Genomic DNA, 57,026 nt, shown 5'->3' with positions numbered 1-57,026 from the left:
TGAGCTTGGCGACCGCGGCTTTGAGTTTTTCCGCGAATGCGTCGTACACCGCATCCTGGATGTACAGACGGTTGGCACAGACGCAGGTCTGGCCATTGTTGCGGTACTTGGAAATGATCGCGCCTTCGACGGCCTTATCCAGGTCCGCGTCGTCGAACACGATGAACGGCGCGTTGCCGCCCAGTTCCAGGGAGACTTTCTTGATGTCCTTGGCACATTCGGCCATCAACTGGCGACCGATTTCAGTCGAACCGGTGAAGGACAGCTTGCGCACGATCGGGTTGCTGGTCAGCTCGCCGCCGATGTCGCCAGCGCTGCCGGTGACCACGCTCAGCACGCCTTGCGGAATGCCGGCACGGTGCGCCAGTTCCACCAGGGCCAGGGCCGAGAACGGGGTTTGCGAGGCCGGCTTGATGACCATGGTGCACCCGGCGGCCAGGGCTGGACCCGCCTTGCGGGTGATCATCGCGGCCGGGAAGTTCCACGGAGTAATGGCGGCGGTCACGCCGATCGGCTGCTTGATCACGATCAGGCGCTTGTCCGGCTGGTGGCCGGGAATCACGTCACCGTAGATGCGCTTGGCTTCTTCGGCGAACCACTCGATGAACGACGCGGCATAGACGATCTCGCCCTTGGCTTCGGCCAGTGGCTTGCCCTGCTCCAGGGTCATCAGGCGACCGAGGTCGTCCTGGTTCTCGATCAGCAATTCATACCAGCGGCGCAGCTTGTTGGCGCGCTCCTTGGCGGTCAGCGCACGCCAGGCCGGCAGCGCCTTGTCGGCGGCTTCGATCGCACGACGGGTTTCGGCAGCGCCCATTTTCGGCACAGTACCCAACACTTCGCCCGTTGCCGGGTTGGTGACCTTGATCGTCTGACCATTGTCCGCATCGACCCAAGCGCCATCGATGAAGGCTTGCTGGCGGAACAATTGGGTGTCTTTAAGCTGCATGTCGGCTTTCCTTAACAGCACCGCGCGCACGCGGAGCGAATTAGAGTTGTAGAAAGGCGCCTTATGGGCTGCCGTCAGGGAAATCATTCACTGGGCTGAAGCACAGAAATAACGCACAACAAGCATAGACGTGCGGTTCAGCACCCAGACAAGAGCGTTTGAAATCTCAAACGAATCCTAGGGCCGATGGGGGTGAAGGACAATAGGCTGTTCGAAAAAAAGAACGAAAAAGACGAAATTGGCCGTTTTTTCTGATCAGCGTAGCCGACGCCCGCCCAAAGGCCGGAAAACAACGGCAAATCAGCAGCATGGACGCCCGCCACGCATGTGAGTATCATGGCGCCGCGTTGCACCAGTAGCTCAGCTGGATAGAGTACTGCCCTCCGAAGGCAGGGGTCGTGGGTTCGAATCCCGCCTGGTGCACCATACAGATGTTCAAAAGCCCCAATTCGCGAGACTTGGGGCTTTTTTGTGGGTGATCGTCTTCACGCTCGTAGGCAACCCAATACGAGCGGAGCACGACGCGAGGCGAGCAAAAGCCACGCCGGGTGTTGGCTACGGGCGGATACATAGCGTTCTGAACGCTGTTGCGCGCTTTCTTCCATGACGGCTACATTTAAAGATTGTCTGAACACAAAAAGCCCCGAGTCGTAAGACCTGAGGCTTTTTTATGGGTGATCGTTTTCACGCTCCGCGGGTATGAAATCAAATAAATCCCGGTGTCTACGTTCCAATCAATTCTAGGGATCGAGATTGACCTCAAGTTGCTCGGGAGCCGGCTCAATATCTCCCAGCGATCGCACCACAAGCCCGCACTTCTGAGCCTTGGAATAAAGCCCCGCATCATGAGTCCAGATTTCATCAGCATTGGTTGCCAGGGCAGTAGCAATGATCTGACGATCAAAACGTAACTTGGCTTTCGTTGCAGCAGGATCAAGTACCTTCAATTCGTTGTCATCAACCATACGGGCGCATTCGACCGCAGCGATCTGATCAAACGACACGATCTCAAAACATGAGAACCCGTTTATGACATCAAGGTGGCTCTGATGAAAACCCCGATCAATGCCAACCAGATACTCAGCCAACGCAGGCGTTGGAATCAGCACCGTCCCGCCCCTGGCGTCGACTAGCTCTATCAGAGCTTCCGCTCTCGCCATCGCTCTATCAACATTGTGGCCAGTGGCAGGATCAACCAAGACGATACCGTCTTTTGCATTTCCCAAGGCTTGGACAAGAACGTTGGTATCGAGAACTATGCGCACCTCAACCCCTTAGGTTTTGAATCGTTCCATGAGGGTCATCCATCTCACTCCAGGTGTTACCACCAAGTTCTTTAAGTTGGGTAACCGCACTACGCAAGGAGGCTTTTTCAAGCTTTTCATAGGACTGGATGAACATTTTTCGCAGCCGCCAGCCACCATGCGGCCGACTTTCCCATTCCCCCTTCCCATGAACCCGAACGTGCTTAAACAACAATTTGCCCAGTTGCTCGGCTAATGCTGTATCGGCCTCACACAGAAGGGTTTCGCCACCCGCGCCCTCGAGCCGAACAGGAACCGTCTCGTCTTTCCCGCCAACGATATACAGACGGCCTTGGACGCTACCTTGCTTGATGACAACCATAGGAGGAGGGGCAGCCTTAGCTTTGGGAAACTGAAGAATGTTCGCATCTGCGGCTTGCAAGACACCATCGACTCGATCCTGCTCCATCAATGCCGATAGCTGCGCGTACGCTTTTCTTGCGCGCTTAGGGCCAACTCCCTGAGCTGCTTCACGGACCCGGTTTAATACATGGGGGTACTTCTCATCTTCCACCCAAGTATTAAGGCAGACGCAGCCTTCGGTAACAGAGTCAAAATGAACATTATCTTGCGAGCCAAAAAGCTCAGCGAGCTCGCATAGATAATCCGTCAAGCGAGCCATCGAGAGCTTGCTTGGATCGGTTCCGTCGAGTTCGAGCATCAGCTTTTTCATGCTGGCGAGTATAGTTCCGCTCATGTGATCCTGCTACGCCTGCATTTGTAACCCTATGCTCGAGTATCAACGGCTTATGGCGACACTGTGCCAGCACCCTCGACATTCCGACTCACTACCTCCAACAAATCCGAGCCCTCTCGCAAAAGCAGATACGCAGCATTGGTGAAACGATACAAATCACCATCGTCGATACCCTTGATCGTGACCGAGGTGATGCTCTCCAGAAGATCTGTCCCAGCCCTGATGCGATTAAGCGCACTCTCGACCAGCATCCCAGTAGGCATCTGGCTGTCGATGAGCAGAACGGGGCAATCAGGATTGTTGGTTTGCAACGGTACGTAATGCGACATGTCGAGACTCCTTGTCAGACGAACCGATAGGTGGATAAGTCGATACAGCAGCCAAACCGGCATCGCGTCTATCTGAGACAGATAGGCGATCCTGCCGTGTTCGAACCTTACTTTTCCGGCTTTTGAACCAAGATAACTGAAAATCAGATATCTGAAAAGTAGATATAGCCTGAAAATCGAATTACCACAGACGCCGCCATGACCAAAGCTATCTATCGACGCGAACACGATGTCTTTCTTCAGGTACTCAAGCGCACGCGTATCGCTTCCGGGCTGACGCAGGCGCAATGTTCAGCGGCGCTGGGCAGGCCACAGTCGTTCATGAGCGATGTGGAACGAGGGGTAAGAAGGTTAGATACGGTTCAGTTGCGAGACCTGTGTTTAGTACTGGGCACGAACCTGACGAGCTTCTCTGCTGATTACGAAGCAGCTCTCAACGACGAGTAGTTCTCTCAGCCTCTGCGAAAACAGTTTTTTCGAAAGCCCAGGTCGTTACGACTCAGGGCTTTCTATAAAGATTGATTTCCACTCAACGCTTGCGCAACGCCTCCAGCCGCGCCGGCAAGTCTTCCTTGGGAAAGCGCTTGTGCAGCGCAAGCAGCTTCTTATCCGCCGCCTTGGTCTCTCCCGCCTGACGCAACCGCAGGATTTCCAGCAATCCCTGCTCCAGCGAAGGGGCTGCGGCGGGTACGGACTTGCTCTTTTTCGCCATGGGTTCATCTGCCTGGACCTGCACAGGCTTCTCCGGGGCCTGGCTCAGTTCGCCCATTGGCGCCGCCATGCGCGCCAATGGTGCCGGGGCAGCGGGGGCTGCTGGCGCGGGGGCAACGGCAAGCTCCTGCCGGGCAGCGGAATAATCCAGTGAAGCCGGCGCAGCCAGGTCGTCCCTTGGTACCGGCGAGCGCAGTACCAGGCCAATCATCAGCGCCACACCGGCCACGGTGGCGAACGCCACCTGCCAGCGCGGCCGTTGGCAGGCCTGCAGCCAACGTTGCCACAGGCTCGGCCTGGGCGCCGGCGCTTCGCGGCGGGCGGTGGCCAGGATGAAGGCGTCCAGGGACGCGGGGGGCTCGCCGCTGGCGTGTTGGCGGAAATGCTCGACCAGCGCTTCGTCAGCGGGATCCGGGGTCTGTCGGGAGTCAATCATGCGGGTACCTCCTCGGCCAGCAGCCGGTGCAATTTCTGCTGGGCGTAACGCAAACGGCTCTTTACTGTTTCCAGCGGGACGCCGGTCAGGGCGGCGATCTGCGGCAGTTCCAGGTCGCCGTGCAGGCGTAGCAAGAAGACTTCGCGCTGGTCTTCTGGCAAGGCTTGCAATGCGGCTTCCAGGCGTCCCTGATCGCGGCTCAGGCTCAACTGTTGTTCCGGGCTGTTGGCGTCGTCGGTCTGGACGTGAAGCTGCTCGTCATAGCTGTCATGCAATGGATTGTGAACACCGTGCCGGCGCCAGTGATCGATCAAACGGTTGCGGGCAATCTGGAACAGCCAGGTACGAAAACTCGCCCGTCCTTGTGGCTGGGTGCTGCTGCGGATCAGGCTGAGCCAGGTGTCCTGGAACACTTCTTCGGCCAGCTCGGCCTTGTTGCTCAAGGCTATGAGGAAACGATAGAGCCCCTGCCGATGCCGCGCATATAGGATTTCAAAACTGGCGCCATCACCGTCGCGGTAGCGGGCCAGCAACGATTCGTCGCTGACTGAGTCAATCGGGGCGGGCATTTGGGTGGCGGACTCCTTCCAATTGAAATGTGATTCTGTACACAGCACAGGTCCACTGTGGGAACCGGGCTTGCCCTAAATGCCAGTCAGTTAAGGATCAAACGGCGCAACACCTGTGGGAGCAAAGCTTGCTCGCGATAGCGATGGACCCGTCAACATTGTTGCTGACTGACTTACCGCAATCGCGGGCAAGCCTTGCTCCCACAAGCCCGGCTCCCACCATTAATCTTCAGGAGCCGTGCTTGACCTCAGGCTTGAGGCTCTGCGCCAGCTCAACCATCTGCACGAACTCGGCACGCAGCCCGAACGGGTCATCGCCCCGCGCAGAACGGGCCAACTGAGCGGTGTCCTTCAAGCTCATCGCCCCAGTGTAGCGCCCCTCACCCTTGAGCTGCTGTGCAAAGGCTGCCACCGCGGCCGAGAAACGCAGGTCATCGCTGGCCTTGCCTTCGCCCTGGGCGCTGGCGATCGGATGTTCGATCAGCCGGCTGCTGCCGCCTTCAGCGGGTTTGTAGCGTACCCGCAACATTGCCAGCTCACCGGCCTTGCCTTCCTGCTTGGGCTGCGGGCTGGCATAGCGCAGCGGCTCCAGCCAGCCCTGCTCACCTTTTGGCACGATTTCGTACAACGCCGTCACCGTGTGCCCGGCACCGATTTCGCCAGCATCGACCTTGTCGTTGTTGAAGTCCTCACGTTTCAGCGCGCGGTTCTCATAACCCAGCAGGCGATACTCGCTGACCTGGGCGGGGTTGAACTCCACCTGCAACTTCACATCCCGCGCCACCACCGCCAGGGTCGAGCTGAGCTGGTCCACCAGCACCTTGCGCGCTTCGAGCAGGTTGTCGATGTAGGCGTAGTTGCCGTCGCCGGCATCGGCCAGTTGCTCCATCAGGTGTTCGTTGTAGTTATCCACACCGAAACCCAGGGTCGTCAGGGATACGCCACTTTTACGCTGATCCACCGCCATCTGCTTGAGGCTGTCGAAATCACTGACGCCGACGTTGAAGTCGCCATCGGTGGCCAGCAGGATGCGATTGATGCCGTTGTCGATAAAGCTCTCGCGGGCCATCTGGTAAGCCAGCTCGATACCCGAGGCGCCCGCAGTGGAGCCTCCGGCATTCAACTGATCGATAGCGTTGCGGATCTTGGCCTTGTCGCGACCCGAGGTGGGTTTGAGCACCACCCGCGACTCACCGGCATAGACCACCAGGGACACCCGGTCCTGATCCCGCAATTGGTCCACCAGCAGTTTCAACGTGCTCTTGACCAGCGGCAGGCCTTCGCGACGGTCCATCGAGCCGGACACATCCACCAGGAAGACCAGGTTGGCCGGCGCCAGGTCCGCCACGGCGCGGTCGGAAGCCTTGATGCCGATGCGCAGCAAACGGGTATGAGGGTTCCAGGGCGATGGCGCTACTTCGGTGGTCACGCCAAAAGGCGAACCATCGGTGGGCAGCGCGTAGGTGTAGGGAAAGTAGTTGACCATTTCCTCCAGTCGCACAGCCCCTTCGGGCGGCAGACTGCCCTGGTTGAGGAACCGTCGCACATTGGCGTAGCTACCGGTATCGACATCCACGCTGAAGGTCGACACCGGTGTTTCGGCAACGCTGTGGATGGGATTGTCCGGCAGTTTTTCATATTGCTCCCGCGGCTCGCTGCGGTAATCAGCGATGGCGGCATCGTTTGCCACCAGTAGCGAACCAACCGGCGCCGGCGCGGCCATGCGCTTGACCTGAGACGGCGCGGGGGCGATCTCGCGTTGCAGTTCGGGCTTGGCGGCCGCTGCGGCGGGTTCGGCGGTTCTGGCGGGCTCTCGGGACGAAGACAACCCACAACCCGCCAGCGCCACCAATAAGGTCACGGCGAAGCCCTGGGCTGCAGGACGAAGAAATGGATAGGGGCGGGACATGGTCTGAACCTCGTGAGTGGATGATCCGTTCACAAGCTCAGACGAGGGAGATTTGCGGTTCGGGTTAATGATTGGAAAATTTTTTTACAGGATCAGAAGAACAAGGCCTGGCCATCCGGAAATAGACCAGGCGGTTGACTATAAGTTGATCAATCCGAACCGTACTTGGGCGAACGTGGTCCGTACAGGATCCCGGTGCGCTGCCCGGCCGACAGCAACCGTGCGCTGGCAATACCGGCAATTGGATGACCCGCGTCAGTGGAGCTGTTGATCACTTGCTTGACCGCCGCCGTGATCAGCATGCCGACCAGCCCACCGGCGTTGCTATTCCCGCCCTCCTCGCTGGACGCACGAGCGGAGCCAGTCCACAGGGTGGTGCCGCTGCGCAGGTCCACCAGTTTGGCCGAAGCGGTGACGGCCGTTTCACTGGAGATCAGCATGTAACGGGTGCCATATTCACTGATGGTGATGTACAGCGCCGCGTCCGCGCCGAAAATGTCATGCAGCTTGGCCGGGGCTACGCCCTGGATATCGTTCGGTGTTGTCAGGCCGTTCTGGCGAAAGGTTTCATCCACCAGGGCAATCGGCAACACGTAGTAACCCGCTTCGGCCAACGGGTAGGTCACTTGGGAAACCAGGCTATAGGAGGCCTGCACCTCAGGGGATTCGTTGATCGGCGGCAACACCAGGATCGACTTGGGGCGAGCCTGTTTGAAGGCCGAATAGTCGATGGTCTTGGGGGCTGCACAACCGGCCAGCAACGCCACGGCCAGCAGAGTGCCCAGCCATTTCAAAAGGCTCATTTGACGTCTCCGGTCTTGGCGTTCTTGAGCAGCATGTCCATGTAAGTCGCGGACTCAGGGAACAGCGCCTTTTCGGTGCGCAACTCCTGCACCATCTGGTCATCCTTGCCCATGCTCAGGTACAGCATGCCCAGGTGGGCATGGTAGCCCGGCGGGACCTTTCGGCCACTGGCGTTGATCTTCTGCAGATCCCGCTCCAACGCTTCGACCTGCGCTTCCTTGGGCTCACCCTTGAAGTACTCGTAAACCTGCGGCTGGTAGCTTTCCCATTGATACAGAGTTGTAGGGGCCGTCTGACACCCAGCGACCGTTGCGACTGCTGTTAGCGTCAACGCCAACTTCACTGCCTTGCTCATCCTTGTACTGCTCCATGAAATGCTGCTGATCAGTTGCGTGGGTTCCAGGCGCCGGCGTTGATGCCGTCCACCAGGCGGTTGATTGCCTCGCGCATGGCCAGGTCCAGGACCTTGCCATTGAGAGTGGAGTCATAGCTGGCGGTGCCGCCGAAGCCGATCACTTCACGGTTGGACAGAGCGTATTCACCCGCGCCCTGGGTGGAATACACCACTTCGGAAGTGCTGATATTGACGATATTCAGGTTGACCTTGGCGTAAGCCACCTGGGTCTTGCCACGACCGAGGATGCCGAACAGCTGGCGGTCGCCGGTCTCTTTGCGACCAAACTCGGTCACGTCACCGGTCACTACGTAATCAGCACCCTTGAGCTTCTGCGCGGTGCCTTTGATCGCGGCCTCCTGGGAGATCTCACTCATGTTGTCGCGGTCCAGCACGCTGAAGCGATTGGTCTGTTGCAAATGGGTGATCAGGATGGTCTTGGCCTGACCGCCAAGACGATCGACACCATCGGAAAAAATCCCGCGCATGTAGCTGGAGCGGTTATCGAACTTGCCTACGGCAATCGGCACGCGCACACCGGAATAGACGACACCGGCACTGGCAACTTTCTCGATCGGCAACGCACGGGAGCTTTCCGAGGCACAACCGGCCACAGTCAGCAACGCTGCGGCGGCGAGGCCTGACAGCAAAATTTTGAACAATGTCTTCACGGGGTACTCCTGGGGTAAGAATCAGCGTTGCGTGGGGTCAAAAAATTCAACGAGACGGAATGGCCTGCAAGTCATCGACAATAAAGCGGCCCAACGCGCTGGTGTAATAACCCTCGACATCGGAGTTACCCTGGTTGGTCAGCGCGCCCAGCATGCTTTTCATCCCTATCGGGCCTCTGAGCATCAGTCCCTCACGGGCCTGGGCAAAGTGCAACACCTCGGCATCGGCCTTCTTCACCTTGACCTGATAACTGAAATCGACGCTGGCAAGGTACGTACCGTCGGCGACGATCTTGTTCATGAAGCCGCCCTGGGTGTCCTGGATGCGGCGCGCGTAAACGGTGTTCACGTCCAGCAGATAGTCCGCTGTTTCCCGGCTGGAGGCATAGCGATTGGCATCGAGCAGACGCAGGACCAGATCGCAGTTCAATTGTTCGCGAACGGTTTCGTCAGGCAGGAAGCGTTCATTCTTGCCGACAACTTCAACGTTGAAGGTGTCGATCCAGTAGGTGGCGGTCTTGGGGATCGCGACCGGCGTGGGAGAAATGTAGTAATCGGGCTTGGAGGCACAACCCGCCAGGAGGCAGAGGACCACAAATGTGGCGAGAAAGCGCATATCGAAATTCGTCCCTGAAGAGTTGATGGTAAAGCGCGGTGGATTTTACGGAGTCTGGAGGGCTTCTCAAGCTGTTTAGGCGACAGTGCTGTCTGACGCTCTCCCCCGGAAGCAAAAAGCCCCGGCCGTTATGAACCGGAGCTTTGGTTGGCACATGAGTCGCAACGGGGAAATCCAATCATTCGACCCAGATTTCCACCACTGTTTTCCCTTGCCCGCGTCCTTCGGCCACTTGCACAAACGCGTCATTGACCTCGCCCAGGCCAAACCGCTGCGGATCCACCTTGATCCGCAGTTTTCCGGCCTCAACCAGCCCTGCCGCCTCCCGCAGGATCTGGCCATGGCGCTCTCGCCCCTTGCCGGTCAGCAAGGGCATCAAGGTAAATACGCCAGAATAACTCGCGCCACGAAACGACAATGGCGCCAGGCTGTGTTGTCCCCAGCCCAGGCAGCTGAGGACGTGGCCAGTGTAGGTCTTCACGGCGTTGAACGACGCGTCCAGGGTCGGGCCGCCGACCGTGTCATAAACGATGTCGAAGCCCTCGCCATCGGTGTGCAGGCGTACGTAGCTGTCGGTGTCCTCGGATCGGTAGTCAATGGCCGTCGCGCCCAGTCCGCGGATGAAATCCAAGCTGCCGACCGAGCCGGTGGCATAGACCTCGGCGCCCCGGGCCCGGGCGATCTGCACCGCCATTTGACCGACACCGCCCGCGCCGCCATGGATCAGCACTTGCTGGCCAGCCCGGACATTGGCGCGATCCACCAATCCCTCCCAAGCCGTGATGAAGACCAGCGGCAGTGCCGCCGCCTCCCGCATGCTCAGTGAAGCGGGCTTGGGGGCGATCAGGCGAGCATCGACGGCAATGTATTCGGCCAGGGCACCTTGGGCGCCGCCGATACCACCCGCCATGCCGAATACCTCCTCGCCGGGGGCGAAGTCATTCACACCTTCCCCCAATGCTACGACCGTCCCGGCCAGGTCAATCCCTAGTACGGCGGGCAGTGGCTGACGAGCATGGGCACCGCCACCTGCCGCGATCTTGGTATCCAGCGGATTGATTCCTACAGCGTGGACCTTGATCAAGACCTGTCCCTTGCCCGGAACAGGTCGGGAAATGTGACGGACGACCAGCGGGGCCTGGGTAGTTTCGGCGACGGCAGCGGACATGGTGTTGTTCATGACGGTAAACCTCCAATGAGTGGGTAGGTTCATATTGCGAGTGCCGACGTATTCCGATAAGTAAGCAACAATGGATAGGATTTATTCCTCACACAGGCCAAATCCCTATGGATCTGTTCGATGCAATGTAGGTGTTCGTACGGGTGGTGGAGCGCGGCTCGTTCTCGGCCGTCGCCAGGGAACTGAACCTGGGTCAACCGGCGGTGAGCAAGCAGATCCGTGGGTTGGAGAAACACCTGGGCGGAGCGCTGTTTGCCCGCAGCACCCGCTATCTGGCGTTGACCGACCAAGGCCAGCGTTTCTATGCCCAGAGCAAGGAAATCCTCGCCAGCCTGGATACTGCCCGGCTCAGTTTCGCCAGCGGCCAGGAACAGGTCGCCGGCCCCCTGCGGGTGGCGGCGCCGGTGAGTTTCGGGCGGTTGTGCATTGCCCCCCTGGTGGGTGATTTCCTGGCGCGTCATCCACAGGTCCGGATCGACCTGAGGCTGAGCGATCACCATGAGGATGTGCTGAAGGAAAACATCGACGTGGCCATTCGTATCGGCGCAGTCAAGAACGAAGGACTGGTAGCCCTGAAGCTCGGCGAGAGCCCACGCCGGGTGTATGCCTCCCCCGCCTACTTGCAACGGCACGGCACACCGCTCGAACCGTCTGACCTGTCCCGCCATAACTGCCTGGGGTTTACCCTGCTGGAGCATTATGACGCCTGGCAATTCGACCACCATGGCGAGCAACATCACGTGACGATCAAGGGCAACGTCACCAGCAACAGCAGCGAAGCGATCCGGGAAATGGTGCTGTGCGGGTTAGGCCTTTCGCTTTCACCCCAGTGGTTGTTCGCCGCCGACGTTCGCCAGGGAACCGTGACCAACGTGCTAACCCATTATCAGCCGACGGCATTGCCCATCCACGCGGTATTCAGCCAGGACCGACGCCGCTCGGCACGTACCCGGGCTTTTGTGGATTTCTTGCGTGAACGCCTTTGAAGGCCGGTTCACCGGACCTGCAGAGGCGCCTGAGCAGGACTAGGCGTCACAGGCCAATGAAGGCTGCGCCGACTTCACTGGGCGTCGCGAAAAAAACATCGCCGCCACGACGCCCACCGCCCCCATCACCACGCTATACCCCACGCACACCCACGGGCTCCACGGCACCAGCGCGATCAGCACCAGCGGCGTGACACTCGCCCACAGTGCATAGGCGATGTTGTAGGTGAACGAGATCCCGGAGACGCGAATCTTCGGCGGGAACAGGTTGACCATCACCGAAGGCACCGCGCCGACCACGCCGCAACCCAGGCCGGCCACGGCATAGGCCAGGCCCAGCCAGGCACCGCCGTTGATCAGGCTGGCGTAGAGCACGGAGATGCCCAGGGGCAGCAGCAGGCTGTAGAGCATGACGCTGCGCCAGGCGCCGATGCGGTCGACGATGAGGCCGGCCAGGACACAGCCGATGTTCAGGAAGACGATGCCCAGGCTGCTCAAGGCGAAGGTCTGGCCGGGCGTCATGCCGAAGCTTTTCTGCATCACGGTCGGGGTAATGACCACGAACACCACCACGGCGGAGGTCAGCACGCAGGTCAGGATGACGGCGGGCAGCAAGGCCTGTCGATGGTCCCGCAGCACCGTGCGCAATGGCAGTTCCGCCGCGCCTTCACGGTTGGCTTGCAAGGCCATGAAGATCGGCGTTTCGCTCAGCCAGCGACGCAGCCAGACACCGATGACACCGAAGACCCCGCCCAGCAGGAACGGCATGCGCCAGGCGTAATCGAGGATCTCCGTTGGTGTGTAGATACGGGCCAGCGCCGTGGCGGTCAACGCGCCGAGCAAGTAGCCGAAGGTCAGGCCGGCCTGGAGGAAGCCCAGGGCGTAGCCGCGATGGTGAAGCGGTGCATGTTCGGCCACGAACACCCAGGCGCTCGGCACCTCACCGCCCACCGCCGCGCCCTGCAGGATGCGCAGCGCCAACAGCAGCAGCGGTGCGAAATAGCCGATTTGCGCGTAGGTCGGCATCACGCCGATGAGCAGACATGGCAAGGCCATCATCAGGATGCTCAGACTGAATACCCGCTTGCGTCCCAGACGATCCGCGAAGTGCGCCATGAGGATGCCGCCCAGTGGCCGCGCCAGGTAGCCGGTGGCGAAGATCCCGAAGCTTTGCAGCAAGCGCAGCCAGTCGGGCATTTCCGGTGGGAAGAACAACTGGCTGAGAGTCAGGGCGAAGAAGACGAAGATGATGAAATCGTAGATCTCCAGCGCCCCGCCCAAGGCGGCAAGCCCCAGGGTCTTGTAGTCGGACCGGCTGAACCGGTCGCCTGGCGGATGGGTGATGGTGGTCATGGGCAGATTTGACTATCAGGTTGCTGGAATGGCGGGGTGCCGTCGCGCTGGACCCCGACCATAAGGTTCACATGGCCTGGATCAGCGATGGTAACGCCGCACAACGCTGCTGTTGCGCAACACGTGACCGTTGATCTTTTCCATCAGTTGGGCACGGGTCAGCCCCGCGGGCAACGCATCCGGTGGCAGGTCCAGGGCGAAGAGCTGGATCAGGTAGTGATGAGCGCTGTCGCCTATGGGCGGGCAAGGACCGATATATCCGTGGGTATTCTTGCTGTTGATACCGCTCATGCCTTCCAGCGTGGTCTTGCTGCCTGCCCCCGTGGGTATTTGCCGCGTGGTGGCCTTGATGCCGTAATGCACCCAGTGGTCGACGCCCTGGCCCCTTTGGCCATCCGGGTCCAGCATGACGATGGCGTAGCTAAGGGTACCCGGCGGGCCAGCGTTCCAGCTCAAGGCAGGAGAAATGTTCTTGCCGCCGCAACTGTTGGCGTCACTGGCAGCCGCAGCAGTGAAAAGACGGTTATCCGACACGCCGGGGATACTGAGGGTGAAGCGCTCCTCGGCCTGGACAGCCCCTTGTGCGCACAGCACCAGGGCGAAGGCTGCCAGCCAAGGAGTGAGGGAAGTCAATCGGGTCATACCGGGCACCTTATGCGGGTCAGGCCATGGACGGCCTGCGCACTATAGCCTCAGCGCCGCCCGGGTTGCAGTGACAATTATGCTGAACCTCGCCCCAACCGGCCGACTCCAATGAGAAACGCCTGCCGGAGACCGACCATGCCCTTGCATCAAGTCGCCCGCTTCGCGGATGTACGCGAAGACCGCGGCCTCGAAGTCAAGATCAACGAAACGACCCTCCTGTTGCTGCGCGTGGGCGACCAGGTTCGCGCCTTCCAGGGCAAATGCCCGCACGCCGGCGCACCGCTGGCCAAGGGTGCGGTGTGTCACGGCAGGCTGATCTGTCCCTGGCACAAGGCGGCCTTTCGGGCCGAAGACGGCGCGCTGTGCGAACCGCCGGCCCTCGACAGCCTGGAGCGTTATCACGTCGAGGTGCGCGACGGCGACATCTGGGTCGATGACCAACCGTTGCCCGCCGAGAAAATCCCCCCAGCCGACGACCCGCGCACCTTCGTCATCATCGGTGCCGGGGCCGCCGGCACGGCATGCGCCGCGGCATTGCGCGATAAAGGCTTCGGCGGCCGGATTCAACTGATTGATCGCGAAACCGACGCCGGGTATGACCGCACGGTGCTGAGCAAATACGTGCTGGCCGGGGACATGAGCGTCGAGGAGACACCTGCGCTTCGGGATGAAACTTACTTCACCCAGCAACGCATCGAACGGATTCATGGCGAGGTCGTGAGCCTGGATACCACCTCTCGCCAGATTCGCCTGGCCGATGGGCAGTCGCTGGGCTACGACGCTACGCTGATCGCCACGGGTGGAACGCCCAGGACGCCGGACCTGCCCGGCATCGACCTGCCCCAGGTATTCGTGCTGCGCTCGATGGAACACGCAAGGCACATCCTCGACAGCGCCCGGCCGGGGCAACGGGCGGTGATTATCGGTGACAGTTTCATTGCCATGGAGGTCGCCTCGTCGCTGCGCAAACGGCAGCTGAGCGTCACTGTCCTGGCCCGTCATCCCGTGCCGTTCGCGGCGCAGTTGGGCGACAGTGTCGGCCAAGCTATTCTGGCCCGGCATCGAGCCAACGGCGTGGTGTATCACACCGGTGGCGAAGCGGCGCGAATCGAAGGCGCCGGCAAGGTTGAGGCCGTAGTGCTGGATAACGGCCAGCGCTTTGCGGCGGACCTGGTGATTGTCGGCATCGGCGTGCGCCCGGCCACCGAACCGTTCGCCGATTTGCCACAGGAAGGGGACCAGTCATTGACCGTCGACGCCGGCATGCGCGTGACCGATGGCGTATGGGCCGTCGGCGATATCGCAACATTTCCTCTCAGCGGCGAACCCCGGCGAATCGAACACTGGCGCCTGGCCCAGCAACAGGCCCGAATCGCGGCAGCGAATATGCTCGGTGGTGAAGAGCATTACCTGGACGTGCCGTTTTTCTGGACCTATCACTTCAGTAAACGCTACGACTACCTCGGCCATGCCGAACAATGGGATGAGGTGCAGTTCAAGGGCACTCCCGAGCAGCCGCCCTTCATCGGCCTGTTGGGCAAGGATGGCCTCGTTGCCGCGGCGGTGGCCTGCGACGAAGGCCGGGCCATGGCGGCGCTGGCCCAACGCATGAAACAACCGCTGCCGGTGGATGAGGCGTGGCGGTTGATCAGGGATTTCTCAAGCGCCTGATCCATCGCCTTCGCGAGCAGGCTCGCTCCCACAGGAATTGATGTTGAACACCAAGCTTGTCGACAACGCAGCTTAATGTGGGAGCGAGCCTGCTCGCGATGGCGTCGGCGGTGTCTACATCGAATTATCGGCCGGAAGCTGGATAACCCGTGCCTGCTCCAACGGCGCCAGGGGTGGTGGTTGCAATTCCTTGCTCAACACATGGAAGTGCGGCACCACGTGGCTGATGTCCCCGTCCTGGTTATTGTGGATGATCTTGGAACCTGGCCGACGCAGGGTGTCCAGGCGTTCGTCGGTCAATTTGAAACTGTCGCTCAAACCCCGATCATCGACCACCGGCGCCGGCAGTCGACGCTGGGCGAAACTTTGGCTTTTGCGCTGCTGATAACGCGCCCAGCCAATCAGAATGACTGCATTGACCAGCGCCACCCAGCCATAGATCTGTAACGTCCCGAGGGTGTCCAGCCACGTGCCGCCCAAGCGCGGTCCGGCGTGACTGTCGAACAGCGGCCAGAGTCCGTTGACCAGCAGGTACAGCAGCCCGACCCACGCCAACACGGTGAAGAACACATCGATGAGCACCAGAAAGGGCCTTTGCCGGGTCCTGATAATTTTCATCGGATCACTTCCTCTTCTTCATCAGCAAACGGTTTGATTCCCCGATCCGGGCTGACCCAGCGCGCACGCTTCTGATGCTGCCCGAACAAGACTTTCGGAAAACTCACCAGGGTGGTGAACAGACTGATCAACCAGAACACCAACGGGTACCAGACCACCCAGAACATGATGTGCCACAGGCCCTTTTCATAACGGCGATCGATGAGGATGCTCACCGCGAATTGAATCAGGCACACCACCGCCAGCAACAGGCCGGTGAAAGCCGGCGGCATGAGATGCTCGACCGCAATGGCCGCCGGCATCTCGACGAATTTACCCGCGCCCCAGAACACCACCGACAGCAGGAACGTGAATGCCCACCCCGTGGACAGGCAATATTCGAACAGCAGCGGCCACAGGTAGCGATGGCGGTATTGCCAGATGCCACGGATATTCTTGAACAGCACCTCGGCACCGCCCTGGGCCCAGCGCAACCGTTGCCGCCACAGGCCGCGCAGGGTTTCGGGCATGAGGATCCAGCACAGCGCACGGGGCTCGTAGAAAATGCTCCAGTGGTCCAGTTGCAGCTTCCAGCTGATGTCGATGTCTTCGGTGATCATGTCCGGGCTCCAGTAGCCGACCCGGTGCAGGGCCGTGCGACGGAAGGCGACGATCACGCCGGAGACGGTGAAGATCCGCCCGAAAACCCGCTGGGTGCGCTTGATCAGGCCGATGATCGAGGAGAACTCGCCGACCTGTACCCGACCCACCAATGTCGAGCGGGTGCGGATACGCGGGTTGCCGGTCACCGCGCCAAGACGGGCGTTCTCCAGCATCGGCGCGACCAGATAGGCGCAGGTATTGGGCGCCAGCAGTGCATCGCCGTCGATGCACACCAGGTATTCGCTGCGAGCCGCGATGGCGCCCATGCGCAGGGCCACGGCCTTGCCCTGGTTCTCCGCCAGGTGCAGCACCCGCAGACGTGGATCTTCCAGCGCCAACAGATCGAGGACCTGGCCGGTGTTGTCCTTGGAACCATCGTTGATGGCGATGACTTCGATGTTCGGGTAATGCTGGCCCAGCGCCGCGTGAATGGTGTCGGCGACGTTGTCGCCCTCGTTGAAGCAAGGCACCAGGATGCTGATCAGCGGCTCGCCGGCCAGCGGCGGTGGCAAGGTGTCGTCCTTCCACGGCCAATGGCGCTCCCAGTGCAGCCAGAAATACAGGCCACCGGCAATCCACAGGCCGGACATGAACAGCGGGTAGAAGAACACGAAGTCCATCAGGAATTGCCCGGTGACCAGGAAGATCAGGCCCAGGGGCACCCCAAGGACGATCGCCAGCACCAGCAGGGCGAGCAGTCTGTCGAGCATGTCAAGGATTCCACTTGTTGGAGAGCGCCGGCCGCACGGTTTTCACCGCCGGCAGGTCTTCGATGAAGTTGTCCGGGTAGTAGCCGAAACTGGTCACGCCCTGGCGCTTGAGGCGTCCCATCCAGTCGGCCAGTTGTTCACCCTCGATATCGCTGACCGGTTTGCTGTCCCAGTCACGGGCCTGCAACTCGAACACCGTGCGCTTGAGGGCACCGGGGCGGCTCTTGACGGTCTGGACCAGGCGCTCCAGCCACGGGCCGGACTGCTCACGGGTCTGTTTCTCCATCAACGGCATGGCCATCGGTGCCGTCCAGTCATAAGCGCCGAGGAAGTCATCGAGGTTCTGGGCGAACCAGGCTTCGCTTTCGGGATTGAGCATCGGCTCGGCAAAGATATTGCGCGCTGTCAGCACCTGGGGGCCACGAATCGCCCGGACCTTGGCGGTGAGCTCACGGGTGAAGTCGATCAGGTAGCGGCTCTTGAAGCGGGTCCAGCGTTGCATCGCAGCCGGGTCTTCGCGCAGAGCGGCGATAGATGTCGGCAGGCCGTTGGCGGCATAGACTTTCAGGGCGGCGGGACCGGCATCCTCGAAGTCGGAGAACACCGCATCGTCGTGGTACAGAACCCCGTCCACCGAGCTCATCCGCGCCAGGTCTTCGTAGATCTCGCCGATGGCTTTGCGCACATTCGGATCGAACGGCGACAAACGCACGTACTGGTCCGGGGCGACACCGGTCTTGCCGGTTTCCGGATCCCAACGCTGCACACGCGGCAGCTTCGCATCCAGGGCAAAACTGAGCACCGGCATCCAGGCATAGACCTTGGCATTGGCCCGCGTGCGCAACTGCCACGCAACCCGGTCGAACAGATCGGCCCGTACTGGCAGATGACGGTTGGGAAAATACAGCGAGTGCACCAGGCCATCGCCTTTCGGATCGGCGAACGCCTGGAGGAATACCGTGTTGGCGCCCAGGTCGTAGATGCGCTGGATCAACTTGCCGACGTTGGCTTCCTGCTGCACGGGGTCCGGGTCGTAGACGTAGTCCAGGTCGACATGGACCACGCGCATCGGGTCCATCGTCTGTACGGACACGATGCTTTCGGCGAAATGTGCGCCATCCGGATCGGAGGCCACCAAAAACCGCGGCCCGCTCATCAGGTTATCGAGGCTGTCGAGGCCGTCTTCAAGGGTCAGGGCCATTTGATAACCCTCATTGCCGATCACTTGCAGCGCGGTGCCGTCGGCCTCCCCGTAAGGCCAGACCCAGATTCGCGGACGGTAGCCGGTGACCTTGCGGATTTTCTCCGAGATCGACGCCACGTCCTGGCGCAGGCGTGCCTGGAAATCGGCCTCGGTTTCATAGCGGCCGGTAGCGGGATCGTAGCGCCGGGAAGTGGCCGCGGGTTGCTGGTTGCCTTGCGGGTTGGCGATTATGCCTTTGTGATTGGCGTCGGTGTGGGCCGCGATCTCCACCAGGCCCGATTTCGACACTTCGCGAATCTGCTCCCAGGTCAGGAACTCGGAACGCTTGCGCGGCACCCCGGCGAAATCCACCGGTTGGTTCAATGGCGTATCTATCCAACTGCCCACCGGCGCCAGGATCGCCGGCCAGTTATAGGCGCGCAGGATCGGCATGACCCGGGTGTAGAAACTCGCATAGCCGTCGTCGAAACTCAGCAGCACCGCACGCGGCGGTAGCTCGGGGCCGCCGTTACGGGCGTTGATGATCTGGTCCACGGTGACCGGCTGGTAGTTGTTTTCCCGCAGCCACGCCAGTTGTTCGATCAGTCGCTCGGTGCGCACGGCCACCAGCGCCTGGTCCGGATCGAGGTCCTCGACGTCGTGATAGGCGATACCGAGCACATGGTTCTTTGGCCACGGCTCGTCGTTGGCCGCCAGGGGCCGTTGCGAGGGCGGCGTGAACGCCGGGGCCTGCTGGGCACACGCGCTGATCAGCAAGACCCCCAGCAGAAGGATGAATCGCGAAATGACAGGCATCTTCAAACTCTTCTAGAAGCGGTAGGTGAGGTCGACAAGCAGGCGCAGATCGCTTTCACGATCGCCGTCGTAAGGGCGGTTGAGCCAGCTCAGCGTGGCGCCTGCCTCGAGCACGTCGTTCCAGAGGAAACGCTGGCCGTAACCGAGCAGGCCCATGGCGCCGGTACCGTAGTCGCGCTGGCTGTAGCTGCCGGCACCGACCTGGAATTGCTGGCTCCACGCGGTTTCATAACGGCGATACAACACATGGTTGGCGGTGACGGTCGGCATGACGCCGAGGTCCGACTTGGGGTTGAAATAGGGCACCTCGTTGGAGCCACTGTTGCGGCTGGCCGCAACCTCCAGCCCCATTTCCACCTGCAGACGCGGTGTGCTGTAGAGGCCTTCACGGCCGGTCAGCAAGGTCTCGAGACGGTTGTTGCCATCGCTGAAATGGGACGGGCTGACCGTCAATTGCCACTCGCGGCTTTCATGGGCACGCCAGCGGATGAACCCGCTGCCGCCATTGGCGCGAATACCGCTGTTGAGGGCACGCAGCGGCGTGTTCGCCGAGAGGTAATCCAGGCTGCCGCCATACTGCCAGTGATCATTGATATCCCGGGCCAATGCCACCCGCGCGCCCTGTTTGTCACCGGAACCATAGCTATGGTTGGAGACTTCCGCTTCCAGGGTCATGTCGCGGCTGCGGCGCTCCACACCCAGGCGCTGCCAGCGATGATGGCCGGTGCCTTCCTCGAAGTCGCCGGTGGCGTAACCGACGCCGCCGAACAACCGCCAGTCCTCGTCGATGGGTGGGCTATAGAGCAATGTTTCGATACCGAAGTCCCGACTGCCGGTGACCGCACCGGCATCGCCGTTGCCGCCGCCATAGCTTTTGCCGGTGTAGGCCTCGATGCGCAGCTCAGCCATGTCGTGCACGTCGCGCTGGCGTTGCAAGCGTTTGACGTGGGCGTTTTCCGGGTAACGAGCAACGACGTCGTCGGTCAGCGCATCCAACTGCCGCCATTCCTGCAGATCCATGGCGGCGCGGGCCTGGGCGACTTCCAGGTCCCGGTTGCGCGGGGTGGTCGCCTCGACTTCCTTGAGCAGGTTTTCCGAACGTCGCGGCCAGTCCCGAGCCTGATACAGATCGGCCTGGGCCAACCGCAGACCGATATTGCCAGGCCCTTGGCTGACCAGGGCTTTCAGACGCGCTTCCGCGGTAGGCAGATCGGCGCCATGGGTTCCGGACTGAGCGGCGAGCATCTGAGCATCCATCCACTCGTCGTTGGGGTTGCCGATTGGCAAGCCCTTGAGCTCGACCCGTGGACGCTGGGACTTGGCCAGGTCTTCGGCCCAGGCACGGGCCTCTTCGGATCTTTCGCTTTCCAGCAGCGCGTAATAGAGCGCGGTACTGTCTTCGAAGCGATCAGCGGTATCGGCGTCCGGTGCGCTCAGCACCCGTCGGTACAGGTCGACGGCGATCTCCGGCTCACGCTGCTCCAGATAAGAAGACGCCACCCAACGCAGGGCATAGGTGGGAATACTCACACCTTCGGCGATCAACTTCTGGTACTCGGCAATCACTTCCGCCCGACGCGCCCGGGCGTTGAGCGCGCCCATGCGGTCGATCCGCCAGCGGAGTACGTCATCATGGGCCTCGGCCACCGGGGTCCAGGTGGCGAGCAACTTATCGTAATCAGCCAGGGCACGGTCAGCGATGACGAAGCGTTCCTTTTCGCTGCGACTGGCCATGTCCGCCAGGCGAACCCGCTCGGCCGCCACGTCACCTTCCAGTCGCCGCTGCACGCCACGATCAATCAGGCCAGGCTGAAGACGGGCCAGGCGCAATGCTGGCTCCGGCAAGCGGGCACGCTGCAGGGCGTTGATGTATTCCCCGGCGATTTCAGGCCTGCTGCCAGCGCGAGAGAACGCTTGGTCGTATTCGAACAGCGCTTCGTGAGGGTTGTCGGCACGGGTCAACGCATAACCCAAGGCCATGCGACGCGTCGGGTCTTCCGGCTTCGCGGCGACCATGGCCCGTGCGCGCTTGACGGCTTCATCAGGCTTGCCGGCATCGGCCTGGGTCAAGGCCAGGCCGAGTTGCAGGTCGGGGTTCTGGGGGTCGATCAGCAGCGCCTGGCGGTACAGCTCGGCAGCCGGATCCCAGCGCTTGAGGTTGCGGTAGGCGCGAGCCGTTGCGCTCAGTGCCTGGACCGGCAGGTTGCGATGGCGCCCCTGGGTTTCGTAGACCTTCACCACCTCGGTATCAAGGCCGGCCCAACTGGCGATCTGCAGATAATCACTGATCTGGGCGGTACTGGCCTGTTCGGCCGGTAGCTGACGCAACAGGGTCAACGCAGGCGTGTAATGACCGGCACGGGCGTCGAGCACCATCTGGTCATAAGCGGTATCGGCGAATGCGAAGGCCGGCCAGTACAACTGGCTGCACAACACAACGCCAAACAGCGGGCGCAAACCGCATTGAATAAGAGGACCCACAGTACGCGGCATTCGTCAGCATCCTTACATGGCCAGCCGGGTCGCAGTGCCCCCTTGCCCATCAAACAGGAAGCCGGATCAAAGGAATCCAGCCAAGCTCTAATGGGCCTAGTCTTGCATTGCGGGGCGGGGCATTTTTGAGAACGCCACAATTCTTCAGAATCGATACAGATTCAGCCCTGATCCAAAGGCGAAAAAAAACCGGCCCGTGCGCAAGGCACGGACCGGTTCTGGATGTTGCTGAAGCGGTTACTGAACGGCGACGCCGCCACCCATCTGGTTCATCACAAACGCGGTGAATTCTTCGACCGTCATTTTCTTACCGTTGAAATCAACCTGATTGTTGGCGTAGCGCAGCTTGGTCACCACGTCGTTGCCTTCCAGGGTCGCCAGCTGCGTCCCCACTGCCATGGCGCTGAACATATCGCTGGTGGCCAGGGCCTGATCCGCGATCAGCTTGGCGTCGGTCTGGCCTTCCATCTGGGCTTGCACGGTCGCCAGGTCCACCAGCATCGGCTTGGACACTTTCACGTTGAATTCCAGCAGGGCAAGCAACTGACGACCCAGTTCATCAGGCGGCAGGTCCATCGATTGCGGCTTGGCCAGATCGACGACCAGGCTCGCACGGCTTTCACCGCTGGCGGTACTGAACGACAGATTCTCCAACGCTATCTGCGGGCCAGCGGCCAGGAGTTTTTCCAGATCGGCCTTGACCTGAGCCTCTTCGGCCTCGGTCAGGTTCAGCTCCGGAGCAGGCTCGCCAGCTTCGGCGGCTTCGGCGGCGGCTTTTTCATAGGGCTGCAGCTTGGCCTGGTAAACCTGCATCAGCGACATGGTGGCGGGGATGTCGAGGTTCTTCGCGCTGATTACCATTTGCGCGGCGCCAATGGTCTTATCGTTGAACGACAACTCACCGATCTTGTAATCGGCACGCCCCGAAGCGCTGGTGCCGCTTTCGGTGCTGCTGTTCTTCATCTCGATATTCTTCAGGCCCACCACCGACTTCTGCTCGCCGAAGCTGGCCTTGATGTTGCTCAGAATCAGGGCGTTATCGCCCATGTAATAGCCGTAGCTGCTCTTGCTCAGATTGCTGGCAAGGGTCAGGCCATTCAGCTCGACCACTACCGGGCTCTGATCTTCCGCGACGCTGGTCAGCTTGAGGCTGTCCATATAGCCGTCGGCCTTGATCTTCTGTGCCTGGGCATTGGCGGCCAGGTCGAGTTTCAAACCGGAGAATACGACCTGGGACTGCTCATCCAGCTTGGCGTCCAGGGGCAGCAACTCCAGCGTGCCGTTGACCGATTGGTCATAGCCCAGGTTGAACACGCCTTTGAGCGGCGATTTGTCCTTGGCGGCGGCGAACCATTTTTCGGTCAGCGGGGTCCGCTCGATTTCGGTGTGACTGGTGGCCATGACCGGCAGCCACTTGAGGGTCATCAGACGGGAAAAAGGTAGCGGACCATGTTCGATGTGGTCCACGACCAGCAACTCGACCGCTTCGCCACCAAACATGTCGCCTTCACCCTTGAGGCGATAATGGGCGGTGCTACTGAAGATCCCACGATCCAGCGAAACCAGTTCGATGGAGGACGAGCTGTTGGAGCCGGCCAAGGCAGTTACCATCTGCTTGTTACTTTCGGCAATGGCAGTTTGCAGCACGCCCTCAAGCTTGGTTCCGGTGTACCAGGCGCCGCCCGCACTGACAGCTCCGATCGCTACAACGATTCCCAAGAGTACGCTTGCTGATTTATTCATAAGTGACCCGATCGATATCCATGGTTGAAAAAAGCCGTCGTCTTCCCTGACCCGCGAAGGGTGTGGCTTGACGCCGTAGAGTGGGGGGGGAGATTACCATCAGGCACCCCTGGGGGCCCAATGTTTAAAGGGGGGAAAGCAAATTCTTGAGAGGTGGTCTACGAATATTGGACTTCGATTTCGTCCAGTTGATGGTCGAAAGTCCTGAGCCGCGCCGTCCAGGTGTACACCAACACCTCGAAATCGCGGTTGATGACCGCCGCGCCCGATGACTCTGCACGAGGGTCGCAGAAGTCCAGCTGATAGCGTTCACGGGCCATGGCATTGGCCACATCGCATAGCTCACGGGCATTGTTGAGCCAATGCCAGCCGTCCTGGGCGACTTGTTTGTCCAAAGCGGCGCATTGGATCTTCAAGGCTTCGAGGCTTTTTTCCAACGGAGTGCCCGTGAGTTCGCCCATGACTTCCTGGAAGGTGCGGCCAGGCTGCCAGTAGCTACCCCAGAAATAACGATCGAACACTGTTTCGACCCGTCTCAATGCAACCTTGGTATCCCAGATCAGCACCAGGGTCTTGCCTTGTCCAAGATGCTTTTTCTTGATGCGTTGCCCTTGCAATGACGCCCAGGCCACGACGGCGATGGAGATCACGCCGATCAGCGCAGACGCACTGTCCAGGAATATCAGCGCTTTTTCGATCTGGTGAGTCAGCATGACGCCATAGAAATAAGTCGCCGAAAGCAGCACCAAGGCCGCGATGGCGCACCAGAAACCGGGAGCATAAGGGTTTTTCATTATTGGAATCCCCATGACCAGTGACGCATTGGCGTCGCGGACTCCATTTTTGCCAGTCCCCGACACTCACAGCATAGCAACGGCCCCGGCGTTTGCCGGGGTGTCGACAGTAATCAGCGGGACGATCCGATTACCGGCCCAAAACGACAGAACCCCTGTCTGCGTCAGCAGACAGGGGTTCTGGGAATTCAATCTTGACGATGACCTACTCTCACATGGGGAAACCCCACACTACCATCGGCGATGCATCGTTTCACTGCTGAGTTCGGGATGGGATCAGGTGGTTCCAACGCTCTATGGTCGTCAAGAAATTCTGTGACCAGCCCGTTCAACAGCAACGTGCCGGTGAAAATCGATAACTTCTACTAAAACAAAACCCCTACCTGCATCAGCAGATAGGGGTTTCGGAATTTAATCTTGACGATGACCTACTCTCACATGGGGAAACCCCACACTACCATCGGCGATGCATCGTTTCACTGCTGAGTTCGGGATGGGATCAGGTGGTTCCAACGCTCTATGGTCGTCAAGAAATTCGGGTACTGATTCGTGACCGGCTGGCCTCGCTTCAGCAAATTGGGTATGTGACAGCTTTCGGTGCTTTGTGAGCGTCGAACTTTCGGTTCATTTCGTCTTCACACACCGCAATCTGGTGCCCTTGCGCTTTTCAGCTCGGAGCAAGCAAATTGCTTGGGTGTTATATGGTCAAGCCTCACGGGCAATTAGTACAGGTTAGCTCAACGCCTCACAGCGCTTACACACCCTGCCTATCAACGTCGTAGTCTTCGACGGCCCTTCAGGGAGCTCAAGGCTCCAGTGAGATCTCATCTTGAGGCAAGTTTCCCGCTTAGATGCTTTCAGCGGTTATCTTTTCCGAACATAGCTACCCGGCAATGCCACTGGCGTGACAACCGGAACACCAGAGGTTCGTCCACTCCGGTCCTCTCGTACTAGGAGCAGCCCCTCTCAAATCTCAAACGTCCACGGCAGATAGGGACCGAACTGTCTCACGACGTTCTAAACCCAGCTCGCGTACCACTTTAAATGGCGAACAGCCATACCCTTGGGACCGGCTTCAGCCCCAGGATGTGATGAGCCGACATCGAGGTGCCAAACACCGCCGTCGATATGAACTCTTGGGCGGTATCAGCCTGTTATCCCCGGAGTACCTTTTATCCGTTGAGCGATGGCCCTTCCATACAGAACCACCGGATCACTAAGACCTACTTTCGTACCTGCTCGACGTGTCTGTCTCGCAGTCAAGCGCGCTTTTGCCTTTATACTCTACGACCGATTTCCGACCGGTCTGAGCGCACCTTCGTACTCCTCCGTTACTCTTTAGGAGGAGACCGCCCCAGTCAAACTACCCACCATACACTGTCCTCGATCCGGATAACGGACCTGAGTTAGAACCTCAAAGTTGCCAGGGTGGTATTTCAAGGATGGCTCCACGCAGACTGGCGTCCACGCTTCAAAGCCTCCCACCTATCCTACACAAGCAAATTCAAAGTCCAGTGCAAAGCTATAGTAAAGGTTCACGGGGTCTTTCCGTCTAGCCGCGGATACACTGCATCTTCACAGCGATTTCAATTTCACTGAGTCTCGGGTGGAGACAGCGCCGCCATCGTTACGCCATTCGTGCAGGTCGGAACTTACCCGACAAGGAATTTCGCTACCTTAGGACCGTTATAGTTACGGCCGCCGTTTACCGGGGCTTCGATCAAGAGCTTCGCGTTAGCTAACCCCATCAATTAACCTTCCGGCACCGGGCAGGCGTCACACCCTATACGTCCACTTTCGTGTTTGCAGAGTGCTGTGTTTTTAATAAACAGTCGCAGCGGCCTGGTATCTTCGACCGGCGTGGGCTTACGCAGCAAGTGCTTCACCCTCACCGGCGCACCTTCTCCCGAAGTTACGGTGCCATTTTGCCTAGTTCCTTCACCCGAGTTCTCTCAAGCGCCTTGGTATTCTCTACCCAACCACCTGTGTCGGTTTGGGGTACGGTTCCTGGTTACCTGAAGCTTAGAAGCTTTTCTTGGAAGCATGGCATCAACCACTTCGTCACCCAAAGGGTAACTCGTCATCAGCTCTCGGCCTTAGAATCCCGGATTTACCTAAGATTCCAGCCTACCACCTTAAACTTGGACAACCAACGCCAAGCTGGCCTAGCCTTCTCCGTCCCTCCATCGCAATAACCAGAAGTACAGGAATATTAACCTGTTTTCCATCGACTACGCTTTTCAGCCTCGCCTTAGGGACCGACTAACCCTGCGTCGATTAACGTTGCGCAGGAAACCTTGGTCTTTCGGCGTGGGTGTTTTTCACACCCATTGTCGTTACTCATGTCAGCATTCGCACTTCTGATACCTCCAGCAAGCTTCTCAACTCACCTTCACAGGCTTACAGAACGCTCCTCTACCGCATCACTTACGTGATACCCGTAGCTTCGGTGTATGGTTTGAGCCCCGTTACATCTTCCGCGCAGGCCGACTCGACTAGTGAGCTATTACGCTTTCTTTAAAGGGTGGCTGCTTCTAAGCCAACCTCCTAGCTGTCTAAGCCTTCCCACATCGTTTCCCACTTAACCATAACTTTGGGACCTTAGCTGACGGTCTGGGTTGTTTCCCTTTTCACGACGGACGTTAGCACCCGCCGTGTGTCTCCCATGCTCGGCACTTGTAGGTATTCGGAGTTTGCATCGGTTTGGTAAGTCGGGATGACCCCCTAGCCGAAACAGTGCTCTACCCCCTACAGTGATACATGAGGCGCTACCTAAATAGCTTTCGAGGAGAACCAGCTATCTCCGAGCTTGATTAGCCTTTCACTCCGATCCACAGGTCATCCGCTAACTTTTCAACGGTAGTCGGTTCGGTCCTCCAGTCAGTGTTACCTAACCTTCAACCTGCCCATGGATAGATCGCCCGGTTTCGGGTCTATTCCCAGCGACTAGACGCCCTATTAAGACTCGCTTTCGCTACGCCTCCCCTATTCGGTTAAGCTCGCCACTGAAAATAAGTCGCTGACCCATTATACAAAAGGTACGCAGTCACCCAACAAAGTGGGCTCCCACTGCTTGTACGCATACGGTTTCAGGATCTATTTCACTCCCCTCTCCGGGGTTCTTTTCGCCTTTCCCTCACGGTACTAGTTCACTATCGGTCAGTCAGTAGTATTTAGCCTTGGAGGATGGTCCCCCCATATTCAGACAAAGTTTCTCGTGCTCCGTCCTACTCGATTTCACTTCTAAGATCCTTTCGCGTACAGGGCTATCACCCACTATGGCCGCACTTTCCAGAGCGTTCCGCTAAAATCAAAGAAGCTTAAGGGCTAGTCCCCGTTCGCTCGCCACTACTAAGGGAATCTCGGTTGATTTCTTTTCCTCAGGGTACTTAGATGTTTCAGTTCCCCTGGTTCGCCTCTTGCACCTATGTATTCAGTGCAAGATAACCATCTTATGATGGCTGGGTTCCCCCATTCAGACATCTCCGGATCACAGTCTGTTTGCCGACTCCCCGAAGCTTTTCGCAGGCTACCACGTCTTTCATCGCCTCTGACTGCCAAGGCATCCACCGTATGCGCTTCTTCACTTGACCATATAACCCCAAGCAATCTGGTTATACTGTGAAGACGACATTCGCCGAAAATTCGATTGTGCTCAAAGAGCCACTCACAAATTTTACCTTAGCCTGATCCGTTACCAGTGAAAGTAACGTTCAGTCTATCTTTCTATCACATACCCAAATTTTTAAAGAACGATCTAATCAAAAGACTAGAAATCAACATTCAGCATCGTCTTGATGGAATGCTCATTTCTAAGCTTTAACGAGGGTCACCAATCGGTAATGGTGGAGCCAAGCGGGATCGAACCGCTGACCTCCTGCGTGCAAGGCAGGCGCTCTCCCAGCTGAGCTATGGCCCCGTATCGCTACAGGGTGCACCAGTAATTGGTGGGTCTGGGCAGATTCGAACTGCCGACCTCACCCTTATCAGGGGTGCGCTCTAACCAACTGAGCTACAGACCCAATCGTCTTCTTCAATGAATCAAGCAATTCGTGTGGGAGCTCATGAAGCAACTGCCGTCGTCGATTAAGGAGGTGATCCAGCCGCAGGTTCCCCTACGGCTACCTTGTTACGACTTCACCCCAGTCATGAATCACACCGTGGTAACCGTCCTCCCGAAGGTTAGACTAGCTACTTCTGGTGCAACCCACTCCCATGGTGTGACGGGCGGTGTGTACAAGGCCCGGGAACGTATTCACCGCGACATTCTGATTCGCGATTACTAGCGATTCCGACTTCACGCAGTCGAGTTGCAGACTGCGATCCGGACTACGATCGGTTTTGTGGGATTAGCTCCACCTCGCGGCTTGGCAACCCTCTGTACCGACCATTGTAGCACGTGTGTAGCCCAGGCCGTAAGGGCCATGATGACTTGACGTCATCCCCACCTTCCTCCGGTTTGTCACCGGCAGTCTCCTTAGAGTGCCCACCATAACGTGCTGGTAACTAAGGACAAGGGTTGCGCTCGTTACGGGACTTAACCCAACATCTCACGACACGAGCTGACGACAGCCATGCAGCACCTGTCTCAATGCTCCCGAAGGCACCAATCCATCTCTGGAAAGTTCATTGGATGTCAAGGCCTGGTAAGGTTCTTCGCGTTGCTTCGAATTAAACCACATGCTCCACCGCTTGTGCGGGCCCCCGTCAATTCATTTGAGTTTTAACCTTGCGGCCGTACTCCCCAGGCGGTCAACTTAATGCGTTAGCTGCGCCACTAAAAGCTCAAGGCTCCCAACGGCTAGTTGACATCGTTTACGGCGTGGACTACCAGGGTATCTAATCCTGTTTGCTCCCCACGCTTTCGCACCTCAGTGTCAGTATCAGTCCAGGTGGTCGCCTTCGCCACTGGTGTTCCTTCCTATATCTACGCATTTCACCGCTACACAGGAAATTCCACCACCCTCTACCATACTCTAGCTCGACAGTTTTGAATGCAGTTCCCAGGTTGAGCCCGGGGCTTTCACATCCAACTTAACGAACCACCTACGCGCGCTTTACGCCCAGTAATTCCGATTAACGCTTGCACCCTCTGTATTACCGCGGCTGCTGGCACAGAGTTAGCCGGTGCTTATTCTGTCGGTAACGTCAAAACCATCACGTATTAGGTAATGGCCCTTCCTCCCAACTTAAAGTGCTTTACAATCCGAAGACCTTCTTCACACACGCGGCATGGCTGGATCAGGCTTTCGCCCATTGTCCAATATTCCCCACTGCTGCCTCCCGTAGGAGTCTGGACCGTGTCTCAGTTCCAGTGTGACTGATCATCCTCTCAGACCAGTTACGGATCGTCGCCTTGGTGAGCCATTACCTCACCAACTAGCTAATCCGACCTAGGCTCATCTGATAGCGCAAGGCCCGAAGGTCCCCTGCTTTCTCCCGTAGGACGTATGCGGTATTAGCGTCCGTTTCCGAGCGTTATCCCCCACTACCAGGCAGATTCCTAGGCATTACTCACCCGTCCGCCGCTCTCAAGAGGTGCAAGCACCTCTCTACCGCTCGACTTGCATGTGTTAGGCCTGCCGCCAGCGTTCAATCTGAGCCATGATCAAACTCTTCAGTTCAAACATCTTTGGGTTTTGAGAAAACCCTAAACTTGGCTCAGCAATCGTTGGTTACATCTTTGATTTCTCGCGGAGTAACTTGTGATGCTGATAATCTGTTGACTAGCAGTCTGACTCCACAAGCACCCACACGAATTGCTTGATTCAGTTGTTAAAGAGCGGTGGGTTGAGCCTTTCGTCTCAACCGAGGCGCGCATTCTACAGCGCCCCGTGTATCTGTCAAGCGGTTATTTTAGAAGTTTTCAAAGTTTTGCTTTCCAAAACCTCAACAACTTCAACCACTTGCGCTTTCGATCTCTCGTTAGCGGGAGGCGAATTCTACAGCGTTGGTCGCTGCTGTCAACACCTCTTTTTCACCGCTTTCGACCGAGAAGATCGAACCGTCAAACCGAGCCAAACAACCTGCCCTGCCGACTCCTTCCGGACTTCGATGAACTGAAGTCCTGCGCTGCCAGAAAACATCTAACTCATTGAAACTCAAGGAGTTTTCCGTTTCGACTGCGCCGGAAGTGGGGCGAATTATAGAGACTCAGAATCTGCCGTCAACCCCTAATTTCGCTTTTCTATCAATACGTTGGAAGACACCCGACAAACAGCGTCTGCACCTTCAAAAAGCTTCTTCTATATAGAAGAAGCTTCAAATGACCCCCGCTTTCCTAAACGCAGCCACAGCCGCTTCATCCAACCCCAGCACACGCTGCAGCACTTCTAGTGTGTGCTCCCCCAACAAAGGCGGCGCGCGATGGTATTCCACGGGCGTCTTGGACAAGCGAATCGGGCTGGCTACCTGCGGCACCTTACCGGCCAAAGCATGGGGCAGCTCCATCGCCAACCCGCGTGCCCGTACCTGTGGATCGGCAAACACCTGCTCCAGATCATTGATTGGCCCGCACGGCACGCCGGCCTGCTCCAACCGAACAACCCATTCGGCAGTGGTCTTGAACACCGTCGCCTGACGAATCAATGGGATCAGTACCGCTCGGTTCGCCACCCGCTGCTTGTTCGTCACGAAACGAGGATCATCCGCCCACTGCGGCTGACCGGCGACTTCAGCAAACTTGCGGAACTGGCCGTCATTACCCACGGTGAGGATGAAGTCACCGTCAGCCGTAGGAAAATCCTGATAAGGCACGATATTGGGGTGAGCGTTGCCCAATCGCTTCGGCGCATTGCCCGTCGTCAGGTAGTTCATCGCCTGGTTGGCCAGGCAAGCCACTTGAACGTCCAGCAATGCCATGTCGATATGCTGACCGTCACCCGCCTGGTCGCGGTGAGCCAGCGCCGCCAGGATGGCCACGCTCGAATAAAGCCCCGTAAGGATATCCGTCAGCGCCACCCCAACCTTCACCGGCCCAGCGCCCTCATCCCCTTCAGGCCGACCGGTGAGACTCATCAAGCCCCCCAGCCCCTGGATCATGAAGTCATAACCGGCGCGCTTTGCATAAGGACCGGTTTGGCCAAAACCGGTGATCGAGCAATAGATCAACCGCGGATTGAGCGCCTTCAGCGAGTCGTAGTCCAGGCCATAAGCCGCAAGCCCACCGACCTTGAAGTTCTCGATCAGGATGTCGGACTTGGCCGCCAGCTCCCGCACCAGGTTCTGTCCCTCTGGGCGGGTGAAGTCGATGGTGACCGACTGCTTGTTGCGATTGGCTGATAGGTAATAAGCCGCCTCGGTCGTATTTTCGCCTCGGCCATCCTTCAAGAAGGGCGGCCCCCAGGCACGGGTGTCGTCGCCATTGCCCGGACGCTCGACCTTGATGACCTCCGCCCCCAGGTCCGCCAGGATCTGGCCGGCCCACGGCCCGGCCAGGACTCTCGATAAATCCAGTACCCGCAGGTGCGAAAGCGCGCCCATGGCCGTCCTCCTGTTAATAGAACGCCTGGATACCGGTTTGCGCGCGACCGAGGATCAGCGCATGAACATCATGGGTCCCCTCGTAAGTGTTCACCACCTCCAGGTTCACCAGATGACGGGCAATGCCGAACTCATCGGAGATACCATTGCCACCGAGCATGTCCCGCGCCATGCGGGCGATATCCAGGGACTTGCCGCAAGAGTTGCGCTTCATGATCGAAGTGATCTCTACCGCCGCTGTGCCTTCATCTTTCATACGCCCCAGACGCAGGCATCCTTGCAAGGCGAGGGTGATTTCAGTCTGCATGTCAGCCAGTTTCTTCTGGATCAACTGATTGGCCGCCAGTGGACGACCAAACTGCTGACGATCCAGGGTGTATTGGCGAGCGGTGTGCCAGCAGAATTCGGCGGCACCCAAGGCGCCCCAGGAGATGCCGTAGCGTGCCGAGTTCAGGCAGGTAAACGGACCTTTCAGGCCACGCACATCCGGGAAGATGTTCTCTTCTGGAACAAACACGTTGTCCATGACGATCTCGCCGGTGATGGAAGCTCGCAGGCCGACCTTGCCATGGATGGCCGGCGCGCTCAGGCCCTTCCAGCCTTTCTCCAGGACAAAGCCACGGATATCGCCGGCGTCGTCCTTGCCCCAAACGACAAACACATCGGCAATCGGACTGTTGGTGATCCACATCTTGCTGCCCGTCAGGCTGTAGCCGCCTTCGACTTTGCGCGCACGAGTGATCATCGCGCCCGGGTCGGAACCATGGTTCGGCTCAGTCAGGCCGAAGCAACCGATCCACTCACCGGAGGCCAGCTTCGGCAGGTATTTCTGCTTCTGGGCTTCGGTGCCAAATTCGTTGATAGGCACCATGACCAAAGAAGATTGCACACTCATCATCGAGCGGTAACCAGAGTCGACACGCTCTACTTCACGAGCGATCAGGCCATAACTGACGTAGTTCAAGCCACTGCCGCCGTACTGCTCGGGGATGGTAGCGCCCAACAGTCCCACTTCACCCATTTCACGAAAGATCGCCGGGTCGGTTTTTTCATGACGGAACGCTTCCAGCACCCGTGGCGCTAGCTTTTGCTGGGCGAACTGCTCGGCAGTGTCGCGGATCATGCGTTCTTCTTCGGTGAGCTGCTGGTCCAGCAACAATGGATCGATCCAGTTGAAGCTTGCTTTACCGGCCATGAAAAAATCCTCGCCAATCAAATGAAAAATCGTGGATTGATCCTAGGCGCGCTTTCCTACAAGGGCAAACGACGATTACGCATGTGCTTGTGCTAATTTCTCACTCCGTACACGTCAAACGTCCTGTTTGTGCCAACGATCAGTGAGGTCACCGTACATGCGCCGCAAGATCCCCAGTACCGCCGCACTGGTCAGCTTCGAGGCCGCCGCACGCCATGAGAGCTTCACCAAGGCCGCGCAGGAGCTTTCTCTCACCCAAGGGGCGATCTGCCGACAGATCGCCAGCCTGGAGGACTTCCTCAGCGTAGAGTTATTCCGACGTTCACGACGCGGCGTAAAACTGACTGAAGCCGGCCTGTCCTATAGCCGCCGGGTCGCCACCCAACTGGACGCCGTCGAGCGCGACACGCTTTCAGTGATGGGGCACACCGGCGCGAACGTGATCGAGCTGGCCGTGGTTCCCACGTTTGGAACCCAATGGCTATTACCACGCCTGAAGGATTTCCAGCAGCAACATCCGGAAGTCACCGTCAACCTGACCAACCGCACGCGACCTTTTCTGTTTGCGGACACGGATTTTGACGCTGCCATCTATTTTGGCGACGCGGACTGGTCCGGTACCGAATCCCACAAGCTCATGGGCGAAAATCCCATGCCAGTCTGCAGCCCCGCGCTGTTGGGCGACCGCGACAACCTGACACCGCAAGCCATTGCCGAGTTGCCTCTGCTACAGCAGACCACCCGCCCATATGCCTGGCGTCAGTGGTTCAACGCGCAAGACCTCAACATTGCGCGCGACCTGACAGGCCCGCGTTATGAACTATTCTCCATGCTTGCCCAGGCCGCCATGCACGACATGGGAATCGCCTTGATTCCGCCCTTCCTGATACAGCGGGAATTGGCAGAAAAACGCTTGGTCGTTGCCAACAGTAATGCGTTATCGAGCATCAAGGCCTATTACCTGATGATCCCGGAACGAAAGGTCGAATCCGCGTCTCTGCGGGCTTTTCGTGATTGGTTGGTAGGCCAAGCCAGAAGTTATCTACTTGATTACTAAGGAAAACGCTCATAACCCAGTCTGGTAGTAAGCTAATAAAAAGCGCTACAGATATAAGTTTTTGTCGCAATCAGTCAATCTGTTCAGAAATCAGTACAGTAGTCTCAGAAGCGTTCAAATACGTGGCTTTGAGCCATATCGCCCCGCTCATTACGGCTCATTCATCTGGCCGATGGGAAAATTTATAAAATTGAGCCTGAATCCGGGAAAGGCACGGCCTGCAAGGGTTAAGGACCAATGATTGCGACATTCGGTCACAGGGTGACTTGTAGTTAATTTTTCGTCACCCGTCATAATCCCTTGAAGGGCTGTATTTTCGCCTGCAAAATGCCGCGCCCCGCCTGATTCGGCGGGATCGTGCTGATCCGCCGCCCCAGCCGCACCATCCGAAGTGCATGGGTTTACTCAATAAGATCACGCAGGAGATTTGACGTGCACATTGGTGTTCCTCTCGAAACCCAGACGGGTGAAACACGGGTTGCTGCTACCCCGGAAACCATCAAGAAGCTGATCGGCCAAGGTCATAAAGTCACTGTTCAAAGCGGCGCGGGTCTCAAGGCCAGCGTTATCGACAGTGCCTATGAAGCCGCCGGCGCGACCATTGGCAGCGCCAGCGAAGCGTTCGGGGCCGAACTGATTCTCAAGGTGGTTGCTCCCAGCGATAGCGAGCTGGCGCTGATCAAGAGCGGCACCGTTCTGGTGGGCATGCTCAATCCGTTCAACAACGAAACCATCGCCAAGCTGGCCGAATGCGGCATTACCGCGTTCGCCCTCGAGGCAGCGCCACGTACCTCCCGCGCCCAGAGCCTGGATGTGCTGTCGTCCCAAGCCAACATCGCCGGCTACAAGGCCGTGCTGCTGGCCGCGCACTACTACCCTCGCTTCATGCCGATGCTGATGACGGCTGCGGGCACCGTGAAAGCGGCGCGCGTGCTGATTCTCGGCGCGGGTGTGGCCGGGTTGCAGGCGATTGCCACGGCTAAACGCCTGGGCGCGGTGATCGAGGCTTCGGACGTGCGTCCGGCGGTGAAGGAACAGATCGAATCCCTCGGCGCGAAGTTCGTCGACGTGCCTTATGAAACCGATGAAGAGCGCGAATGCGCTGTCGGCGTCGGCGGTTACGCTCGTCCCATGCCCGCAAGCTGGATGCAGCGCCAGGCCCAGGCGGTGCACGAGCGCGCCAAGCAGGCCGACATCGTCATCACCACGGCGTTGATCCCCGGCCGCAAGGCACCGACCTTGCTGAGCACCGAAACCGTGGCCCAGATGAAACCCGGCTCGGTGGTCATTGACCTCGCGGCAGCCCAGGGTGGCAACTGCCCGCTGACCGTGGCCGATCAGGTGGTTGTCGAGAACGGCGTGACCATCGTCGGCCCGACCAACCTGGCCGGCGAAGTCGCAGCCGACGCTTCGGCGCTGTACGCCCGTAACCTGCTGGACTTCCTGAAGCTGGTCTTCACCAAGGAAGGTCAGTTCGACGTGAACCTGGAAGACGACATCGTCGCCGCGTGCCTGATGTGCCGCGACGGCCAGGTCATCCGCAAAAACGCCTAAGCAGGGATTCAGACAATGGAAGAGCTTATCTCCCCCGGTATCTACAACCTGATCATCTTCGTGCTGGCGATTTATGTCGGTTACCACGTGGTCTGGAACGTAACGCCTGCACTGCACACACCGTTGATGGCCGTGACCAACGCCATTTCGGCGATCGTGATCGTCGGCGCGATGCTCGCCGCCGCACTGACCGTGACACCGCTGGGCAAGACCATGGGCACCCTGGCTGTGGCCCTGGCCGCGGTCAACGTATTCGGCGGCTTCCTCGTGACGCGCCGCATGCTTGAGATGTTCAAGAAAAAAGCCCCGAAAGCAAAAGAAGAGGCGCCCAAGTAATGAGCATGAACCTGGTAACGACGCTATACCTGATCGCGTCGATCTGTTTCATCCAGGCCCTCAAGGGCCTGTCGCACCCGACCACATCCCGTCGCGGCAACCTGTTCGGCATGCTCGGCATGGCGCTGGCGATCGCCACGACCGTGGGCCTCATCTATAAGCTGGGGGCCGAGCTTGCAACCGCAGGTATCGGTTACGTCATCGTCGGCCTGCTGATCGGCGGCACCGCCGGTTCGATCATGGCCAAGCGCGTCGAGATGACCAAGATGCCGGAGCTGGTGGCGTTCATGCACAGCATGATCGGCCTGGCAGCCGTGTTCATCGCCATCGCCGCCGTCGTCGAGCCGCAATCCCTGGGCATCGTCAAGCAGTTGGGCGACTCGATTCCGGCCGGTAACCGCCTGGAGCTGTTCCTCGGCGCGGCGATTGGCGCAATCACCTTCTCAGGTTCGGTGATCGCCTTCGGCAAACTGTCCGGCAAGTACAAGTTCCGCCTGTTCCAAGGCGCGCCGGTGCAGTTCGGCGGCCAGCACAAGCTCAACCTGATCCTGGGCCTGGCCACGCTGGGACTGGGCGTGATGTTCATGGTCACGGGCAACCTCGGCGCGTTCGCCCTGATGCTGGCCCTGGCCTTCGTGCTGGGCGTGCTGATCATCATCCCCATCGGCGGTGCGGACATGCCGGTGGTGGTGTCGATGCTCAACAGCTATTCGGGCTGGGCAGCGGCCGGTATCGGTTTCTCGCTGAACAACTCGATGCTGATCATCGCCGGCTCCCTGGTGGGCTCCAGCGGTGCGATCCTCTCGTACATCATGTGCAAGGCCATGAACCGTTCGTTCTTCAACGTGCTGCTGGGCGGCTTCGGCAACAGCGCCGATGCAGCAGGCCCGGCCGGCTCGAAAGAAGCGCGTCCGGTGAAATCGGGCTCGGCGGATGACGCCACGTTCCTGCTGACCAACGCCGACACCGTGATCATCGTGCCGGGCTATGGCCTGGCGGTGGCGCGGGCGCAGCATGCCTTGAAAGAGCTGACCGAGAAGCTGACCCACCATGGCGTGACCGTGAAGTACGCGATCCACCCGGTGGCCGGTCGCATGCCCGGGCACATGAACGTGTTGCTGGCCGAGGCCGAAGTGCCCTACGACCAGGTGTTCGAGATGGAGGACATCAACTCCGAGTTCGGCCAGGCTGACGTGGTGCTGGTGCTGGGCGCCAACGACGTGGTCAACCCGGCGGCGAAGAACGATCCGAAATCGCCGATTGCCGGCATGCCGATCCTCGAGGCCTTCAAGGCCAAGACCATCATCGTCAACAAGCGCTCCATGGCCAGCGGCTATGCCGGCCTGGACAACGAGCTGTTCTATCTGGACAAGACCATGATGGTGTTCGGTGACGCCAAGAAAGTCATCGAAGACATGGTCAAAGCCGTGGAATAACGCCCTCTGCTTCACTAAAACGCCCCGACTTGTCGGGGCGTTTTGATTTGTATCAAGGCCTGATGTTACCGATCCGGTAATGATGTTTTGCCTGAAACCCCCGTAATAGACGCCTCAAATGCGACTTTTGTCGCGGGTCGGGCACGGCGCGAATTCACTAGACTGCGCATCCTTGCTCCCAGCCCGAGAACACACTCCATGTACCGTGACCGCATCCGCCTGCCTTCGCTATTGAATAAAGTGATGAGCGCTGCCGACGCAGCCTTGTTGATCGAGAACGGCATGACCGTCGGCATGAGCGGCTTCACCCGCGCCGGTGAAGCGAAAGCAGTCCCCCACGCCCTGGCCGAGCGCGCCAAGGTGAGCCCGCTGAAAATCAGCCTGATGACCGGCGCAAGCCTGGGTAATGATCTCGACAAAGAGCTCACTCAGGCCGGCGTGCTGGCGCGGCGCATGCCGTTCCAGGTCGACAGCACGCTGCGCAAGGCAATCAACGCAGGCGAGGTGATGTTCATCGACCAGCATCTTTCGGAAACCGTCGAGCAGTTGCGCAACGCCCAGCTCAAGCTACCGGATATTGCCGTGATCGAAGCCGTCGCCATCACTGAGCAAGGCCACATCGTCCCCACCACATCCGTGGGTAACTCCGCCAGTTTTGCCATCTTCGCCCGACAAGTGATCGTTGAAATCAACCTGGCTCACAACCCGGACCTGGAAGGGTTGCACGACATCTATATCCCAACCTATCGCCCAACTCGCACACCGATTCCCTTGATGAAGGTCGACGACCGTATCGGCAGTACCGCCATCCCGATCCCACCGGAGAAAATCGCCGCCATTGTCATCACCAACCAGGGCGACTCGCCCTCGACCGTCACACCACCGGACAGCGACACCCAGGCCATTGCCGATCACCTGATCGATTTCTTCAAGCGCGAAGTCGCGGCCGGGCGCATGACCAACAAGCTTGGCCCGCTGCAGGCAGGAATCGGCAACATCGCCAACGCCGTGATGTGCGGGTTGATCGACTCACCCTTCGAAGAACTGACCATGTACTCCGAGGTACTGCAGGACTCCACGTTCGACCTGATCGACGCCGGCAAGCTGAGCTTCGCTTCAGGCAGCTCCATTACGCTGTCGAGCCGGCGCAATGCCGATGTGTTCGCCAACCTGGAGAAATACAAGGACAAACTGGTCCTGCGGCCCCAGGAGATATCCAACCACCCTGAAATCGTCCGCCGCCTGGGCATCATCGGCATCAATACCGCCCTGGAGTTCGACCTGTATGGCAACGTCAACTCCACCCATGTCTGCGGCACACGGATGATGAACGGCATCGGCGGTTCGGGCGACTTCGCTCGCAATGCGCATCTGGCGATTTTCGTGACCAAGTCGATTGCTAAAGGAGGCGCTGTCTCCAGCGTCGTGCCCATGGTCAGCCATGTGGACCATACCGAGCATGATGTCGACATCCTGGTCACCGAGATCGGTCTGGCCGACCTGCGAGGCCTGGCACCCCGGGAACGGGCACGGGTGATCATCGACAACTGTGTACATCCGATCTATCGCCAGGCCTTGAACGAATATTTTGAAACGGCATGTGCCTTGGGTGGGCATACACCCCACATCCTGCGCGATGCACTGAGCTGGCACCTGAACCTGGAAGAAACCGGGCGCATGTTGGCTGTTTGATACAGCTGGATCGGCGCTACAGCACACACAGTTTTCGTCGGTCATAGACTCAGCGCGCTTACCGACAAAAACTGTACTGCTGTACCGGTGTTTTCGTAGCGAATTTTGCCGCTTAACACCTCAAGCCATCACAAAACGCACCATAATTGTGCAGATAGGTACAGTTGTCTCAATATTGACCAGTACACCACCCTTTAACAGTTAACTGGTCGCGCACAATACTAGAGAACTGTATCTACAGAGTCTGGCCAAACGAGAGGATCATGGGCACCAGTTAAAGTTAAACCACTACCTAATCCCGCCATAAGCGGAAGGATGTCAACCATGGAACGTACACTCAGTTCCGAGCTGTTTTTCGAAGACCACGCTGAAAAAAACCAGGCTTCCCTGCCTCTTCGCGTTCTTGCCAACCTGATGTTGTGGCAGCGCCGTATCGCCAGCCGCCATCAACTGGCTCGTCTGGATGCTCGCCTGCTGGCAGACGCCGGTATCAGCGAAGCACAACGCTACGAAGAGCTGAGCAAGCCGTTCTGGCGCTAACTCAGCGTCGCTGGCCCTGACCCACCGGGTCCACCGCCAGCACCGAATTGAACAAGACAAGACCCGTCGCGGGAAATCGCGACGGGTCTTGTCGTTTCGGCCCCCTGAAATTCAACGCCCAACCATGGACAAGTACAGTTTTTACATGACCATACTTGAACGGGTACAGTTTTGATTTGCAGCACTTCGAGACTGAGGCTCCATATCAGGGCTGTCCTACGCCGCGATCTGACTTACTATCCAGGCGAACGTGGCGAAGCGAGTCGAACAGGCGTCTCCTCTTCCCGCTACCAGAATCATCACTCAAGGAGTCTCATCATGATCCGTCTTCGTCTGCTCAGCGTTGCAGCCCTGCTGGCCGTAACCGCCCATGCCAATGCCAGCAGCTTCATCGTCACCACCGACTCCCTCGTCGGGGCGCTCAAGGCCACGTCCGATGCAACCTCCGATGCGACTTCGTCGCTGCGGGACAACAAAATCGTCCAGGCGGCCCGTGACGATGCCGCCAGCTTCGTGGCCAGCGAAGGCGCCATCCGTGGCGTGAAGCTGGAAAGTGCCCTGGACTTCATCCGCCAGCAGGCACCGCAATTGAACGCCACCGATGCCCAGCTGGCCCAGGCGATCCTGGTGATCTGATCCAACATGAAACATCGGGCGACCGTAGGTATCCCGATGTTTCAGCGCTGGCTCTGGCCCGACGGTTTGCGTTAGCCTTCAGGTTCGCCATCAACTGTCGAGTGCCATGCGTTTTACCTCAGATCTGCCTATCGCTTTGTTCCTGGTCGCTGCCTGCTGGTCCGTTTCGGCGCATGCCTTCGATGTATCCACCCAACAGGTGGTAGTCAGCGGCTATGCCACCAGCATGGTGACCTCCGCGCCCTTCGACCATAAACTGATCATCGCCGCTCGCGATGACGCCGCGGCATTCGTTGCCAGTGACGGACAGTTGCGAGGCGCACGGCTGGAGTCGGCCCTGGCTTATCTACACCAGACCCAGCCAAAACTTCATGTCAGCGACCTTGAACTGGCACAGGCAATTCTCGTCCAATAGTTATCCCTACTTTCCGGAGTCGTTCCATGCGTAGCCCGCTGATTGCTGCCGCCCTAGGCCTGCTGGTTTTGGCCGATGTGGTCCAGGCCCATACCCTGGTAGCCACCAGTAACATCATCGTTCGCGCCTCGCAGCGCACGATCGATTTCACCTCCGATACCACCACGTCCATCCGCGACTCGAAGATCGTCCGCGAAGCCCACGACGATGCAGCCAGCTTCGTCGCCAGCAACGGTGAAATCCGTGGTGCTCACCTCGAGGCCGCCTTCGATACCTTGCGTACCCGCGTGCCGGAAGCCCGCGATGCCAGTGACCAGGTCCTCGCCGAAGCCATCCTCGCGCTGTGAGGCGGCTCGCCGCCTGGCTGGCGGCCGGGATTCTGCTGCTCATGGGTGACACGGCCCAGGCCGGCCTGCGACTGCACCTCAACGGCGAAGGCCTGAGCCCCGCACAACAGCAGGCCAGCCAGGCGCTGCTCGATGAAGCCATGGCGGCCTTGCCGCCACGCTTCATCGAGCAACTGGACCGTCGTATCGATGTCGGCTGGACCGACCAGATGCCAGCCAACGCGTATGGCCAGGCCTCACTGGTGTCGCAGCTCGACCTCAACAGCAATCTGCTCGACAGCCTCACGGACGGCAGCGCCGCTACACAAAAGACTCACCGCCCCCATGGCACCGTGCGGCGAGAATTGCTTGCCACCGTCCTGCATGAACTGACCCACATCTATGACCGTGCGCGTTTATGGCCGGATGCCGAGCGTGCGTTGATCCAGCGCTGCACGCGACGCAACAACAGCGCCGGGCTGATCGGCCTTCCGGATGAGTGCCGGGGCCAGAACGATCGCCGCTTCACCCTCAGTGATGATCCCCGCCTGCTAGACCTTGCTGGCTGGCCACAGTACGTCGGCCGTCGCGGTGAACGAGAGCAGCACAACCGCCAGATCGCCCGCAGCCCGGACCTCTACGAGACCAGCAGCCCCAAGGAGTTCGTCGCGGTCAACATGGAGTACTTTCTCCTCGACCCGAGCTACGCCTGCCGACGGCCCGCGCTGTACCGCTATTATCAGGAGCACTTTGGCTGGGCCCCGCCCGCCAAGGACACCTGCGCCAAGTCGTTCGCCTTCCTCAATGCCGGCAACGACTTCGCCAGGACACCACTGGGCAAGGTCGACCCGGAACGGGTCTATGCCATCGATTATCTGCTGGCCGAAGCCAACCAGAACTGGGTCAGCCGCTGGGGCCACAGCATGCTTCGCTTGGTGATCTGTGCGCCCGGCCGCCCACGTGGGCCGGATTGCCGGCTGGATCTGGATCAACACCTGGTGCTCTCGTACCGGGCCTTCGTGGGTGATGTGCAGCTGTCCAGTTGGGACGGCCTGGTGGGCAAGTACCCGTCACGCCTGTTCGTGTTGCCGCTGGCCCAGGTGATCGATGAATACACCAAGACTGAACTGCGCAGCCTGGCGTCCGTGCCACTGAACCTGTCACGGACCGAGATCGAGGAGACGGTCGAACACGCCGCCGAAATGCACTGGAGCTATGACGGCAGCTATTACTTCCTGTCCAATAACTGCGCGGTAGAGAGCCTGAAGCTGCTGCGCAGCGGCAGCAATAACGAACAACTCAAGGGTCTGGACAGCATCATGCCCAACGGGTTGCTGGAAGTCCTCAAGGGGCGGGGGCTGGCGGATACCAGTGTGCTCGACGACCCCAAGGAAGCCCTGCGCCTGGGCTACCGCTTCGATTCATTTCGCGATCGGTATCAGGCGATGTTCAATGTGTTGAAGAAGTACCTGCCGATCAAACAGCAATCGGTAGAGGACTGGCTGGCCCTGGACGCCGCCGAGCGCCGTGTCTGGTTCGAACAGGCTGACCTGCGCACCAGCGCGGCGTTGCTACTGTTGGAACAAGCCAGTTATCGCAGGCAATTACTGCTGGCCCAGGATGAAGTCAAACAACGCTACCTCGGTGCCCGTGAACTGCAGAACGGCGGCATGGAACGGGCCAACGCGACACTGCAGCAGATCCTTGCCAACAGTGGCTTCCTGAGTCGCCCCGCCGAGTTGCTGGGCAGCAGCGGCTACGGGCTGCCCCAGCCCAGCGAGTGGCAGCGACTGGAATCGGAAAGCAGCCTGCGCCAGAAACAGCTGCAAACACTGACGGGCGACCTGGACAAGGAAGTCCGCGCCTTGCTCGAGCCAAGCCGCGCCGCCGAAATCGCCGCGAGCGAAGCCAACGTCAAGGAGCTTGGTGAACATCTGCGCAAGTTGCACAAGGCGAGCGGTGGCTTGGAGTTGCCCTAGCCCCTGCGCCCTGTACGAGAGGGACTCATTGGGTCGCAAAGCGATCCCACCCGGCTTATCAGTTCGCAGCTTTTTGGGACTGCGTCGCAGTCCAGCGGGGATAAATTCCCTCGCCACAATCCCCACAGGCCATACCCAGCGGCATAAAAAAAGGGTTCAGAACCCGGTTCTGAACCCTTTTTTGTTGCAGCAATAAATCAGCTCACGCGCGCATTACGCACACCGTCGGCCAGAGCGGCGCACAAGCTCAGCACGCCGTCGACAGCTTGCTCCGATGTCTCGGCGCTGGCGATATGGTCGATCAACGCCGAGCCAACCACCACGCCATCGGCCAACCGTGCAATGGCCGCGGCCTGCTCCGGCGTGCGGATGCCGAAACCGATGCTGATCGGCAAATCGGTATGACGACGCAGACGCGCCACGGCTTCTTCCACATGCTCCAGCGTCGCGGCACCGGCGCCGGTCACGCCCGCCACCGACACGTAGTACACAAAGCCCGAACTGCCATTGAGCACGGTCGGCAACCGCACATCATCGGTGGTCGGTGTGGTCAGGCGAATGAAATCCAGGCCCGCGGCCTGGGCCGGATCGCACAGTTCGCCGTTGTGCTCGGGTGGCATGTCCACCACGATCAGGCCATCAACGCCGGAATCCAGCGCCTCGCCGATGAAACGCTGCACACCGTAACGATGGATCGGGTTGAAGTAGCCCATCAGCACCAGGGGTGTTTCGCTGTTGTCCTTACGGAACTCGCGAACCATCTGCAGGGTTTTCGCCAGGTTCTGTTGGGCCCCCAGCGCGCGGATATTCGCCAACTGGATCGCTGGACCGTCGGCCATCGGATCGGTGAACGGCATGCCCAGCTCGATCACATCGGCACCGGCCGCCGGCAGACCCTTGAGGATTGCCAGCGAGGTGTCGTAGTTCGGGTCGCCGGCGGTCACGAAGGTCACCAGGGCGGCGCGGTTCTGTTGCTTGAGTTCGGCAAAACGGGTTTGCAGGCGGCTCATCAGTGTTTCTCCTGCTGGGACTGTTCCATGTGGTGCATCACGGTTTGCATGTCTTTGTCGCCACGGCCGGAGAGGTTGACCACCATCAGGTGATCCTTGGGCAGGTTCGGCGCGCGCTTGAACACTTCAGCCAGGGCATGGGAGCTTTCCAGCGCGGGAATGATGCCTTCCAGGCGGCAGCATTTGTGGAAGGCGTCCAGGGCCTCCGCATCGGTGATCGAGGTGTACTGAACGCGACCGATGTCGTGCAACCAGGCGTGTTCCGGACCGATACCCGGATAGTCGAGGCCGGCGGAAATCGAATGAGCGTCGATGATCTGGCCGTCGTCGTCTTGCAACAGGAAGGTGCGGTTGCCGTGCAGTACACCGGGCACGCCACCGTTCAGGCTCGCCGCGTGCTTGCCGGTTTCGATGCCGTAGCCAGCCGCTTCAACGCCGATGATGTCGACGCTCTTGTCATCCAGGAACGGGTGGAACAGGCCCATCGCATTGGAACCGCCGCCGATGCACGCCACCAGGCTGTCCGGCAAACGGCCTTCCTGGGCTTGCAGTTGATCGCGGGTTTCCTTGCCAATCACCGCCTGGAAGTCACGAACCATAGCCGGATACGGATGCGGGCCTGCCACAGTGCCGATCAGGTAGAAGGTGCTGTCGACGTTGGTGACCCAGTCACGCAAGGCTTCGTTCATGGCATCTTTAAGAGTGCCGGTACCGGCGACCACCGGAATCACTTCGGCGCCGAGCAATTTCATGCGGAACACGTTGGCCTGTTGGCGCTCGATGTCGGTGGTGCCCATGTAGATCACACAGTCCAGGCCGAAACGTGCAGCCACCGTGGCAGTCGCCACGCCGTGCATGCCGGCACCCGTCTCGGCGATGATGCGTTTCTTGCCCATGCGCCGCGCCAGCAGGATCTGGCCGATGCAGTTGTTGATCTTGTGCGCGCCGGTGTGGTTCAGCTCTTCGCGCTTGAGATAGATCTTCGCGCCGCCACAGTATTCGGTCAGGCGCTCGGCGAAGTAGAGCGGGCTTGGACGACCGACGTAGTCCCGCTGGAAGTAGGCCAATTCCTCAATGAACGCAGGATCTTCCTTCGCCACTTCGTATTCGCGGGCCAGATCGAGGATCAATGGCATAAGGGTTTCGGCCACATAGCGGCCGCCGAACGTACCGAACAGGCCGTTGGCATCGGGACCGCTGCGCAGGTTGAAAGGGGTCGTAGGCTGGGTCATGGGAACGCTCCAGGCAAATGCGTGAGAAGACAATGAGGCTCACTCTACCCCTGACATCTCGCCCTGAAAACCGATAAGATCGCCACAACCTGTCAGGAAAACTCACAGATACCATGCGCCACGATCTGCCTCCGCTCAATGCCTTGCGTGCCTTCGAGGCCACTGCTCGCCTGAACAGCGTAAGCCAGGCCGCCGAACAGCTTCACGTCACTCACGGCGCCGTCAGCCGACAGCTGAGGGTGCTGGAGGAACATCTGGGCGTCAGCCTGTTCATCAAGGACGGACGCGGCCTGAAACTCACAGATGCGGGCCTGCGTCTGCGTGATGCCAGCGCCGAAGCTTTCGAGCGGTTGCGTAGCGTCTGTGCCGAACTCACTCAAAGCACGGCGGATGCGCCGTTTGTGCTGGGCTGTTCAGGCAGCCTGTTGGCACGCTGGTTCATTCCTCGCCTGGGCCGGCTCAATGCCGATCTGCCGGACTTGCGTCTGCATCTGTCTGCTGGCGAAGGTGATCTGGACCCCAGACGCCCAGGGCTGGACGCTCTACTGGTCTTCGCCGAGCCGCCCTGGCCAGCGGACATGCAGGTATACGAGTTGGTCAGTGAGCGGATCGGCCCCGTCATGAGCCCGCGTTATACCGGCTTCGTCGGCCTGAAATCCGCCCCGGCCAGTGCGCTGCTGGGTGAGCCGTTGCTGCATACCACGTCCCGACCACAGGCCTGGCCGACCTGGGCACGGCAGAACGACCTCGATCCCCAGGCGCTGAAGTTCGGCCAGGGTTTCGAGCATTTATATTATTTGCTGGAGGCCGCTGTGGCTGGGCTGGGCGTGGCCATCGCTCCCGAACCGTTGGTGGCCGAGGATGTGCGTGCCGGACGCCTCGTCGCGCCCTGGGGATTCAATGAAACCCCGGCGCGACTGGCGTTGTGGCTACCCAAACGCGCCGCGGACGGCCGCGCTCGGCAGTTGGCCCAGTGGCTCAGGCATGAGCTGAGCCAACCGACTTAGTCGCCGCGCTTGCTTAGTCGCCGCGCTTGCACAGCAGATAAGCGGCCAGCAGACCAAGGGCCCCGACCGCGACACCGGCGGTCGTCCATGGGTGCTCTTGAGCGTAATCGCGTGTGGCGAGCCCGGTCTCGCGGGTTTTCACCTTGACCTCTTCATACGCATCGCTGAGCAGATGACGCGAATGCTTCAACGCATTTTCGGCGTTTGCCTTGAGCGATTTGAGGGTCTTACGCGACTCGTCCGATGCGTCGTCCTTCAGGCTTTCCAACGACTTGAGCAGATTCTCGATTTCCGCTTCCATGCTTTGCAACGAGGCTTTGCGTAATGAATTGCTGGCCATGGTGGCTCTCTCCTGCAGTGGTTGAGTGCGTGTGAAAGTTGGGACTCCCACCGTTTCTGAAAGTGCAGTAAATCTGAACTTCAGCGCGTGAACGGCACCACACGTAAGGCGAAAAATCGCTGCTAGGCTCTTGGTAGCCAAGCGGCTAGAGATAACCCAGGAGAAACGTCATGACTGATCATCACACGTACAAAAAGGTCGAGCTGGTCGGCTCATCCCCCACCAGCATCGAAGATGCCATCAACAACGCCCTGGCCGAAGCCAGCAAGAGCCTCAAGCACCTGGAATGGTTCGAAGTCACCGAAACCCGCGGGCATATCGAAAACGGCCGCGCCGCACACTTCCAAGTGACCCTCAAGGTCGGCTTCCGGATCGCAAATAGCTGAGGCGCTTGGAACTTGCACGCTGGCGGAGTGCCATAGGAATGGCGATGCGCTATCCGGTGAGCGCATCCCTCCTGTTTAATACCAGGCTACTGATCCGACCAAGGAGTGCGAGCGATGAAAAAGTTGATGGTTGCTGTGGGTTTGCTGAGCCTTGCGGGTTCGGTGTTTGCCGCCGCCAAGCCCTGCGAGGAGTTGAAAAGCGAAATCGCGGCGAAGCTCGATGCCAAGCAGGTGAAAGACTATTCGCTGGAAATCGTCGATAAAGGAACGGCGACTGACGGAAAAGTCGTCGGTACTTGTGAGGGTGGCGCGAAGGAAATTGTCTACAAAAAAAGCTGATGCTGCCCGAATGTCAAAGCCGACGCATGCGTCGGCTTTTTCATGGGCACGATTCAGCCCTTCATGACCTGTGCCAGCAATTCATATGAATGCAAACGGTCGGCATGCTCATACAGGTCGCTGGTGAATATCAGCTCATCGGCTTGGGTCTGCTCAATCAATACCTCGAGGCGCGCGCGGATCTTCTGCGGGCCACCGACCATCGCCAGGCCAAGGAAATCGCCCACCGCTTCTTTCTCATGGGGTAACCAGAGACCGTTCATGGTTTCGACGGGCGGACGCTGGACCAGGCTCTGGCCGCGCATCAGCGCGAGGATCCGCTGATACACCGAAGTCGCCAGATAATCAGCCTGCTCATCGGTATCCGCCGCGACCAAAGGCACGCCGAGCATCACGTAGGGTTTGTCGAGGACCGCCGACGGTTTGAAGTGGTTGCGGTAGATGCGAATGGCCTCGTGCATAAAGCGCGGTGCGAAATGGGAGGCGAAGGCGTAGGGCAAACCGCGTTCACCGGCCAGTTGCGCACTGAACAGACTGGAGCCCAGCAACCACACCGGCACATTGGTCCCGGTGCCGGGCATGGCGATGATGCGCTGATCGGGTGTGCGCGGGCCGAGATAACGCATCAGCTCGGCCACGTCGTCGGGGAAATCGTCCGCGCTACCGGAGCGCTCACGACGCAGGGCCCGGGCGGTCAGCTGATCGGAGCCGGGGGCACGCCCCAGCCCCAGGTCGATCCGACCCGGGAAGAGGCTTTCCAGGGTGCCGAACTGCTCGGCGATGATCAACGGTGCATGGTTGGGCAACATCACCCCGCCGGAGCCGACACGAATGGTCGAAGTACCACCGGCCAGATAACTCAGCAGCACCGCCGTCGCGGAGCTGGCGATGCCATCCATATTGTGATGTTCAGCCACCCAGAAACGGGTGTAGCCGAATTTTTCCACGTGCTGCGCCAGATCCAGCGAGTTTCGCAAGGACCGGGCGGCATTGCCATCCTCGCGGACAGGCACGAGATCGAGGGTTGAGAATTTCACTTCGGACAGCTGTTTCATGGGCCGGCGTCTCCAACGGGGCTTTTGCTACGGGCAAAAGCCTGCCGTTTTCTGTAGGTGTGTACCCTGCAATGTGGGCATATACCCGAGTTTCAATAGCTGCAACGAATTTTCCTACTAAATTAGTCGACTAATCGATGAAGTGAACTTTATCAGGCGGTCTATCCTCACAAGCCTGGCAGTCAAAAAACACCCGGCGCATACCCTCGCGCCGGATCTTGAGGAGGCAGACATGGCTATCATTAAGAAAGCATCGGCTCACTGGGAAGGTGACCTGAAAACCGGCATCGGCTCCATCTCCACGGAAACCGGCGTGCTGCGTGAAGCACCCTATGGTTTCAAGGCCCGTTTCGAAGGCGGCCGCGGCACCAACCCCGAAGAGCTGATCGGCGCGGCCCATGCCGGCTGTTTCTCCATGGCGTTTTCGATGATCCTGGGAGATGCCGGGTTCAAGGCCGACAGCATCGACACCAGTGCCGAAGTGACCCTCGACCAAGTCGACGGCGGCTTTGCCATCACTGCGGTGAAGCTGATTCTCAAGGCGAAGATTCCCGGCGCCAGCCAGCAGCAGTTTGAAGAGCTGAGCAACAAGGCCAAGGAAGGTTGCCCGGTTTCCAAGGTGTTGAACGCCAAGATCACCCTGGATGCCACGCTGGTGAACTGACGCCCCGCATCAGGATCGCAGCCGCCGAAGGCTGCGATCTTTCCCCTGTTACCCGATAAGCAATGTGTGGTCGAATGCAGTAGGCAGTTTCAACGTACAAGCGGTACGTGCTGCAGCGAGGAGTTCGAGCATGAAACGGTTTGCCCTGGTCATCATTGGTTGCGCATTGACCACGTCGGCTCTGGCGGCGCCAAAATCCTGTGAAGAACTGAAAGCGGAAATCGAGGCAAAGATCCAGGCGAACAAGGTGTCGTCCTACACCTTGGAAATCGTCACGAACGAAGAAGTCAGCGATCAGAACATGGTGGTCGGCACCTGCGAAGGCGGTACGAAGAAAATCATCTACCAGAAGAATGACAGCTAAGGAATGCAGTTGACCTGCCGTTCCTCGGCGACAATTTCTCGCTTGGCATTATAGAGCCGGGCGCTTGGGGTAAATGCCAGGTTGCGGGCTTCCAGACGATAACGCTGGCCGGCCTCGAAATGATCGTAACGCACGATCATGTAGCACAACCGTTCCTGCGGTTCGGCCTGCATGCCCAACCCACCACCCCCCATGACCTCGAAGTCGAAGCGCACTTTCAGCTCATGGCTGCCCGGCGAAACCTGGAAGAACCGCCCATCCTGCAAGCGTTGCCCATCCAGGCCCTCGGCCATGAGCATTTTGCCGCCCGGCATGGGGGTCGCAAAATCGACCCAGGCCATGTTCGGATCAACAGGGGGCGGCGGACTTGATGCACAACCGCTCAACGAGACAAAAGCCAGTAACAGGATATGAAAGCGCATGATGGATTTCCTGAAGTCGGGTATTGAGCATAGCGCCGATCAACTCTGCTGGCAGCCCGCTGGCGTACCTTGGCCCACTACTTTGCGCTGCTGGTCATAGAGCTTGGCCCACGGACGGAAACCGATGCTGCCGGCCTGCAACTGGTAACGCTGGCCTGCGTTGAAGCCCTTGAATTTCACATTCAACCGACAATCCCGCCACAGCGGCCCGGCATCCGGACCTATATTTCCGGGCTCGACGGCAAATTGATAACGCACGGTCAGCTCATGGGCGCCGGGCTGCACTTCGAAATAGCGTTTGTCCAGGGACGTCTTGTCATCGACTTCCAGCGCTTGCAGCGCCGTGTCCTGATGGTTGCCAAGATCTATCCACGCTTGCGAAGGATCAGGGTCGGGCAAGCTGGCACAACCGGTCAGCAGCAACAGGCCACTCGTCAGCATCAACATGCGCATAGCGAAGCTCCGGGCAGGCGGGATAGTCTTGTGGGCAGACTTTCCCAAGGTGATTCCAATTGATCAGGCCGCGTTCCAGCCATCGGTTACTCGACCGTGTTTTCAGGATTTTGTTTCCGAGTCTCCTGCTTTTGTTACTCAACGGTTGTTCCAACGTCGGTTACTACAGCCAGCTCGTCGGCGGACAGCTGCGGCTGTTGCAGGCCCGGGAGCCTGTCGACCAGGTGATTGCCGATTCCACCCGCGACGCCCGCTTGCGGCAGCACTTGGCCCAGGCTCGCGAGGCACGAACCTTCGCCAGCTCACATTTGCATCTGCCGGACAACAAAAGTTACCGCCTGTATGCGGACATTGGCCGACCATATGTAGTCTGGAATGTCTTTGCCACGCAGGAATTTTCCCTGGCCCCACAAAACCACTGTTTCCCCATCGCCGGTTGCGTGGCGTATCGCGGCTTCTACAGCCAGAGTGCCGCCCGTGGCGAAGCGGCCTTGCAACGTTTGCGTGGCATGGACGTATCAATTGGCGGAGTGGAGGCTTATTCAACACTGGGCTGGTTCGACGACCCGATCCTGAGCTCGATGATGCACTGGGGCGACGAACGCCTGGCCACGCTGATTTTTCATGAACTGGCACACCAACGCTTCTACGTACAGGACGACACCGAGTTCAACGAGTCCTTCGCCACCTTCGTCGAACAGGAAGGCACCCGGCAGTGGCGCGCCAGTCGCGGGCTCGCGCCGGACAATGGCCAGCAGGTACGTCAGCGCGACCAGTTCATCCAATTGATCCTCGACACCCGACAACGACTGGAAAAACTCTATGCCCAGCCCCTGCCAACCGAACAGATGCGCCAGCAAAAGGCGCAGGCGTTCGAACGGCTGCGCGCCGAATATGCGCAGATGCGTGACAGCCAGTGGGCCGGCGACAAACGTTACGACGCCTGGGTCTATGCGCCGCTGAACAACGCACGGTTGCTACCGTTCGGGCTCTACGACCAGTGGGTGCCGGCGTTTGCAACATTGTTCCGGCAGACTTCGGGCGATTGGGTGGCGTTTTATGCTGCTGTGGAAAAGCTGGGCAAGCTGCCTATGGATGAGCGTAAGGCGGCGTTGAGGGCATTGGCAGGATCATAGATATCCAGTGATTGACCCGGCCTCATCGCGGGCAAGCCTTGCTCCCACAAGGGAGTCCTTCATGCCGATGAGTTCTGTGGGAGCAAGGCTTGCCCGCGATGAGGCCCCTCCAGACACATCCTGCTCCAACTTTTCAGATCAGATCCGCTTCTGCTGTCTAGCCTTAGGACAAAGACAGATCAAGGAGGATCCCCATTGAAAACCCAGCCACATTCCAATCGATTGCGTTTCGGGCGTTATTCGCAATCCGGACAAATTTATCTATTGACGGTAGTAGCGCTCCGCCGCGATCCGGTTTTCAATCGCTTCGAGACAGGACGTTTGGTAGTGGACGCCTTTCGAAAAGCTCAGCAAGAACAATTCGCCCGCTCTCTGGCCTGGGTTGTCATGCCGGACCATTTCCATTGGCTGATTGAATTGCAAGATATAAGGCTTTCGAAATTGATTGCGCGCACAAAGTCCCGGACCACCGTGGCCCTCAATCGACAGACGCAACGTCAAGGACCACTTTGGCAAGAAGGTTTCCACGACCGGGCCATTCGCAAGGATGAAGATTTGCAAGCCGTCGCGCGTTATATCGTGGCAAACCCTTTGCGAGCGGGATTGGTTAAGCGGATAGGGGATTATCCGTTGTGGGACGCAGCATGGATCTGAGTCGGCTTACGCGGTGCTCATGACGGCCTCATCGCGGGCAAGCCTTGCTCCCACAGAATCCATCCGGCATGAGGGAACTGTAGGTTCTGTGGGAGCAAGGCTTGCCCGCGACAACTATCGAACTACCCCCGCAAAAACGCTTGATGCAGTTCATCCACCGTCTGAAAGTGATACGCCGGACTCTCGGCCATGAGTTCCTCGCGACTGCCAAACCCATACCCTACCGCCGCCGCATCCAGACCATTGCGGCGAGCGCCGATCAGGTCATGTTTACGATCGCCGATCATCAGGGTATTGGCCGGGTCGAGGCCTTCCTCAGCGAGCAGGTGGGCGATCAACTCGACTTTGTCGGTGCGCGTGCCGTCCAGCTCACTGCCGTAGATCACCTTGAAGTGCCGCGCAAAATTGAAGTGACGGGCAATTTCCCGGGCGAAGACCCAGGGCTTGGAGGTGGCGATGAATAACTGCCGGCCCTGGCCGTCCAGAGTTTCCAGCAGTGGCATCACTCCTTCGAAAACGCGGTTTTCGTACAGGCCGGTGACTTTGAAGCGCTCGCGGTAGAAATTCACCGCCTCCCAGGCCTTCGCTTCGTCGAAGCCATAGAACTGCATGAAGGCCTGTAGCAGCGGCGGGCCGATGAAATGTTCGAGGCGAGTGAGGTCGGGCTCGTCGATACCCAGTTGGCTCAAGGCGAACTGGATCGAACGGGTGATGCCTTCACGTGGGTCGGTGAGGGTGCCGTCGAGGTCGAACAGTACGGTCTGGTAGTGCATGGAGGCTCCCGGGGTGAATGAATCAGTAGCAAAGGGGGGGGCATCTGTGGCAAGGAGATTCAACAGATGTTTCAGGGCTGGTCGTAACCTTCGGCCAGATGCAGGTCCTTGAGCTTCACATAGTTCGCCGCGCTGTAGGTGAAGAAGGCGCGCTCCTTGTCGGTCAGCGGCCGGGCTTGTTTCACCGGGCTGCCCACGTACAGGAAGCCACTTTCGAGACGTTTGCCCGGCGGTACGAGGCTGCCGGCGCCGATGATCACCTCATCCTCGACCACCGCGCCGTCCATGACGATGCTGCCCATGCCGATCAGCACCCGGCTGCCCACGGCACAGCCATGGAGCATGACCTTGTGGGCGATGGTCACGTCGTCGCCGATCAGCAACGGGAAGCCATCGGGATTGAAAGGACCGGCGTGGGTGATGTGCAACACGCAGCCATCCTGGACGCTGGTACGGGCGCCGATGCGGATGCGGTGCATGTCGCCGCGAATGACCGTCAGTGGCCAGACGGAGCTGTCTTCGCCGATTTCAACGTCGCCGATCACCACCGCAGTGCTGTCGACGAAAGCGCCCCGGGCAAGCCGTGGGGTGTGATTCTGGTACGTGCGAAGGGTCACGATAGGCTCTCTCTTTTCTACTGATAGTCGCTGCTAGCTGCGGTGAAGGTCGATTGTAATTAAGATGGGCCGATGTTTCTTCCAGCCAAGGTGCCAACCGTGAGCGTGAACAACCCTCTTTTACAGCCCTATGACCTGCCGCCATTCTCGGCGATCCGTGCCGAGCACGTGCAACCGGCCATCGAGCAGATCCTGGCTGACAACCGTGCCGCCATCGCGCAGATCCTCAAGACCCAAGGCCAACAGCCGAGCTGGGCCGGCCTGGTGCTGGCGATGGATGAGCTCAACGATCGCCTGGGCGCTGCCTGGAGCCCGGTGAGCCACTTGAATGCGGTGCGCAACAGCCCTGAATTGCGTGAAGCCTATGAAGCCTGCCTGCCAGCCCTGAGCGCCTACTCCACCGAGCTGGGCCAGAACCGTGAATTGTTCCAGGCCTTCGAAGCCTTGGCGAGCAGCCCTGAAGCCGCCGGCTTTGACGTGGCGCAGAAAACCATCCTGGAACATTCCCTGCGGGACTTCCGCCTGTCGGGTATCGACCTGCCGCCAGAGCAGCAGAAACGCTACGCCGAGGTGCAAAGCAAGTTGTCCGAGCTGGGCAGCCGGTTCTCCAATCAATTGCTGGATGCCACCCAGGCCTGGACCAAGCACGTCACGGATGAAGCCGCCCTCGCCGGCCTGACCGATTCGGCCAAGGCGCAAATGGCCGCGGCTGCCCAGGCCAAAGAGCTGGACGGCTGGCTGATCAACCTGGAATTCCCCAGCTACTACGCGGTGATGACCTACGCCGAAGACCGCGCCCTGCGTGAAGAAGTCTACGCGGCCTACTGCACCCGTGCGTCGGACCAAGGCCCGAATGCCGGCCAGAACGATAACGGCCCGGTGATGGAGCAGATCCTCGACCTGCGCCAGGAACTGGCCCAACTGCTGGGTTTCGCCAATTTCGCCGAGTTGAGCCTGGCGACCAAAATGGCCGAATCGAGCGATCAGGTTCTCAGCTTCCTCCGTGACCTGGCCAAGCGCAGCAAACCGTTCGCGGCCCAGGACCTGGAACAACTGAAAACCTTCGCCGCCGAGCAAGGCTGCCCCGACCTGCAAAGCTGGGACAGCGGTTTCTACGGTGAAAAACTGCGCCAGCAGCGCTACAGCGTCGCCCAGGAAGCCCTGCGCGCTTACTTCCCGATCGACAAGGTACTGAGCGGTCTGTTCGCCATCGTGCAACGCCTCTACGGCATCGAGATCACCGAGCTGAAAGGTTTCGACGCCTGGCACCCGGACGTGCGCCTGTTCGAAATCAAGGAGAACGGCCAGCACGTCGGACGCTTCTTCTTCGATCTCTATGCCCGCGCCAACAAGCGTGGTGGTGCCTGGATGGATGGCGCCCGGGACCGTCGTCGCACCATCGATGGCGTGCTGCAAAGCCCGGTCGCCAACCTGGTGTGCAACTTCACCCCGGCCGACAGTGGCAAACCGGCACTGCTGACCCACGACGAAGTCACCACGCTGTTCCACGAGTTCGGCCATGGCCTGCACCATTTGCTGACCCGCGTCGAGCACGCCGGTGTATCCGGCATCAACGGCGTGGCCTGGGACGCCGTGGAACTGCCGAGCCAGTTCATGGAGAACTGGTGCTGGGAGCCTGAAGGCCTGGCGCTGATTTCCGGCCACTACGAGACCGGCGAACCGCTGCCTCAGGACTTGCTGGAGAAGATGCTCGCGGCGAAAAACTTCCAGTCCGGCCTGATGATGGTCCGCCAGCTGGAGTTCTCGCTGTTCGACTTCGAGCTGCACGCCACCCATGGCGACGGTCGCAGCGTGCTGCAAGTGCTCGAAGGCGTGCGCGACGAGGTGTCGGTCATGCGTCCTCCGGCCTACAACCGCTTTCCAAACAGCTTTGCCCACATCTTCGCCGGCGGCTACGCGGCGGGCTACTACAGCTATAAGTGGGCGGAAGTGCTGTCGGCCGATGCGTTCTCGAAGTTCGAGGAAGACGGCGTGCTCAATGCCGACACCGGTCGCGCTTTCCGCGAAGCAATCCTGGCCCGTGGCGGTTCCCAGGAACCGATGGTGCTGTTCGTCGACTTCCGTGGCCGTGAGCCGTCGATTGACGCACTCTTGCGCCATAGCGGCCTGAGCGAGGACGCGGCAGCATGAGCGAGGGGCCTGTGATCACGAAAAAACGTTTTATCGCCGGGGCGGTCTGCCCGGCGTGCAGCGAGCCGGACAAGTTGATGATGTGGAACGAAGACGGCGTGCCCCATCGCGAGTGCGTCGCCTGCGGTTATTCCGACACGCTCAATGAACAAGGCCTGTCGGTGCCCAAGGAACTGGGCACCCGGGTCAACACGTCGGCGCTGAAAGTGCCGGACGCCAAGGTCCAGGCGGTGCAGTTCTTTCCCAACCCCAAGTTGAAGAAAAAAACCGACTGACATCTCCGGCATCACCTTCCGGGCCGTCCGGCCCGGGAGCGATACATATATACCGCCAGGCTTCACGCCTTCCTGCCCAGACTGGCCGCCCAGACAGACAGGAAGGCACTCCATGCCCCACGACGATAATCCACTGCTGCAGGTGTATGACCTGCCGCCTTTTTCGCAGATCCAAGCCGAACATTTCTTACCCGCCCTCGACCGGTTGCTTGCCGAAAGCCGCGATCAGGTGGCCCACATCATCCAGACCCAGACGCCTTTTCCCACCTGGGACGATCTCGTGTTGGCCATGGATGAAATCCACACACGACTGGAAGGCTTCGGTTACCTGCTGCACCTTCTGACCACGACCAGGACAGGGGATGCCTGGGCGCGGGCGTCCCTGGATTGCAGTGAGCGGCTGCATGATTTCCAGGCCTCACTGAAACAACACCCCACGCTGTTCGAGCTCTATCAGCGCTTGGCGAACAGTCAGATCGCCAGGCATTTCGTACCGACCCGCACACGGGTCCTGAAGAAGATCCTGCGCCAGTTTCACCAGAACATGCCGACGGGCCTGGGCCTGTTGAAGCTGCGCATCAAGGAGCTCCAGGGGTTATTCCTGGAAAACCTGCACATGGCCAATCTGGCCTGGCGCAAAACGTTTGACGATGACGCCCGGCTGAGTGGCTTGCCGTCGCGGTTCAAGCAACAGATGGCCCGCCAGGCCCGGGAAGCCGGTCGCAAGGGATGGTTGCTGACGCTCAGTGACGAATCCTTTGGCATCGTCACGCAGCACGCCGACGACCGCCTCCTGCGCCAGCAGGTGTACGAGGCCTACAGCACCCGCGCATCGGATCAGGGCCCGCAAGCAGGCCAGTTCGACAACACCGACATACTCAGGCAATTACTCGATGACCGTCATCAGTACGCCACCTCCCTGGGCTATTCGGACTTTGCCCAACTGGCGATCGAGCCAGAGCAAGCTGCCTCCACCGAAGAAGTCATAACGTTCCTGCGGGCACAGCTCGAACGACAGCAACACCATTTCAAGCGGGACGCCGAGCAGCTCAAGGCCTTTGCCGCGCAACAAGGTCTCAGCGACCTCCAGCCCTGGGACTACCCCTACCTGGTGAATCAACTGCGCCAACAAGCGGCGGGCGTTTCCAAGGAAGCGCTGAGTGTCTGGTTTGCATTGGAACCGACGTTCGCCCAGCTGTTGCGGATGGCGACGGAGTTGTTCGGCGTCGACTTCGTCGAGCGTCAGGATGTGCCAACCTGGCACCCGGACGTGCGGC

The 57,026-nt window shown here is 59.4% G+C and carries 53 protein-coding genes, 3 tRNA genes and 4 rRNA genes (2 of these 60 only partly in view); 24 read left to right on the top strand and 36 right to left on the bottom strand.

Annotated elements, in window-relative coordinates; all coding sequences use genetic code 11:
- Window positions 1-949, bottom strand: the 5' portion of a protein-coding gene (gene gabD, locus LOY35_RS00840; protein WP_258629698.1) for an NADP-dependent succinate-semialdehyde dehydrogenase. Its footprint begins 494 nt before the window's first position; the window shows 949 of its 1,443 coding nt (coding positions 1-949); the start codon lies at window positions 947-949; its stop codon lies off the left edge, out of view.
- A 349-nt stretch (window positions 950-1,298) separates the two neighbouring features.
- Here gabD and LOY35_RS00835 point away from each other — a divergent pair.
- Window positions 1,299-1,375: transfer RNA gene (locus LOY35_RS00835), tRNA-Arg, on the top strand.
- Window positions 1,376-1,689: 314 nt separating this feature from the next.
- On the opposite strand, the gene LOY35_RS00830 is transcribed toward LOY35_RS00835, so the two are convergent.
- The 3 genes from LOY35_RS00830 to LOY35_RS00820 are packed head-to-tail and all read right to left on the bottom strand — an operon-like array spanning window position 1,690 to window position 3,279.
- Entirely contained in the window at window positions 1,690-2,214 is a 525-nt protein-coding gene (locus LOY35_RS00830; protein ID WP_175386621.1) for a PIN domain-containing protein, read from the bottom strand.
- A gap of 1 nt (window position 2,215) precedes the next feature.
- Window positions 2,216-2,950, bottom strand: coding sequence for a hypothetical protein (locus tag LOY35_RS00825; protein WP_215008382.1), 735 nt, complete (start codon window positions 2,948-2,950; stop codon window positions 2,216-2,218).
- 50 nt (window positions 2,951-3,000) lie between these two features.
- Window positions 3,001-3,279 carry a hypothetical protein gene (locus tag LOY35_RS00820; RefSeq protein WP_258629691.1) on the bottom strand — a complete coding sequence of 93 codons (279 nt, stop codon included), beginning with the start codon at window positions 3,277-3,279 and terminating at the stop codon, window positions 3,001-3,003.
- A gap of 198 nt (window positions 3,280-3,477) precedes the next feature.
- On the opposite strand from LOY35_RS00820, the gene LOY35_RS00815 reads away from it, so the two are divergent.
- Entirely contained in the window at window positions 3,478-3,726 is a 249-nt protein-coding gene (locus tag LOY35_RS00815; RefSeq protein WP_024780364.1) for a helix-turn-helix domain-containing protein, read from the top strand.
- 82 nt (window positions 3,727-3,808) lie between these two features.
- Here the strand turns inward: LOY35_RS00815 and LOY35_RS00810 are convergent, their stop codons facing one another.
- The 8 genes from LOY35_RS00810 to LOY35_RS00775 form a co-directional block, all read right to left on the bottom strand.
- On the bottom strand, window positions 3,809-4,426 hold the full coding sequence (locus tag LOY35_RS00810; RefSeq protein WP_258629686.1) for a hypothetical protein: 618 nt from the start codon (window positions 4,424-4,426) through the stop codon (window positions 3,809-3,811).
- A complete protein-coding gene (locus tag LOY35_RS00805; protein ID WP_258629683.1) occupies window positions 4,423-4,995 on the bottom strand; it encodes an RNA polymerase sigma factor in 573 nt (190 codons plus the stop codon). The genes LOY35_RS00810 and LOY35_RS00805 overlap by 4 nt, the downstream gene beginning before the upstream one ends.
- 229 nt (window positions 4,996-5,224) lie before the next feature.
- The gene (locus LOY35_RS00800) at window positions 5,225-6,904 is read right to left on the bottom strand and encodes a VWA domain-containing protein (protein WP_258629680.1); all 1,680 of its coding nucleotides are present in this window, start codon (window positions 6,902-6,904) and stop codon (window positions 5,225-5,227) included.
- A 149-nt stretch (window positions 6,905-7,053) separates the two neighbouring features.
- On the bottom strand, window positions 7,054-7,707 hold the full coding sequence (locus tag LOY35_RS00795) for a DUF799 domain-containing protein (protein WP_258629679.1): 654 nt from the start codon (window positions 7,705-7,707) through the stop codon (window positions 7,054-7,056).
- Window positions 7,704-8,063 (bottom strand): DUF4810 domain-containing protein, encoded by a 360-nt coding sequence (locus tag LOY35_RS00790; RefSeq protein WP_258629677.1) that lies wholly within the window; start codon window positions 8,061-8,063, stop codon window positions 7,704-7,706. Before LOY35_RS00790 ends, LOY35_RS00795 begins: the two co-directional genes overlap by 4 nt.
- A gap of 29 nt (window positions 8,064-8,092) precedes the next feature.
- Window positions 8,093-8,773, bottom strand: coding sequence for a CsgG/HfaB family protein (locus tag LOY35_RS00785; RefSeq protein WP_258629676.1), 681 nt, complete (start codon window positions 8,771-8,773; stop codon window positions 8,093-8,095).
- A 46-nt stretch (window positions 8,774-8,819) separates the two neighbouring features.
- Window positions 8,820-9,389, bottom strand: coding sequence for a hypothetical protein (locus LOY35_RS00780; protein WP_258629674.1), 570 nt, complete (start codon window positions 9,387-9,389; stop codon window positions 8,820-8,822).
- A 178-nt stretch (window positions 9,390-9,567) separates the two neighbouring features.
- Window positions 9,568-10,569 (bottom strand): zinc-dependent alcohol dehydrogenase family protein, encoded by a 1,002-nt coding sequence (locus LOY35_RS00775; protein ID WP_258629671.1) that lies wholly within the window; start codon window positions 10,567-10,569, stop codon window positions 9,568-9,570.
- 131 nt (window positions 10,570-10,700) lie between these two features.
- Here LOY35_RS00775 and LOY35_RS00770 point away from each other — a divergent pair, with 131 nt between their 5' ends.
- On the top strand, window positions 10,701-11,555 hold the full coding sequence (locus LOY35_RS00770; RefSeq protein WP_258629669.1) for a LysR family transcriptional regulator: 855 nt from the start codon (window positions 10,701-10,703) through the stop codon (window positions 11,553-11,555).
- Between the two features lie 39 nt (window positions 11,556-11,594).
- On the opposite strand, the gene LOY35_RS00765 is transcribed toward LOY35_RS00770, so the two are convergent.
- Window positions 11,595-12,908 (bottom strand): MFS transporter, encoded by a 1,314-nt coding sequence (locus LOY35_RS00765; protein WP_258629666.1) that lies wholly within the window; start codon window positions 12,906-12,908, stop codon window positions 11,595-11,597.
- An 81-nt stretch (window positions 12,909-12,989) separates the two neighbouring features.
- Window positions 12,990-13,550: a YbhB/YbcL family Raf kinase inhibitor-like protein gene (locus LOY35_RS00760; protein ID WP_258629664.1), complete on the bottom strand. Its 561-nt coding sequence runs from the start codon at window positions 13,548-13,550 to the stop codon at window positions 12,990-12,992.
- A 138-nt stretch (window positions 13,551-13,688) separates the two neighbouring features.
- Here LOY35_RS00760 and LOY35_RS00755 point away from each other — a divergent pair, with 138 nt between their 5' ends.
- Entirely contained in the window at window positions 13,689-15,224 is a 1,536-nt protein-coding gene (locus LOY35_RS00755) for an FAD-dependent oxidoreductase (protein WP_258629663.1), read from the top strand.
- Between the two features lie 114 nt (window positions 15,225-15,338).
- Here the strand turns inward: LOY35_RS00755 and pgaD are convergent, their stop codons facing one another.
- The 14 genes from pgaD to LOY35_RS00685 form a co-directional block, all read right to left on the bottom strand.
- On the bottom strand, window positions 15,339-15,842 hold the full coding sequence (gene pgaD / locus LOY35_RS00750; RefSeq protein ID WP_258629661.1) for a poly-beta-1,6-N-acetyl-D-glucosamine biosynthesis protein PgaD: 504 nt from the start codon (window positions 15,840-15,842) through the stop codon (window positions 15,339-15,341).
- Window positions 15,839-17,194: a poly-beta-1,6-N-acetyl-D-glucosamine synthase gene (pgaC, locus tag LOY35_RS00745; RefSeq protein WP_258629655.1), complete on the bottom strand. Its 1,356-nt coding sequence runs from the start codon at window positions 17,192-17,194 to the stop codon at window positions 15,839-15,841. The genes pgaD and pgaC overlap by 4 nt, the downstream gene beginning before the upstream one ends.
- A 1-nt stretch (window position 17,195) precedes the next feature.
- Window positions 17,196-19,193 (bottom strand): poly-beta-1,6-N-acetyl-D-glucosamine N-deacetylase PgaB, encoded by a 1,998-nt coding sequence (pgaB, locus tag LOY35_RS00740; protein WP_258629653.1) that lies wholly within the window; start codon window positions 19,191-19,193, stop codon window positions 17,196-17,198.
- 12 nt (window positions 19,194-19,205) lie between these two features.
- Entirely contained in the window at window positions 19,206-21,686 is a 2,481-nt protein-coding gene (pgaA, locus tag LOY35_RS00735; RefSeq protein WP_258629651.1) for a poly-beta-1,6 N-acetyl-D-glucosamine export porin PgaA, read from the bottom strand.
- 237 nt (window positions 21,687-21,923) lie between these two features.
- The gene (locus tag LOY35_RS00730) at window positions 21,924-23,429 is read right to left on the bottom strand and encodes a YdgA family protein (protein ID WP_258629650.1); all 1,506 of its coding nucleotides are present in this window, start codon (window positions 23,427-23,429) and stop codon (window positions 21,924-21,926) included.
- 158 nt (window positions 23,430-23,587) lie between these two features.
- Window positions 23,588-24,223 (bottom strand): NADH:ubiquinone oxidoreductase subunit N, encoded by a 636-nt coding sequence (locus LOY35_RS00725; RefSeq protein ID WP_144931549.1) that lies wholly within the window; start codon window positions 24,221-24,223, stop codon window positions 23,588-23,590.
- Window positions 24,224-24,415: 192 nt separating this feature from the next.
- Window positions 24,416-24,531: ribosomal RNA gene (gene rrf, locus LOY35_RS00720) — 5S ribosomal RNA — on the bottom strand.
- A gap of 107 nt (window positions 24,532-24,638) precedes the next feature.
- Window positions 24,639-24,754 (bottom strand): 5S ribosomal RNA (gene rrf / locus LOY35_RS00715).
- A 170-nt stretch (window positions 24,755-24,924) separates the two neighbouring features.
- Window positions 24,925-27,816: ribosomal RNA gene (locus tag LOY35_RS00710) — 23S ribosomal RNA — on the bottom strand.
- 250 nt (window positions 27,817-28,066) lie between these two features.
- Window positions 28,067-28,142: transfer RNA gene (locus LOY35_RS00705), tRNA-Ala, on the bottom strand.
- Window positions 28,143-28,168: 26 nt separating this feature from the next.
- A tRNA-Ile gene (locus LOY35_RS00700) sits at window positions 28,169-28,245 on the bottom strand.
- A gap of 65 nt (window positions 28,246-28,310) precedes the next feature.
- Window positions 28,311-29,847, bottom strand: a 16S ribosomal RNA gene (locus tag LOY35_RS00695).
- Together the 16S, 23S and 5S rRNA genes with 2 tRNA genes alongside form the textbook arrangement of a ribosomal RNA operon.
- Window positions 29,848-30,484: 637 nt before the next feature.
- Window positions 30,485-31,705 (bottom strand): CaiB/BaiF CoA-transferase family protein, encoded by a 1,221-nt coding sequence (locus tag LOY35_RS00690; protein ID WP_258629649.1) that lies wholly within the window; start codon window positions 31,703-31,705, stop codon window positions 30,485-30,487.
- A gap of 13 nt (window positions 31,706-31,718) precedes the next feature.
- Window positions 31,719-32,900 (bottom strand): acyl-CoA dehydrogenase, encoded by a 1,182-nt coding sequence (locus LOY35_RS00685; protein ID WP_014335919.1) that lies wholly within the window; start codon window positions 32,898-32,900, stop codon window positions 31,719-31,721.
- A 157-nt stretch (window positions 32,901-33,057) separates the two neighbouring features.
- On the opposite strand from LOY35_RS00685, the gene LOY35_RS00680 reads away from it, so the two are divergent.
- From LOY35_RS00680 to LOY35_RS00635, 10 genes are all read left to right on the top strand, one after another.
- A complete protein-coding gene (locus LOY35_RS00680) occupies window positions 33,058-33,957 on the top strand; it encodes a LysR family transcriptional regulator (RefSeq protein ID WP_258629647.1) in 900 nt (299 codons plus the stop codon).
- A 432-nt stretch (window positions 33,958-34,389) separates the two neighbouring features.
- On the top strand, window positions 34,390-35,511 hold the full coding sequence (locus LOY35_RS00675; RefSeq protein ID WP_258629646.1) for a Re/Si-specific NAD(P)(+) transhydrogenase subunit alpha: 1,122 nt from the start codon (window positions 34,390-34,392) through the stop codon (window positions 35,509-35,511).
- Between the two features lie 15 nt (window positions 35,512-35,526).
- Window positions 35,527-35,847: an NAD(P) transhydrogenase subunit alpha gene (locus LOY35_RS00670; RefSeq protein WP_003220416.1), complete on the top strand. Its 321-nt coding sequence runs from the start codon at window positions 35,527-35,529 to the stop codon at window positions 35,845-35,847.
- Window positions 35,847-37,283, top strand: a complete 1,437-nt coding sequence (locus LOY35_RS00665; protein WP_047704057.1) for an NAD(P)(+) transhydrogenase (Re/Si-specific) subunit beta — start codon at window positions 35,847-35,849, stop codon at window positions 37,281-37,283. The genes LOY35_RS00670 and LOY35_RS00665 overlap by 1 nt, the downstream gene beginning before the upstream one ends.
- A 198-nt stretch (window positions 37,284-37,481) precedes the next feature.
- Window positions 37,482-38,975, top strand: a complete 1,494-nt coding sequence (locus LOY35_RS00660; protein WP_258629643.1) for an acetyl-CoA hydrolase/transferase family protein — start codon at window positions 37,482-37,484, stop codon at window positions 38,973-38,975.
- A 324-nt stretch (window positions 38,976-39,299) separates the two neighbouring features.
- Entirely contained in the window at window positions 39,300-39,515 is a 216-nt protein-coding gene (locus tag LOY35_RS00655; protein ID WP_258629641.1) for a DUF1127 domain-containing protein, read from the top strand.
- A 318-nt stretch (window positions 39,516-39,833) separates the two neighbouring features.
- Window positions 39,834-40,151: a DUF2388 domain-containing protein gene (locus LOY35_RS00650; protein ID WP_055128286.1), complete on the top strand. Its 318-nt coding sequence runs from the start codon at window positions 39,834-39,836 to the stop codon at window positions 40,149-40,151.
- A 106-nt stretch (window positions 40,152-40,257) separates the two neighbouring features.
- Window positions 40,258-40,566: a DUF2388 domain-containing protein gene (locus LOY35_RS00645; protein ID WP_258629638.1), complete on the top strand. Its 309-nt coding sequence runs from the start codon at window positions 40,258-40,260 to the stop codon at window positions 40,564-40,566.
- Between the two features lie 26 nt (window positions 40,567-40,592).
- Window positions 40,593-40,913 (top strand): DUF2388 domain-containing protein, encoded by a 321-nt coding sequence (locus tag LOY35_RS00640; RefSeq protein WP_258629636.1) that lies wholly within the window; start codon window positions 40,593-40,595, stop codon window positions 40,911-40,913.
- On the top strand, window positions 40,910-42,871 hold the full coding sequence (locus LOY35_RS00635; RefSeq protein WP_258629634.1) for a DUF4105 domain-containing protein: 1,962 nt from the start codon (window positions 40,910-40,912) through the stop codon (window positions 42,869-42,871). The genes LOY35_RS00640 and LOY35_RS00635 overlap by 4 nt, the downstream gene beginning before the upstream one ends.
- 197 nt (window positions 42,872-43,068) lie before the next feature.
- On the opposite strand, the gene trpA is transcribed toward LOY35_RS00635, so the two are convergent.
- A complete protein-coding gene (gene trpA / locus LOY35_RS00630; RefSeq protein WP_258629633.1) occupies window positions 43,069-43,881 on the bottom strand; it encodes a tryptophan synthase subunit alpha in 813 nt (270 codons plus the stop codon).
- Window positions 43,881-45,113 (bottom strand): tryptophan synthase subunit beta, encoded by a 1,233-nt coding sequence (gene trpB, locus LOY35_RS00625; protein ID WP_258629631.1) that lies wholly within the window; start codon window positions 45,111-45,113, stop codon window positions 43,881-43,883. Before trpB ends, trpA begins: the two co-directional genes overlap by 1 nt.
- Before the next feature lie 113 nt (window positions 45,114-45,226).
- Here trpB and LOY35_RS00620 point away from each other — a divergent pair, with 113 nt between their 5' ends.
- Window positions 45,227-46,120, top strand: a complete 894-nt coding sequence (locus tag LOY35_RS00620) for a LysR family transcriptional regulator (RefSeq protein WP_258629630.1) — start codon at window positions 45,227-45,229, stop codon at window positions 46,118-46,120.
- Between the two features lie 13 nt (window positions 46,121-46,133).
- Here the strand turns inward: LOY35_RS00620 and LOY35_RS00615 are convergent, their stop codons facing one another.
- Window positions 46,134-46,460: a YqjD family protein gene (locus LOY35_RS00615; protein WP_024778479.1), complete on the bottom strand. Its 327-nt coding sequence runs from the start codon at window positions 46,458-46,460 to the stop codon at window positions 46,134-46,136.
- 170 nt (window positions 46,461-46,630) lie between these two features.
- On the opposite strand from LOY35_RS00615, the gene LOY35_RS00610 reads away from it, so the two are divergent.
- A complete protein-coding gene (locus LOY35_RS00610) occupies window positions 46,631-46,846 on the top strand; it encodes a dodecin (protein WP_041024236.1) in 216 nt (71 codons plus the stop codon).
- Between the two features lie 114 nt (window positions 46,847-46,960).
- Window positions 46,961-47,185 (top strand): DUF1161 domain-containing protein, encoded by a 225-nt coding sequence (locus tag LOY35_RS00605; protein WP_258629622.1) that lies wholly within the window; start codon window positions 46,961-46,963, stop codon window positions 47,183-47,185.
- Between the two features lie 53 nt (window positions 47,186-47,238).
- Here LOY35_RS00605 and LOY35_RS00600 read toward each other — a convergent pair whose 3' ends face one another.
- Complete coding sequence (locus tag LOY35_RS00600) at window positions 47,239-48,240, bottom strand: LLM class flavin-dependent oxidoreductase (RefSeq protein WP_258629620.1); 1,002 nt, start codon at window positions 48,238-48,240, stop codon at window positions 47,239-47,241.
- A gap of 232 nt (window positions 48,241-48,472) precedes the next feature.
- On the opposite strand from LOY35_RS00600, the gene LOY35_RS00595 reads away from it, so the two are divergent.
- Window positions 48,473-48,904, top strand: coding sequence for an OsmC family protein (locus tag LOY35_RS00595; protein WP_258629618.1), 432 nt, complete (start codon window positions 48,473-48,475; stop codon window positions 48,902-48,904).
- Window positions 48,905-49,034: 130 nt separating this feature from the next.
- Window positions 49,035-49,268, top strand: a complete 234-nt coding sequence (locus tag LOY35_RS00590; RefSeq protein WP_258629616.1) for a DUF1161 domain-containing protein — start codon at window positions 49,035-49,037, stop codon at window positions 49,266-49,268.
- Here the strand turns inward: LOY35_RS00590 and LOY35_RS00585 are convergent.
- Entirely contained in the window at window positions 49,265-49,690 is a 426-nt protein-coding gene (locus LOY35_RS00585; RefSeq protein WP_258629614.1) for a hypothetical protein, read from the bottom strand. The two genes, LOY35_RS00590 and LOY35_RS00585, sit on opposite strands and share 4 nt — an antisense overlap.
- Before the next feature lie 39 nt (window positions 49,691-49,729).
- Entirely contained in the window at window positions 49,730-50,143 is a 414-nt protein-coding gene (locus tag LOY35_RS00580; protein WP_258629612.1) for a hypothetical protein, read from the bottom strand.
- Between the two features lie 59 nt (window positions 50,144-50,202).
- Between LOY35_RS00580 and LOY35_RS00575 the strand changes: the two genes are divergently transcribed.
- Together LOY35_RS00575 and LOY35_RS00570 are read left to right on the top strand one after the other, a co-directional pair.
- The gene (locus tag LOY35_RS00575) at window positions 50,203-51,279 is read left to right on the top strand and encodes an aminopeptidase (protein ID WP_258629610.1); all 1,077 of its coding nucleotides are present in this window, start codon (window positions 50,203-50,205) and stop codon (window positions 51,277-51,279) included.
- A 195-nt stretch (window positions 51,280-51,474) separates the two neighbouring features.
- On the top strand, window positions 51,475-51,933 hold the full coding sequence (locus LOY35_RS00570) for an REP-associated tyrosine transposase (RefSeq protein WP_258629608.1): 459 nt from the start codon (window positions 51,475-51,477) through the stop codon (window positions 51,931-51,933).
- Between the two features lie 122 nt (window positions 51,934-52,055).
- Here the strand turns inward: LOY35_RS00570 and LOY35_RS00565 are convergent, their stop codons facing one another.
- Window positions 52,056-52,706 (bottom strand): HAD family hydrolase, encoded by a 651-nt coding sequence (locus tag LOY35_RS00565; RefSeq protein ID WP_258629607.1) that lies wholly within the window; start codon window positions 52,704-52,706, stop codon window positions 52,056-52,058.
- Between the two features lie 71 nt (window positions 52,707-52,777).
- A complete protein-coding gene (locus tag LOY35_RS00560) occupies window positions 52,778-53,323 on the bottom strand; it encodes a gamma carbonic anhydrase family protein (RefSeq protein WP_139641587.1) in 546 nt (181 codons plus the stop codon).
- 99 nt (window positions 53,324-53,422) lie between these two features.
- On the opposite strand from LOY35_RS00560, the gene prlC reads away from it, so the two are divergent.
- The 3 genes from prlC to LOY35_RS00545 all read left to right on the top strand — a co-directional run.
- Complete coding sequence (gene prlC / locus LOY35_RS00555) at window positions 53,423-55,474, top strand: oligopeptidase A (protein WP_258629605.1); 2,052 nt, start codon at window positions 53,423-53,425, stop codon at window positions 55,472-55,474.
- The gene (locus tag LOY35_RS00550; RefSeq protein WP_024778466.1) at window positions 55,471-55,749 is read left to right on the top strand and encodes a YheV family putative zinc ribbon protein; all 279 of its coding nucleotides are present in this window, start codon (window positions 55,471-55,473) and stop codon (window positions 55,747-55,749) included. Before prlC ends, LOY35_RS00550 begins: the two co-directional genes overlap by 4 nt.
- Before the next feature lie 112 nt (window positions 55,750-55,861).
- Window positions 55,862-57,026, top strand: partial view of a M3 family metallopeptidase gene (locus LOY35_RS00545; protein WP_258629604.1) — the 5' portion only. It continues 833 nt past the right edge of the window; 1,165 of the gene's 1,998 nt are visible here — the first part of the coding sequence; it begins with the start codon at window positions 55,862-55,864; the stop codon falls past the right edge of the window.

This window comes from Pseudomonas sp. B21-028 (assembly GCF_024749045.1).
Lineage (GTDB): Bacteria > Pseudomonadota > Gammaproteobacteria > Pseudomonadales > Pseudomonadaceae > Aquipseudomonas.
The sequence above is the reverse complement of the archived record's forward strand: the minus strand, read 5'-3'. Positions and strand labels throughout refer to the sequence as shown.

Bases quoted from the DNA above. Each gene is read 5' to 3' on its own strand.
- LOY35_RS00580 (WP_258629612.1), bottom strand. From the start codon at position 50,143: ATGCGCATGTTGATGCTGACGAGTGGCCTGTTGCTGCTGACCGGTTGT.
- LOY35_RS00655 (WP_258629641.1), top strand. From the start codon at position 39,300: ATGGAACGTACACTCAGTTCCGAGCTGTTTTTCGAAGACCACGCTGAA.
- LOY35_RS00775 (WP_258629671.1), bottom strand. From the start codon at position 10,569: ATGAACAACACCATGTCCGCTGCCGTCGCCGAAACTACCCAGGCCCCG.
- pgaD (WP_258629661.1), bottom strand. From the start codon at position 15,842: ATGAAAATTATCAGGACCCGGCAAAGGCCCTTTCTGGTGCTCATCGAT.
- LOY35_RS00725 (WP_144931549.1), bottom strand. From the start codon at position 24,223: ATGAAAAACCCTTATGCTCCCGGTTTCTGGTGCGCCATCGCGGCCTTG.
- LOY35_RS00590 (WP_258629616.1), top strand. From the start codon at position 49,035: ATGAAACGGTTTGCCCTGGTCATCATTGGTTGCGCATTGACCACGTCG.
- LOY35_RS00620 (WP_258629630.1), top strand. From the start codon at position 45,227: ATGCGCCACGATCTGCCTCCGCTCAATGCCTTGCGTGCCTTCGAGGCC.
- LOY35_RS00565 (WP_258629607.1), bottom strand. From the start codon at position 52,706: ATGCACTACCAGACCGTACTGTTCGACCTCGACGGCACCCTCACCGAC.
- LOY35_RS00610 (WP_041024236.1), top strand. From the start codon at position 46,631: ATGACTGATCATCACACGTACAAAAAGGTCGAGCTGGTCGGCTCATCC.
- LOY35_RS00825 (WP_215008382.1), bottom strand. From the start codon at position 2,950: ATGAGCGGAACTATACTCGCCAGCATGAAAAAGCTGATGCTCGAACTC.
- LOY35_RS00790 (WP_258629677.1), bottom strand. From the start codon at position 8,063: ATGAGCAAGGCAGTGAAGTTGGCGTTGACGCTAACAGCAGTCGCAACG.
- pgaC (WP_258629655.1), bottom strand. From the start codon at position 17,194: ATGCTCGACAGACTGCTCGCCCTGCTGGTGCTGGCGATCGTCCTTGGG.
- pgaB (WP_258629653.1), bottom strand. From the start codon at position 19,193: ATGCCTGTCATTTCGCGATTCATCCTTCTGCTGGGGGTCTTGCTGATC.
- pgaA (WP_258629651.1), bottom strand. From the start codon at position 21,686: ATGCCGCGTACTGTGGGTCCTCTTATTCAATGCGGTTTGCGCCCGCTG.
- LOY35_RS00595 (WP_258629618.1), top strand. From the start codon at position 48,473: ATGGCTATCATTAAGAAAGCATCGGCTCACTGGGAAGGTGACCTGAAA.
- LOY35_RS00760 (WP_258629664.1), bottom strand. From the start codon at position 13,550: ATGACCCGATTGACTTCCCTCACTCCTTGGCTGGCAGCCTTCGCCCTG.
- LOY35_RS00690 (WP_258629649.1), bottom strand. From the start codon at position 31,705: ATGGGCGCGCTTTCGCACCTGCGGGTACTGGATTTATCGAGAGTCCTG.
- LOY35_RS00585 (WP_258629614.1), bottom strand. From the start codon at position 49,690: ATGCGCTTTCATATCCTGTTACTGGCTTTTGTCTCGTTGAGCGGTTGT.
- LOY35_RS00685 (WP_014335919.1), bottom strand. From the start codon at position 32,900: ATGGCCGGTAAAGCAAGCTTCAACTGGATCGATCCATTGTTGCTGGAC.
- LOY35_RS00640 (WP_258629636.1), top strand. From the start codon at position 40,593: ATGCGTAGCCCGCTGATTGCTGCCGCCCTAGGCCTGCTGGTTTTGGCC.
- LOY35_RS00670 (WP_003220416.1), top strand. From the start codon at position 35,527: ATGGAAGAGCTTATCTCCCCCGGTATCTACAACCTGATCATCTTCGTG.
- LOY35_RS00795 (WP_258629679.1), bottom strand. From the start codon at position 7,707: ATGAGCCTTTTGAAATGGCTGGGCACTCTGCTGGCCGTGGCGTTGCTG.
- LOY35_RS00805 (WP_258629683.1), bottom strand. From the start codon at position 4,995: ATGCCCGCCCCGATTGACTCAGTCAGCGACGAATCGTTGCTGGCCCGC.
- LOY35_RS00755 (WP_258629663.1), top strand. From the start codon at position 13,689: ATGCCCTTGCATCAAGTCGCCCGCTTCGCGGATGTACGCGAAGACCGC.
- LOY35_RS00650 (WP_055128286.1), top strand. From the start codon at position 39,834: ATGATCCGTCTTCGTCTGCTCAGCGTTGCAGCCCTGCTGGCCGTAACC.
- LOY35_RS00730 (WP_258629650.1), bottom strand. From the start codon at position 23,429: ATGAATAAATCAGCAAGCGTACTCTTGGGAATCGTTGTAGCGATCGGA.
- trpB (WP_258629631.1), bottom strand. From the start codon at position 45,113: ATGACCCAGCCTACGACCCCTTTCAACCTGCGCAGCGGTCCCGATGCC.
- LOY35_RS00600 (WP_258629620.1), bottom strand. From the start codon at position 48,240: ATGAAACAGCTGTCCGAAGTGAAATTCTCAACCCTCGATCTCGTGCCT.
- LOY35_RS00665 (WP_047704057.1), top strand. From the start codon at position 35,847: ATGAGCATGAACCTGGTAACGACGCTATACCTGATCGCGTCGATCTGT.
- trpA (WP_258629633.1), bottom strand. From the start codon at position 43,881: ATGAGCCGCCTGCAAACCCGTTTTGCCGAACTCAAGCAACAGAACCGC.
- LOY35_RS00800 (WP_258629680.1), bottom strand. From the start codon at position 6,904: ATGTCCCGCCCCTATCCATTTCTTCGTCCTGCAGCCCAGGGCTTCGCC.
- LOY35_RS00820 (WP_258629691.1), bottom strand. From the start codon at position 3,279: ATGTCGCATTACGTACCGTTGCAAACCAACAATCCTGATTGCCCCGTT.
- LOY35_RS00645 (WP_258629638.1), top strand. From the start codon at position 40,258: ATGCGTTTTACCTCAGATCTGCCTATCGCTTTGTTCCTGGTCGCTGCC.
- LOY35_RS00660 (WP_258629643.1), top strand. From the start codon at position 37,482: ATGTACCGTGACCGCATCCGCCTGCCTTCGCTATTGAATAAAGTGATG.
- LOY35_RS00780 (WP_258629674.1), bottom strand. From the start codon at position 9,389: ATGCGCTTTCTCGCCACATTTGTGGTCCTCTGCCTCCTGGCGGGTTGT.
- LOY35_RS00815 (WP_024780364.1), top strand. From the start codon at position 3,478: ATGACCAAAGCTATCTATCGACGCGAACACGATGTCTTTCTTCAGGTA.
- LOY35_RS00605 (WP_258629622.1), top strand. From the start codon at position 46,961: ATGAAAAAGTTGATGGTTGCTGTGGGTTTGCTGAGCCTTGCGGGTTCG.
- LOY35_RS00810 (WP_258629686.1), bottom strand. From the start codon at position 4,426: ATGATTGACTCCCGACAGACCCCGGATCCCGCTGACGAAGCGCTGGTC.
- LOY35_RS00550 (WP_024778466.1), top strand. From the start codon at position 55,471: ATGAGCGAGGGGCCTGTGATCACGAAAAAACGTTTTATCGCCGGGGCG.
- LOY35_RS00765 (WP_258629666.1), bottom strand. From the start codon at position 12,908: ATGACCACCATCACCCATCCGCCAGGCGACCGGTTCAGCCGGTCCGAC.
- LOY35_RS00680 (WP_258629647.1), top strand. From the start codon at position 33,058: ATGCGCCGCAAGATCCCCAGTACCGCCGCACTGGTCAGCTTCGAGGCC.
- LOY35_RS00615 (WP_024778479.1), bottom strand. From the start codon at position 46,460: ATGGCCAGCAATTCATTACGCAAAGCCTCGTTGCAAAGCATGGAAGCG.